This window comes from Rhodococcus sp. F64268 (assembly GCF_023015605.1).
GTDB lineage: Bacteria > Actinomycetota > Actinomycetes > Mycobacteriales > Mycobacteriaceae > Rhodococcus.
Genome location: NZ_JALKAI010000004.1, coordinates 855,278 through 912,948, shown reverse-complemented (window position 1 = coordinate 912,948; position 57,671 = coordinate 855,278). Strand labels below are relative to the sequence as shown.

At 64.0% G+C, this 57,671-nt stretch carries 55 protein-coding genes (2 of these 55 running past the window's edge); 40 read left to right on the top strand and 15 right to left on the bottom strand.

All coding sequences use genetic code 11. The features are described 5' to 3' along the window. Both MWU77_RS14680 and MWU77_RS14675 read left to right on the top strand, forming a co-directional pair. Positions 1-383, top strand: the 3' portion of a protein-coding gene (locus tag MWU77_RS14680; protein WP_247274075.1) for a hypothetical protein. Its footprint begins 235 nt before the window's first position; only the last 383 of its 618 coding nucleotides appear in the window; its start codon lies off the left edge, out of view; the stop codon is at positions 381-383. Between the two features lie 136 nt (positions 384-519). After that, positions 520-1,302, top strand: coding sequence for a 3'-5' exonuclease (locus tag MWU77_RS14675; protein ID WP_247274074.1), 783 nt, complete (start codon positions 520-522; stop codon positions 1,300-1,302). Positions 1,303-1,312: 10 nt separating this feature from the next. Here the strand turns inward: MWU77_RS14675 and MWU77_RS14670 are convergent, their stop codons facing one another. After that, entirely contained in the window at positions 1,313-2,677 is a 1,365-nt protein-coding gene (locus MWU77_RS14670; RefSeq protein ID WP_247274073.1) for an FAD-binding oxidoreductase, read from the bottom strand. A 98-nt stretch (positions 2,678-2,775) separates the two neighbouring features. Between MWU77_RS14670 and MWU77_RS14665 the strand changes: the two genes are divergently transcribed. After that, a complete protein-coding gene (locus MWU77_RS14665; RefSeq protein ID WP_247274072.1) occupies positions 2,776-3,459 on the top strand; it encodes a GntR family transcriptional regulator in 684 nt (227 codons plus the stop codon). A 37-nt stretch (positions 3,460-3,496) separates the two neighbouring features. On the opposite strand, the gene MWU77_RS14660 is transcribed toward MWU77_RS14665, so the two are convergent. Beyond that, positions 3,497-4,375, bottom strand: coding sequence for a LuxR C-terminal-related transcriptional regulator (locus MWU77_RS14660; RefSeq protein ID WP_169690935.1), 879 nt, complete (start codon positions 4,373-4,375; stop codon positions 3,497-3,499). Between the two features lie 116 nt (positions 4,376-4,491). Between MWU77_RS14660 and MWU77_RS14655 the strand changes: the two genes are divergently transcribed. The 7 genes from MWU77_RS14655 to MWU77_RS14625 all read left to right on the top strand — a co-directional run bounded on the left by MWU77_RS14655 (position 4,492) and on the right by MWU77_RS14625 (position 11,614). Continuing rightward, positions 4,492-6,132: an acyl--CoA ligase family protein gene (locus tag MWU77_RS14655; RefSeq protein WP_247274071.1), complete on the top strand. Its 1,641-nt coding sequence runs from the start codon at positions 4,492-4,494 to the stop codon at positions 6,130-6,132. Positions 6,133-6,168: 36 nt separating this feature from the next. Beyond that, entirely contained in the window at positions 6,169-6,888 is a 720-nt protein-coding gene (locus tag MWU77_RS14650) for a TetR family transcriptional regulator (protein ID WP_169690933.1), read from the top strand. Between the two features lie 159 nt (positions 6,889-7,047). Next, a complete protein-coding gene (locus tag MWU77_RS14645; protein ID WP_169690932.1) occupies positions 7,048-8,205 on the top strand; it encodes an acyl-CoA dehydrogenase in 1,158 nt (385 codons plus the stop codon). Between the two features lie 61 nt (positions 8,206-8,266). Continuing rightward, positions 8,267-9,115 (top strand): 3-hydroxybutyryl-CoA dehydrogenase, encoded by an 849-nt coding sequence (locus MWU77_RS14640; RefSeq protein WP_308198807.1) that lies wholly within the window; start codon positions 8,267-8,269, stop codon positions 9,113-9,115. Positions 9,116-9,349: 234 nt separating this feature from the next. Next, positions 9,350-9,649 carry a hypothetical protein gene (locus tag MWU77_RS14635; protein ID WP_247274070.1) on the top strand — a complete coding sequence of 100 codons (300 nt, stop codon included), beginning with the start codon at positions 9,350-9,352 and terminating at the stop codon, positions 9,647-9,649. Continuing rightward, positions 9,646-10,638 carry a hypothetical protein gene (locus MWU77_RS14630; protein ID WP_247274069.1) on the top strand — a complete coding sequence of 331 codons (993 nt, stop codon included), beginning with the start codon at positions 9,646-9,648 and terminating at the stop codon, positions 10,636-10,638. The genes MWU77_RS14635 and MWU77_RS14630 overlap by 4 nt, the downstream gene beginning before the upstream one ends. Before the next feature lie 259 nt (positions 10,639-10,897). Then, positions 10,898-11,614, top strand: coding sequence for a hypothetical protein (locus tag MWU77_RS14625; protein ID WP_247274068.1), 717 nt, complete (start codon positions 10,898-10,900; stop codon positions 11,612-11,614). 500 nt (positions 11,615-12,114) lie between these two features. On the opposite strand, the gene MWU77_RS14620 is transcribed toward MWU77_RS14625, so the two are convergent. Beyond that, positions 12,115-13,529, bottom strand: a protein-coding gene (locus MWU77_RS14620; protein ID WP_374229871.1) for an IS3 family transposase whose coding sequence is annotated in 2 segments (ribosomal slippage) — positions 12,115-13,182 and positions 13,185-13,529 — 1,413 coding nt in all. Because the reading frame shifts where the segments join, the coding sequence is not laid out codon by codon here. Positions 13,530-13,795: 266 nt separating this feature from the next. Here MWU77_RS14620 and MWU77_RS14615 point away from each other — a divergent pair. The 4 genes from MWU77_RS14615 (at position 13,796) to MWU77_RS14600 (ending at position 18,435) form a co-directional block, all read left to right on the top strand. Next, positions 13,796-14,302: a hypothetical protein gene (locus MWU77_RS14615; RefSeq protein WP_247274066.1), complete on the top strand. Its 507-nt coding sequence runs from the start codon at positions 13,796-13,798 to the stop codon at positions 14,300-14,302. Further along, positions 14,299-14,856: an LpqN/LpqT family lipoprotein gene (locus MWU77_RS14610; protein WP_247274065.1), complete on the top strand. Its 558-nt coding sequence runs from the start codon at positions 14,299-14,301 to the stop codon at positions 14,854-14,856. Before MWU77_RS14615 ends, MWU77_RS14610 begins: the two co-directional genes overlap by 4 nt. Then, a complete protein-coding gene (locus MWU77_RS14605) occupies positions 14,857-15,777 on the top strand; it encodes a hypothetical protein (protein WP_247274064.1) in 921 nt (306 codons plus the stop codon). Positions 15,778-15,969: 192 nt separating this feature from the next. Then, the gene (locus MWU77_RS14600) at positions 15,970-18,435 is read left to right on the top strand and encodes an ATP-dependent Clp protease ATP-binding subunit (RefSeq protein WP_247274063.1); all 2,466 of its coding nucleotides are present in this window, start codon (positions 15,970-15,972) and stop codon (positions 18,433-18,435) included. Here the strand turns inward: MWU77_RS14600 and MWU77_RS14595 are convergent, their stop codons facing one another. The 3 genes from MWU77_RS14595 to MWU77_RS14585 are packed head-to-tail and all read right to left on the bottom strand — an operon-like array spanning position 18,436 to position 21,485. Then, the gene (locus MWU77_RS14595; RefSeq protein ID WP_308198800.1) at positions 18,436-19,134 is read right to left on the bottom strand and encodes a GTP pyrophosphokinase family protein; all 699 of its coding nucleotides are present in this window, start codon (positions 19,132-19,134) and stop codon (positions 18,436-18,438) included. Beyond that, entirely contained in the window at positions 19,109-20,449 is a 1,341-nt protein-coding gene (locus MWU77_RS14590; RefSeq protein ID WP_247274062.1) for a nitrate/nitrite transporter, read from the bottom strand. The genes MWU77_RS14595 and MWU77_RS14590 overlap by 26 nt, the downstream gene beginning before the upstream one ends. Before the next feature lie 40 nt (positions 20,450-20,489). Next, positions 20,490-21,485, bottom strand: coding sequence for an aldo/keto reductase (locus MWU77_RS14585; protein WP_247274061.1), 996 nt, complete (start codon positions 21,483-21,485; stop codon positions 20,490-20,492). A 134-nt stretch (positions 21,486-21,619) separates the two neighbouring features. On the opposite strand from MWU77_RS14585, the gene MWU77_RS14580 reads away from it, so the two are divergent. Both MWU77_RS14580 and ilvD read left to right on the top strand, forming a co-directional pair. Then, positions 21,620-22,192 (top strand): TIGR03086 family metal-binding protein, encoded by a 573-nt coding sequence (locus MWU77_RS14580; protein ID WP_247274060.1) that lies wholly within the window; start codon positions 21,620-21,622, stop codon positions 22,190-22,192. Next, on the top strand, positions 22,189-23,907 hold the full coding sequence (gene ilvD, locus MWU77_RS14575) for a dihydroxy-acid dehydratase (RefSeq protein ID WP_169690849.1): 1,719 nt from the start codon (positions 22,189-22,191) through the stop codon (positions 23,905-23,907). The genes MWU77_RS14580 and ilvD overlap by 4 nt, the downstream gene beginning before the upstream one ends. 7 nt (positions 23,908-23,914) lie before the next feature. Here ilvD and MWU77_RS14570 read toward each other — a convergent pair whose 3' ends face one another. Beyond that, entirely contained in the window at positions 23,915-24,580 is a 666-nt protein-coding gene (locus MWU77_RS14570; RefSeq protein ID WP_374229870.1) for a serine protease, read from the bottom strand. Positions 24,581-24,659: 79 nt separating this feature from the next. Continuing rightward, on the bottom strand, positions 24,660-25,430 hold the full coding sequence (locus MWU77_RS14565) for a DUF6319 family protein (protein WP_247274059.1): 771 nt from the start codon (positions 25,428-25,430) through the stop codon (positions 24,660-24,662). Positions 25,431-25,570: 140 nt separating this feature from the next. Here MWU77_RS14565 and MWU77_RS14560 point away from each other — a divergent pair, with 140 nt between their 5' ends. Further along, the gene (locus MWU77_RS14560) at positions 25,571-26,623 is read left to right on the top strand and encodes an adenylate/guanylate cyclase domain-containing protein (RefSeq protein WP_169690847.1); all 1,053 of its coding nucleotides are present in this window, start codon (positions 25,571-25,573) and stop codon (positions 26,621-26,623) included. Between the two features lie 14 nt (positions 26,624-26,637). Here MWU77_RS14560 and MWU77_RS14555 read toward each other — a convergent pair whose 3' ends face one another. After that, entirely contained in the window at positions 26,638-27,285 is a 648-nt protein-coding gene (locus tag MWU77_RS14555) for a TetR/AcrR family transcriptional regulator (protein WP_169690846.1), read from the bottom strand. Between the two features lie 183 nt (positions 27,286-27,468). On the opposite strand from MWU77_RS14555, the gene MWU77_RS14550 reads away from it, so the two are divergent. From MWU77_RS14550 to MWU77_RS14515, 8 genes are all read left to right on the top strand, one after another. After that, on the top strand, positions 27,469-28,947 hold the full coding sequence (locus MWU77_RS14550; protein ID WP_169690865.1) for an MFS transporter: 1,479 nt from the start codon (positions 27,469-27,471) through the stop codon (positions 28,945-28,947). Positions 28,948-29,070: 123 nt separating this feature from the next. Next, entirely contained in the window at positions 29,071-30,003 is a 933-nt protein-coding gene (locus tag MWU77_RS14545; RefSeq protein ID WP_169690845.1) for a diiron oxygenase, read from the top strand. Positions 30,004-30,069: 66 nt separating this feature from the next. Next, positions 30,070-30,846: an SDR family oxidoreductase gene (locus tag MWU77_RS14540; RefSeq protein WP_169690844.1), complete on the top strand. Its 777-nt coding sequence runs from the start codon at positions 30,070-30,072 to the stop codon at positions 30,844-30,846. 171 nt (positions 30,847-31,017) lie between these two features. Continuing rightward, entirely contained in the window at positions 31,018-31,812 is a 795-nt protein-coding gene (locus MWU77_RS14535) for an enoyl-CoA hydratase-related protein (protein ID WP_247274057.1), read from the top strand. Between the two features lie 31 nt (positions 31,813-31,843). After that, positions 31,844-32,575 carry an SDR family NAD(P)-dependent oxidoreductase gene (locus tag MWU77_RS14530; protein WP_247274056.1) on the top strand — a complete coding sequence of 244 codons (732 nt, stop codon included), beginning with the start codon at positions 31,844-31,846 and terminating at the stop codon, positions 32,573-32,575. Positions 32,576-32,605: 30 nt separating this feature from the next. Beyond that, positions 32,606-34,276, top strand: a complete 1,671-nt coding sequence (locus MWU77_RS14525) for a class I adenylate-forming enzyme family protein (RefSeq protein ID WP_169690841.1) — start codon at positions 32,606-32,608, stop codon at positions 34,274-34,276. Then, complete coding sequence (locus MWU77_RS14520; protein ID WP_247274055.1) at positions 34,273-35,421, top strand: acyl-CoA dehydrogenase family protein; 1,149 nt, start codon at positions 34,273-34,275, stop codon at positions 35,419-35,421. Before MWU77_RS14525 ends, MWU77_RS14520 begins: the two co-directional genes overlap by 4 nt. Before the next feature lie 29 nt (positions 35,422-35,450). Next, positions 35,451-36,113 carry a TetR/AcrR family transcriptional regulator gene (locus tag MWU77_RS14515; protein WP_247274054.1) on the top strand — a complete coding sequence of 221 codons (663 nt, stop codon included), beginning with the start codon at positions 35,451-35,453 and terminating at the stop codon, positions 36,111-36,113. Here MWU77_RS14515 and MWU77_RS14510 read toward each other — a convergent pair. Then, a complete protein-coding gene (locus MWU77_RS14510) occupies positions 36,092-36,904 on the bottom strand; it encodes an IclR family transcriptional regulator (RefSeq protein ID WP_374229869.1) in 813 nt (270 codons plus the stop codon). The two genes, MWU77_RS14515 and MWU77_RS14510, sit on opposite strands and share 22 nt — an antisense overlap. 431 nt (positions 36,905-37,335) lie before the next feature. On the opposite strand from MWU77_RS14510, the gene MWU77_RS14505 reads away from it, so the two are divergent. Next, positions 37,336-38,649: a bifunctional o-acetylhomoserine/o-acetylserine sulfhydrylase gene (locus MWU77_RS14505; protein ID WP_169690838.1), complete on the top strand. Its 1,314-nt coding sequence runs from the start codon at positions 37,336-37,338 to the stop codon at positions 38,647-38,649. Positions 38,650-38,715: 66 nt separating this feature from the next. Here the strand turns inward: MWU77_RS14505 and MWU77_RS14500 are convergent, their stop codons facing one another. Then, positions 38,716-39,681 (bottom strand): TIGR00341 family protein, encoded by a 966-nt coding sequence (locus MWU77_RS14500; RefSeq protein ID WP_169690837.1) that lies wholly within the window; start codon positions 39,679-39,681, stop codon positions 38,716-38,718. Positions 39,682-39,711: 30 nt separating this feature from the next. Further along, on the bottom strand, positions 39,712-40,329 hold the full coding sequence (locus MWU77_RS14495; protein ID WP_247274053.1) for a SulP family inorganic anion transporter: 618 nt from the start codon (positions 40,327-40,329) through the stop codon (positions 39,712-39,714). Between the two features lie 221 nt (positions 40,330-40,550). On the opposite strand from MWU77_RS14495, the gene MWU77_RS14490 reads away from it, so the two are divergent. Next, positions 40,551-43,169 carry a LuxR C-terminal-related transcriptional regulator gene (locus tag MWU77_RS14490; RefSeq protein WP_169690835.1) on the top strand — a complete coding sequence of 873 codons (2,619 nt, stop codon included), beginning with the start codon at positions 40,551-40,553 and terminating at the stop codon, positions 43,167-43,169. A 39-nt stretch (positions 43,170-43,208) separates the two neighbouring features. On the opposite strand, the gene MWU77_RS14485 is transcribed toward MWU77_RS14490, so the two are convergent. After that, the gene (locus MWU77_RS14485) at positions 43,209-43,607 is read right to left on the bottom strand and encodes a hypothetical protein (protein ID WP_247274052.1); all 399 of its coding nucleotides are present in this window, start codon (positions 43,605-43,607) and stop codon (positions 43,209-43,211) included. Between the two features lie 179 nt (positions 43,608-43,786). Between MWU77_RS14485 and MWU77_RS14480 the strand changes: the two genes are divergently transcribed. The 13 genes from MWU77_RS14480 to MWU77_RS14425 all read left to right on the top strand — a co-directional run bounded on the left by MWU77_RS14480 (position 43,787) and on the right by MWU77_RS14425 (position 56,822). Further along, positions 43,787-44,014, top strand: a complete 228-nt coding sequence (locus tag MWU77_RS14480) for a hypothetical protein (RefSeq protein ID WP_054712439.1) — start codon at positions 43,787-43,789, stop codon at positions 44,012-44,014. 55 nt (positions 44,015-44,069) lie between these two features. Then, positions 44,070-44,486 carry a DUF6069 family protein gene (locus tag MWU77_RS14475; RefSeq protein WP_247274051.1) on the top strand — a complete coding sequence of 139 codons (417 nt, stop codon included), beginning with the start codon at positions 44,070-44,072 and terminating at the stop codon, positions 44,484-44,486. 66 nt (positions 44,487-44,552) lie between these two features. Further along, positions 44,553-46,451, top strand: coding sequence for an alkyl/aryl-sulfatase (locus MWU77_RS14470; RefSeq protein ID WP_247274050.1), 1,899 nt, complete (start codon positions 44,553-44,555; stop codon positions 46,449-46,451). Between the two features lie 111 nt (positions 46,452-46,562). Then, positions 46,563-46,715 carry a hypothetical protein gene (locus tag MWU77_RS25140; protein ID WP_374229868.1) on the top strand — a complete coding sequence of 51 codons (153 nt, stop codon included), beginning with the start codon at positions 46,563-46,565 and terminating at the stop codon, positions 46,713-46,715. A 68-nt stretch (positions 46,716-46,783) separates the two neighbouring features. Then, complete coding sequence (locus tag MWU77_RS14465) at positions 46,784-47,863, top strand: NAD-dependent epimerase/dehydratase family protein (protein WP_374229867.1); 1,080 nt, start codon at positions 46,784-46,786, stop codon at positions 47,861-47,863. A gap of 126 nt (positions 47,864-47,989) precedes the next feature. Beyond that, positions 47,990-49,915: a hypothetical protein gene (locus tag MWU77_RS14460; protein WP_247274049.1), complete on the top strand. Its 1,926-nt coding sequence runs from the start codon at positions 47,990-47,992 to the stop codon at positions 49,913-49,915. Next, the gene (locus MWU77_RS14455) at positions 49,912-51,834 is read left to right on the top strand and encodes a glycosyltransferase family 2 protein (protein ID WP_247274048.1); all 1,923 of its coding nucleotides are present in this window, start codon (positions 49,912-49,914) and stop codon (positions 51,832-51,834) included. Before MWU77_RS14460 ends, MWU77_RS14455 begins: the two co-directional genes overlap by 4 nt. Then, positions 51,831-52,253, top strand: coding sequence for a DUF6325 family protein (locus tag MWU77_RS14450; protein WP_247274047.1), 423 nt, complete (start codon positions 51,831-51,833; stop codon positions 52,251-52,253). The genes MWU77_RS14455 and MWU77_RS14450 overlap by 4 nt, the downstream gene beginning before the upstream one ends. A gap of 14 nt (positions 52,254-52,267) precedes the next feature. Beyond that, the gene (locus MWU77_RS14445; protein WP_247274046.1) at positions 52,268-52,600 is read left to right on the top strand and encodes an SHOCT domain-containing protein; all 333 of its coding nucleotides are present in this window, start codon (positions 52,268-52,270) and stop codon (positions 52,598-52,600) included. Between the two features lie 56 nt (positions 52,601-52,656). After that, entirely contained in the window at positions 52,657-53,313 is a 657-nt protein-coding gene (locus tag MWU77_RS14440) for a GAP family protein (protein ID WP_247274045.1), read from the top strand. After that, a complete protein-coding gene (locus tag MWU77_RS14435; protein ID WP_247274044.1) occupies positions 53,310-55,025 on the top strand; it encodes a SulP family inorganic anion transporter in 1,716 nt (571 codons plus the stop codon). The genes MWU77_RS14440 and MWU77_RS14435 overlap by 4 nt, the downstream gene beginning before the upstream one ends. A gap of 103 nt (positions 55,026-55,128) precedes the next feature. Then, entirely contained in the window at positions 55,129-55,617 is a 489-nt protein-coding gene (locus MWU77_RS14430; protein WP_247274043.1) for a DUF1269 domain-containing protein, read from the top strand. Positions 55,618-55,643: 26 nt separating this feature from the next. Next, entirely contained in the window at positions 55,644-56,822 is a 1,179-nt protein-coding gene (locus MWU77_RS14425; protein WP_247274042.1) for an AI-2E family transporter, read from the top strand. A gap of 20 nt (positions 56,823-56,842) precedes the next feature. On the opposite strand, the gene MWU77_RS14420 is transcribed toward MWU77_RS14425, so the two are convergent. Together MWU77_RS14420 and MWU77_RS14415 are read right to left on the bottom strand one after the other, a co-directional pair. Then, on the bottom strand, positions 56,843-57,205 hold the full coding sequence (locus MWU77_RS14420; protein ID WP_374229866.1) for a hypothetical protein: 363 nt from the start codon (positions 57,203-57,205) through the stop codon (positions 56,843-56,845). Between the two features lie 2 nt (positions 57,206-57,207). Then, positions 57,208-57,671 carry the 3' portion of an ABC transporter ATP-binding protein gene (locus tag MWU77_RS14415; protein WP_247274041.1) on the bottom strand. Its footprint extends 241 nt past the window's final position, so only the last 464 of its 705 coding nucleotides appear in the window; its start codon lies off the right edge, out of view; it ends in the stop codon at positions 57,208-57,210.

The following is a 57,671-nucleotide window of genomic DNA, read 5'->3' as shown; positions in this document are numbered from 1 at the left end:
AAATCGGCGATTGCGTCCTGCTCGGCGGCACCGTCGACGACGCCACGATCGAGGAAGCAACCTGCGGCAGCGACGACTCCAATTACCTCGTCGTCGACATCGTGACGACGAGCGACGAGTGCAATTCCGACCAGTCCTACTACGAGTCCATCCGCGGCAACGAGCTGGGCGCGCTGTGCCTCGATATCGACTGGCAGGTCGACGATTGCATGGATCTCGGCGGTGAAGACCCCAAGCGGATCGACTGTTCGGAGACGGCCGTCGAGGGCGAGAAGGTCACCGAGATCCTCGAAGGCACCACCGACGTCAACGAATGCTCCATCTCCGACAGCGGGTTCGTCTACGAGGAGCGCGAGATGGTCGTGTGCGCGGACTCTTTCTGAGTCGTTTTCGACAGACACGTCCCGAGTCGTTCGCCGGGCAGTCCCGCCTCGCCCGCGGCCGGACTTGTCGGTGCCGGCAGACACAATGCCGGATGAACCACCGACCATGTCCATCGAACGGATAGGGGAACTGCCTGTGACACCCTGGCCCGACCTACCCCTTTGCGCGTTCGACCTCGAGACGACCGATCGCGACCCGAGGGCGGCCCGCATCGTCAGCGCGTGTGTCGCGACTTTCGACGGGGAACGCATCCACTCGCGCACGTGGCTGCTCGATCCCGGCATCCCTATTCCCGCCGAGACCATCGCCATCCACGGCATCACCGATGAGCGCGCCCGTGCCGAAGGCATGGACTACCGGGCCGGTTATCTCGAGATCCGCGAGGCGCTGCTCGAGGCGTGGCGCCGGGGGCACATCGTCGTCGCATTCAACGCGAGCTACGACTTGACGGTGATGGACGCCGAAGGGAAACGCCTCGGACTACCCACCCTCGGGTTCGGGCTCGTCGCAGATCCGTACGTCATCGACCGGGAAATGGACCGCGGGCGGTCGGGGAAGCGCACGCTCGCGGCGGTGTGCGACGCATACGGGGTGACGCTGTCGTGCGCGCACGAAGCCGAGGCCGATGCACTCGCCGCCGGTCACCTCGTTCGCGCGCTCGTCGCTCGCTTTCCACAGCTCGCAGACCTCGACATCATGGCCGATCAGGCCGCGTGGCATGCCGAGCGGCAACGGAATTTCGCCGTGTATCTGGAAAGCCTCGGTCGCGACTCCACCGACGTCGACGGCGGTTGGCCGTTACGCGGAGCGTCGAGCGTCGACGTGCTCGAACGCCCCGCGAGCACCGTCGCCGAGCCGTGGACGACGCGACTTCGGCGACGGGCGCGGGTGTTATTCGAGCGGTTTCGTCGCAGGTAGAGGGGTCTGGCTAGATCCCTCGTCCCGGGTTGAGGATCGAGGTCGGATCGAACGCAGCCTTCACCTTGCTCATCAGTTCGCGTTCCACCGACCCGACCATCTGCTCGAGGTATGGCTCCTTGAGGACCCCGATGCCGTGCTCACCGCTGATCGATCCACCGAGTTCCAGGCATTCCGCCACCATGTCGTCGAATGCCAGCCGTGCGCGGCGCGTGTGATCGTCGTCGGCTGCGTCGAACACGATGGTGGGGTGCAGATTGCCGTCGGCGGCGTGTCCGAACGTCCCGATCACGAGGCTGTGTTTCTCAGCGATCCGCTCGATCGCCGACAGCATCTCGGGCAACCGTGGAACCGGAACCGCGAGATCGTCGAGCAAGGTACTGCCCTGGCGTTCGAGGGCGGTCAACGCGACCCGGCGCGCCTGCATGAACTCCTCGCCCTCGACCGGGTCGTCGGTGTCGTACACCTCGGTTGCGCCGATCTCGGTACACACGGTGGCACACGTCTGGGCCTCGGCACCGGCTTCTCTGCCGTCGCACTGAATGAGCAGGAGCGCGCCCGCTGATTCGTCGAGGCCCATGTGCGTCATCTCGTTGACCGCGGTGATCGTCGTGCGGTCCATCAGCTCGAGCAGACACGGTTCGGCGCGGTCGCGGATCGCGAGCACCGCGTCGATGGCCTGCGCTGTGGACGGAAATGCGGCCACGACCGTCGACGCCGCGGTCGGCGCCGCCCTGAGCCGCATGGTGGCCTCGACGATGACGGCGAGTGTCCCCTCCGACCCGACGAGCAGTTGTGTCAGGTTGAGCCCGGCGACATTTTTTCTGGTTACTGCGCCGGTATGGATGATGCGTCCGTCGGCGAGTACTGCTTTGATCCTGGCCACGTGATCGGCGGTGACGCCGTACTTCGCGCAGCATGTGCCACCCGCGTTCGTTGCGAGATTGCCACCGATGGTCGAGATCGCCCGGCTTCCGGGGTCCGGCACGTACCAGAGTCCGTGTTCGGCGACTGCGGCTGCCAGGTCGCCGTTGATCACGCCCGGCTGCACGGTCGCGGTCCGCGCGGACGTGTCGATACGGAGAATCTCGTTCAGCTTCTCGACGCTGAGCACGATGCATCCGTCGAGCGCGTTCGCGGCGCCTGCCAGCCCGGTACCCGCGCCGCGTGTCACCACGGGCACCCCGTGCCGGTGGGCCCACTTCATCGTTTCGACCACGTCGTCGGTGTCGCGGGCACGCACGAGTGCCAGTGGGATTCCGGCCTCGGTCAGCAGCGACTGGTCGCGCCGGTAAGCGAGCATCCGATCCGGGTCGGTGACGAGTGCGTCCCCGAGTGAGTCGTAGAGATCTTCGATGTTCACGGAGCGAGGCATTCACAGATTGTCAGACAAGTAAACTGGACAGTCAAGGACTGGGGTGTTGCAGCGTGGAAGAATCGCGCACCGATCGGCAGCGGAGCGGAGGAGCGGAAATGGCCGGACGAGTCAGAACTCTGTCGATCATCGACGCCCTCACCGAGGAACTGCGGGGGCGGTTGTTCTCCGGCGAGCTCGCGCACGACGACACGCTGACCGAAGCCGAAGTCGCACGGGTGTACGAGGTAGCACGGCCGACTGCGAAAGCAGCCATCGAGAAGCTCGTCGGTGAGGGTCTCCTCCAGCGCAGCGCCCACAAGACCGCGCGCGTACCGAAGCTGGGGCCCGACGACGTCCGCGACATCTATTGCACCCGCGCGCACCTCGAGTCCACAGCGCTGCGCTATCTGGCGCAGCGCGCACATGTTCCCGACTCTGCTGTCACCGCCAACGAGGCGATCTCCGCGATGACCGACAACGCACCGCTCGCGATCGTCGAACCCGATATGCGCTTCCATACCTCACTGGTGGAGGCGATGGGGAGCCCTCGGACGAGCAGAATGTTCGGTTCGCTCGTCTCCGAGGTGCGGTTGTGCATGGTCCAGGTTCAGGGCCAGCATCTGCTGACCACGGGGAGCATCGCCGCCGAACACCGGCAGATACTCGATGCGGTGGCCTCCGGAAACGGCGAGCTCGCGGTCTCGATCCTCGCCGACCACCTGGGACGAGCGCGTGAACGCCTCGTCGCGGCGGTCGGTGGCGTCCCCGACCCGGAGGCCGAACTCCCCGAGCCGGTGTGACGCACTCGCCACCGGCGGCGGAAAACCACTTGTTCTTTCAGAGCAACAGCCCTCGACGACGCGCCTCCACGACCGCTTCGTGACGACCGTGCACCTCGAGTTTGGCCAGAATATTGCGCACGTAGCTCTTCACGGTCTCCGGACTCAAGGACAGCCGCTCAGCGATCTCGGCGTTGCGGCACCCCAGGGCGACATACCCCAGCACGTCCCGTTCACGCGGGGTCAACCGGACGGCCGTTACCGGCTCACCGGCGCTACCGAGAGCCCGCAACCTGCCTTCGATCCCTCTCAACCGTGATTCCAGGTCGGAATCGTTCGTCAACGCCGCAATTTCGCGCAGCTCCAGATAGGTTTCTGTGATCGTGTCGGACACCGTGCGTGGTATCCGGTCACCGTGTTCCGGCTCGACGCCGTCTCCGATGTTGCCGAGCAGCGCCACCCGACGATCGACTTCGTCGCGGATCTCGATCTCCCGCGCCAGCGCACGGGCCGACTGCACGATCCGGTCGGTGACGGCGTCTCCGATGGATCGGGGTGTCCGGAGACCGCCGTACATCGCGGCGCGGGTCTTCCCGCGCACTACGACAGGAACCGCCAGCAGCGACTCGATCCCTTCACCCGCGACCGGCTTGTCGTAGTCATGGGTGATGCGCGGTGAGGTGAAGTAATCGGCGACCGAGCCTGGACGCTGCTCTGCGATCGCCCGGCCACCGAGTCCTCGTTCGGAACTGATCACGAGGTTACGGAGGAAGCGCCCACGAGTTCCGACGTACCCGGACAACACCAGGTCGGCGCCGTCGACGGTACCTCCGAACAGAATGGGAAGGTCCGTCACCTGCTTCAGCGACCGCAATTCGGCGCGAAGCGTGTCGACGTCACTCGGCCGAAGCAGATCGGCCCGATTCGCAGCACTCACTGGTCGGTTCTCCTCCTCCGAACACCCTCTTTCTAGGGTAGCGACGCCGATTCCGTGATTCGTAGCCTCGACGGCGTCCGGTGTTGCGACGATCACACGCGACGCCGCCTTTCCCGATGACCCCGGAGGTTTCCGTGTCCACCGCACTCGACAGCTCTGCCGCGACCGCCAACCACAGCCAGCTCACCCCGCTGCGCTTCCTCGAGCGTTCGGCGTCGGTGTTTCCCGATCGCACCGCCATCATCTACGGCGACCGTCGGTACACATACGCGGAGTTCGCCGACGAGACCCAACGCCTTGCCCGGGTCCTGAAGAGCCGAATCAAGCCCGGCGACCGGGTGGCCTACCTGACGCCGAACGTGCCCGAGACTCTCATCGCACATTTCGCAGTGCCGCTTGCCGGCGGGGTGCTCATCGCGCTGAACTCCCGGCTCGCCGGTCCGGAACTCGACTACATCCTGGGTCATGCGGAGGCGTCGCTGCTCTTCGTCGATTCCGAGTTCGTCGGCTCGCTCACCGGCGTCGATGTCCCGACGCTCACCGACATCGTCGAAATCCCTGATTCGACGGTGCCGGCGCCCGAGGTTCCTTCCGGTGTGATCACCGCGCGCTACGACGAGTTCCTCGCGCTCGCCGATTCGCTCGACGACAGCCCGCTGCCGTGGAGCGTCGACGACGAACTCGGCGTCATCACGCTCAACTACACGTCGGGTACGACCGGGAAGCCGAAGGGAGTGATGTACTCGCACCGCGGCGCCTACCTCAACTCGCTCGGCGAGACCTTCCACAACGGGTTCACCGGACAGAGCAAATACCTGTGGACGCTGCCGATGTTCCATTGCAACGGCTGGTGCACGCCGTGGGCGGTCACCGCGGCGGGCGGCACTCATATCTGCCTGCGGGCGGTGCGCGCCGACGCCATCTGGGACGCCATCGACAACTTGGGGGTGACCAACCTGTGCGGTGCTCCCGCGGTGTGCTCGACCATCGCGAACGCCGAGCAGGCGCACCCCCTCGACCGCTCGTTGCACATCACCACCGCGGGTGCACCACCGTCTCCGACCGTGATCGCACAACTCGAACAGATGGGCATCACCGTCGTGCACGTCTACGGCCTGACCGAGGTGTACGGCCCGTACACGATCTGCGAGTACCAGGATTCGTGGGACGACAAGACAGGTGACGAACGCGCCGCACTGTTGTCCAGGCAGGGTGTCGGGATGCTGCAGGCCGAAACGGCCCGCATCGTCGACGACAACATGAACGACGTTCCGGCCGACGCCGAGACCATGGGCGAGATCGTGCTGCGCGGCAACAACGTCATGCTCGGTTACTACAAGGATCCCGATGCCACCGCCGAGGCATTCGCCGGCGGCTGGTTCCACACCGGCGACCTCGGTGTGATGCACCCGGACGGGTATATCCAGCTCAAGGACCGCGCCAAGGACATCATCATCTCCGGTGGCGAGAACATCTCGACGGTCGAGGTAGAACAGGCGATCATGGCGCACCCCGCGGTGATCGACGTCGCCGTGGTCGGTGTTCCCGACGAGAAGTGGGGTGAACGGCCGAAGGCGTTCGTGATCTTGAAGAAGGAACAGTCTGTCACCGCGGACGACCTCATCGCCCACACCCGCAGCCTGCTGGCGGGCTACAAGGTCCCCCGTGACATCGTCTTCCCGCTCGAACTGCCGCGCACCTCGACCGGCAAGATTCTCAAGTTCGAACTGCGTGCGACGGAAACTCCGAGGTCTTGACGTGGCGAGGGTTCGGACCTTGGATACTCGGTAACCATGACGCACGGATCGACTCCCACTCGTCGCACCGAGGCGGCGGGGCCCGATCCCGCCCAGTTCCGGGTGCACGTAGTTGCCCAGGCAATCAGGCTGTTCTCGCAGCACGGCTACGAATCGACGACCGTCGAGCAGATCGCTGCGGCGGCGGGAGTCTCGCGTCGCACGTTCTTCCGGCAGTTCCGCTCCAAAGAGGACGTGATCTTCGCCGACCACGAGTCGCTGCTCGAACAGGTGTCGGAATACCTGTCGCGCGACTTCGACGACCCGTGGGTTGCCGCCTGCGATGCTGCGCAACTCGTGTTCGGTTACTTCCGCGACCGGCGCGACCTGTCGGTGTGGCGGTACCGGGTGGTGCAGCGGGTGCCCGCACTGCGCGATCGCGAACTCGTGACGACCTACCGCTACGAGCGGTTGTTCACCGAGTTCCTGCGCCAGGCGGTGCCGGGCGAGAAGCCCATCCGGATCGTGAGCTTCGCCGCCGCGGTGACGTCGGCGCACAACTTCCTGTTGAGGGCGATGATCCGCGGCGACGACACCGCGACCGCGGAGGTCCTCGATCGGGAGTTGTACGACATCAGGCGCACGTTCGGCGTCGTTCCGGGTGCAGACTCGCCCTCCACCACCGAGGCACCACGTGCCGTGATGGTGGTGACTTATCCCGCGGGAACGTCGCCGACCGAGATCGCCGAAGAAGTCCGGCGCACACTCGGCGCATAGCGACTACTCGCTACCCTGAGCCACCCTCACCATTGACCTGGCACTCAGTGCCGTGGTTAAAATTGGACGATTCTGCGACGTTGCGCCGTCAGCTCAGATACTGTAGGCGCAGATACACCCTCTGAAATGGCACCGCGTGCCGATAGGAGTTCCGATCCCATGGCCCTCAACGCCGATTTCGATCTATTCAAGCTCAGCGAAGAACACGACGCCCTGCGCGAGGCGATCCGCGCACTCTCCGAGAAGGAGATCGCGCCTCACGCGAAGGATGTCGACGAGAACTCCCGCTTCCCGCAGGAGGCGCTCGACGCACTCAACAAGTCCGGCTTCAATGCCATCCACGTCCCCGAGCAGTTCGAGGGCCAGGGCGCCGACTCCATCGCCGCGTGCATCGTGATCGAGGAAGTCGCCCGCGTGTGCGGGTCCTCGTCGCTGATCCCGGCCGTCAACAAGCTCGGCACCATGGGCCTGATCCTGCGCGGCTCCGACGAGCTCAAGGCCAAGGTCCTGCCGGACATCGTCAACGGAGCGATGGCGTCGTATGCGCTGTCCGAGCGTGAGGCCGGCTCCGACGCCGCGTCGATGCGCACCCGCGCGAAGGCGGACGGCGACGACTGGATCCTCAACGGTTCCAAGTGCTGGATCACCAACGGAGGCAAGTCCACCTGGTACACGGTCATGGCGGTGACCGATCCCGACAAGGGCGCCAACGGCATCTCGTCGTTCATGGTCCACAAGGACGACGAAGGCTTCGTCGTCGGGCCCAAGGAGAAGAAACTCGGCATCAAGGGCTCGCCCACCGCCGAGCTGTACTTCGAGAACTGCCGCATCCCCGGCGACCGCATCGTCGGCGAGCCCGGCACCGGCTTCAAGACGGCTCTCGCGACCCTCGACCACACGCGTCCCACCATCGGCGCACAGGCCGTCGGGCTCGCCCAGGGTGCGCTCGACGCCGCGATCACCTACGTCAAGGATCGCAAGCAGTTCGGACGTCCGATCTCCGACAACCAGGGTGTGCAGTTCATGCTCGCCGACATGGCCATGAAGGTCGAGGCCGCCCGCCTGATGGTCTACACCTCGGCCGCGCGCGCCGAGCGCGGCGAAGGCAACCTCGGCTTCATCTCGGCCGCTGCCAAGTGCTTCGCGTCGGATGTCGCCATGGAGGTCACCACCGATGCGGTGCAGCTGTTCGGTGGCGCCGGCTACACCACGGACTTCCCGGTCGAGCGAATGATGCGCGACGCCAAGATCACCCAGATCTACGAGGGCACCAACCAGATCCAGCGCGTCGTCATGTCGCGAGCACTGCTTCGCTGACCACGCTCGGATACGGTCTTAGTCGAGAATCCCTCATCGATCAGGAGTTTGTGTAGTGGCAATCGAAAAGGTAGGCGTTATCGGCGGCGGCACCATGGGTGCCGGCATCGCAGAGGTGTGCGCGAAGGCCGGTAGCGACGTGCTCGTCAAGGAGACGACGGAGCAGTTCGCCGAAGCGGCGCGTGAGCGTCTCGCGAAGTCGATCGGGCGCGGCGTCAAGTCCGGCAAGATCACCCAGGAGGACGCCGACGCGATCCTCGCCCGTATCAAGGTCACGCTCGACATGAGCGAGTTCGCCGACCGCGATCTCGTCATCGAGGCCGCACCCGAAATCGAGTCTCTGAAGGTCGAGATCTTCGCGGAGCTCGACAAGATCGTCAAGCCCGAGGGCATCCTCGCGACCAACACCTCGTCGATCCCCGTGATCAAGATGGCGCAGGCGACGCAGCGTCCCGGCAAGGTCGTCGGCGTCCACTTCTTCAACCCGGTGCCGGTGATGCCGCTCGTCGAGATCATCTCGGCACTCACCACCGACGAGGCCGCCGCCGACACGGTGTTCGAGTACGCCAAGAACACCCTCGGCAAGACCGCCGTGCGCGCAGGCGACCGCGCCGGCTTCATCGTCAACGCACTGCTCATCCCGTACCTGTGCGACGCGGTGCGGATGCTCGAGTCCGGTTACGCGACAAAGGAAGACATCGACGCCGCGATGAAGGGCGGCTGCGGCTACCCGATGGGTCCGCTGACGTTGCTCGACACCGTCGGTCTCGATATCGCCCTCAACGCCGCGCAGTCGTTGTACGACGAGTTCGCTCAGCCGAACTACGCTCCGCCGGCGCTGTTGCGTCGCATGGTCGAGGCGGGCCGCTTGGGCCGCAAGACCGGTGAGGGCTTCTACAGCTACAAGTAGTCCCAGCAGTACAGTCGAGCCCTGTCGGTCCTCCGGGACCGGCAGGGCTCGATCTTTTTCCGCCCCTTCATATCTCATGCACATATACAACCGGAACGGTCAGATGCGACCGAACGAACCGTTGTATCCGTCCGAAACCATTGCGGGGTCCACGATCAGGGCCTCAGAACCCTCCACCCACTCTGCTATCGTCACAACCCAGGCACATCGGGGGATTCTGTCGGGGGGACAGTTGTGACGTTGCAGGTAGATCCACACGCGCTTCGCGCGTTCGCCTCATCGGTGAGTGGCGCAGCAGATGCGATCGGGGAATGGGACACCAGCACCCCGTACGCACACTCGCACGCAGCACTTCCCGGCACAGGATTCAGTGAGGCAAGTACACGCGGCCACCTCGCTACGGCCCAAGCACTGGCCAACATCCGCCAGCGCCTCCTCGAAGTCACCGACATCTCGAACGGAGCGGCAGACGACTACGAGATCGCCGAGGCCGACTTCGTCGCAGCACTCACGGCGATGGACCTGCCCCGGTGAGTCCCGGCGTCTCTGCCGTCGAAGCCTGGAACCCTGACGCTCTCCGGACAACTGCAGACGGGCTCGACACGATCGTCGACTCACTCGACGACCACATGAAGGGCCTCCTCAACGATCAGGATGCCCTCGCCGAACAGTGGAAAGGCGACGCCGCGAATGCCGCAGCCCTCCGTGTAATCCGAGAACGTTCCCTCGGCAGCGCTATCGCCGGGGCCCTCCTGCAGGTTGCCGACGCCTATCGCACCGGGGCACCGATCGTCGACGGCGCCCGGATGCACGTCGCCGGGCTGGTGAGGGCGGCCGAATCCCAATCGTTCACCGTGCACGACAACGGCATCGTCGACGCAGCGAACCAGATCTCACTTCTTCGCGCGCTGCTGCCACCGGGCGCGACCTACGACACCGCATCCCTCCAGCTCGAACGCCAGGCCGCCGAGCTCAGTGTCGCGCTGGTCGACGTACTCCAACAGGCTGCGGCAGCCGCGGGCGACGTCACGGGTCGCATCAACAACGCAATCGCAATATTGGAGGACGCAGCCTCAGCTGCGACACCCGGAAAGGTCGTCCAGTCCGACCACGGTGAGTTCTCCTGGGTTCCGGACGTGCCCACCACCGTCGCCGCGTCCACGATCGGCGTCGTGACCGACGTGACCGACAAGGCAATGACGAGTGCTGCTATCGCGGCAGGCGACGACCTCGCAGCAGGAGTTGCGAAGGGACTCGGCCCATTCGCCGCGGTGCTCGGGACGATACCAGCGATCAACAACGATATCGAAGGTGGAATGGATCCCACCAAGGCTGTGATAACAGAAGGCGCAGGCGCCGTCGCCGGCCTCGGAGGAACATACATCGGCACAAAAGTGGGCGGAACCCTCGGCACGCTTATTGCACCAGGGGCAGGAACCGCTGTAGGGATCGTTGTCGGCGCGGCATTCGGCGGACTCGCAACGTGGTATTCCTCGAAAAAACTTCAGAAAGAGTGGGATTGATCCATGGAAGAATCCTTCCGAGAATGCGCTCAGGAGCACTGCAATGACTGAGTCGAGCCGCGGCACCAGCTCACCAGAATCCGGCAGCCACACTCGGGGTGACGGCCGCCCACTGTGGCCTCAACGGTTTCGCCCGGCAATGCTGATCGGGTCGGTAGCCACGTCCGCACTCGCGATACTCGGCATCCGCACTGTCGGGGAGAGCTGGCGGATCGAAGACCCATTGGTCACTGCAGGGTACTGTGGGGGTTCATTGTTGATGACGATGATTGCTCTGGGGCTGCTGCGCGAAGCCGGATTTCGATACCTGGGTCTGTCTGGAAAGATTCGCCCAATTCGCAACCCCTCGCATGGCAACGGGGTGTCAATTCCAACCACCCGCATACTGATTCCGTTTCTGATCATCTCACTCATCGCTGGCGCCTGTTACGGCGCCACCGCCTCCGTAGGCTGGTTCATAGGAGCAGAAGAATCGCTCCTCCCGAACGGCCGGGACTCTCGAGCGGATGCGGTCTACATGGCCACTCTCGCCGCGCTCGCAAGCACACTCGCGCTGTTCCTGGCTTCGATCAGAATCAAAACCGTCGTGAGTATCTACAGCGGCGGTATCGAGCGTTATTCTCATCGACGTATCCTGCTGTCCAACAAGGTATCCAGGATATTCGTGAGATGGCAGGACATCACGCTTGTCGACGGGAGAATCATCGACTCGTTCCAGAACCCCGGTATCGACATCCACACCTCACCCCAGATTGAAAGAGAGGAACGGACGCCACACGACGAAGAGCACAAGATCGCACTCATGGCCCACGTACTCGTGACCGAACCGAACACCCTCTTCGCGCTGTTGAAACGCCTCCACGAGAACCCGGACGACCGAGCACTCGTCCACGAAGCCGACGCCGTAGAACTACTGCGACCTCCTACCCTGCGCCAACGCTTCCGAGCTGCACGCGGCCGGAAGGCGCAGGCATGAACTCTCGGAACCCGATTCATGCCCCCTCGTGCACGCCTATTCGGTCGTACCGGGCCTGGGAACTGCCGTTGGAGTGGTGGTCGGCACTGCGATTGGTGCAGCGACCTCCGTCGGGATTTCCAAGCTTCTTCAACGGGCTTGGGATTGAACCAGTATCCCTGCATCGTGTCCAAAACGAGTTCAGGAGCGCAAATGTCCCGAAAGCCATCACATTCGATCAGTGACCGTGTTCACTTCCCGTACGAAGCTCCGTGGCCGCAACGCTTCGAAGGAACAAAACTCATCGCCGCTGTTGTCGCAATCCTGGTAGCAGCAGTATTCATCTACTTCGCAGTGGAAGGTGTTCGGAGAAACGAACCCGACACCGCGATCGGATTCTCGGGCTTCGCCCTCCTGCTTTCGACCATCGCTGCAATCGCGCTCGGACAAGGCGGACTCCGCCACCTCACTGTTCCCAACCGCGTATCGGAATGTGTCAAGGCGTTTGAGTCCAACGGGAGTTAGGCCGCGGCCTGATCGGCGCCGGGTTGGTCAGGTTCGGCTGCGGGTTTGTTGATCCATGCATCGGCGGGCAGATTCAGGATCTTCGGGATATCCGTCGTCCCGAAACGTTCGGGATGCTGCGCGCGGGCTCGAGCGAGCACCGCGGCGCGTTCGGTGGCCTTCTGTCCGGCGAGACCGAAATGCACGTCCGCCGGCGTGTGCAGGCCGATGCCGGTATGACGATGTTCGTGGTTGTACCACGTGGTGAACGAGGCTACGAGATTCCGCGCATGGTGGATCGAGGCGAAGCGCTCGGGCCACATCGGCCCGTACTTGAGGGTCTTGAACAGCGCTTCCGAGTACGGGTTGTCGTTCGATACTCGCGGTCGTGAATGTGAGCGGGTGACTTCGAGGTTGGCGAGCAGCGTCGCGACGGTCTTGCTGGTCATCGATGTTCCCCGATCGGCGTGCACCACGCTCGGGATCCCGTGCACAGCAAAGATTTCGGTCATCATCTCCGCAGCGAGTAGTCCGGACTCGTGCGTCTGCACGTGCGCTCCGACGATGTAGCGGGAGAAGATGTCGATCATTACGTATGCGTCGAAATAGGTGCCCTTGATCGGACCGGGCAGCTTGGTGATGTCCCACGAATACACCTGACGGGGTGCGGTCGCCACCAGTTCCGGGCAGGCCCGGGAGGGATGACGAGCGTGCCGGCGCCGCTCTTTGACCTGCGCGTTCTCCCGCAGGATCCGATACATCGTCGACACCGAGCACAGATAGATCCCCTCGTCGAGGAGTTGGGCGTAGACCTCGAGTGGCGACTGGTCGACGAACCGGGCGCTACACAGCACATCGAGAACGGCCCGGCGTTCGGTGTCGGTGAGTTTGTTCTCTGGGATGCGTCCGGTAGTGGTGACGGCCGGATCCGTTGCCGTAGGACGAGCTTTGTTCCGCGCTGCGGTGCAGCGGGCGATTCCCGTCAGTGTGGTTGCATCCCTTGTGGTTATACCCGATTCAGTGAGTTCGTGATGGGCGCGCATCAGCGCTTCTTGCGCTGCTCGTCCACATTCGTGCTCTCGGAGAGTTGTTCCAAGAGCTCGTGTGCTTTTCCCATGATCCCCAGTGCGGTTTGGGTGGTGGCCAGTTTCTTGTTGGCTTGTTCGAGTTCGCGGGTGAGTCGGGCGATCTCGGCTTGTTCGGCGGTGAGTTTGCCGATTCTGGTGCCGGGTTTGGTGCCGTCGAGGACACCGGCGTCGCGTTGTTTGCGCCATTCGCTGATCAGCGAGGAGTACAGGCCTTCGCTGCGCAGGTACGCGCCGCCTCCGTTGCTTTGACAGGCCTGCTCGTAAGCGGCGAGGTGGGCGAGCTTGTCGGCGGCGCTGAAGGTGCGTCGTTGCGGGCCGTCGGCGCGGGGATGCGAGGGGTCCATTCGGTCATTGTCCTCGACCGGAACCATGCTGGAAATCGTCATCGTGGGGTTGATCCGTATCTCGCCCTGCAGGCGGGGTTGCTGTGAACCGCTGGACTCAACTCAGCCTGACACGCAGGGTATCCCGGGATCAGAACAGAGACCACGGAATGGGCATCCTTGTCCCGCACAAGCGAGATCTACTGTTGACTCTTCTACTGAGCAGCATCCCGATTGCCGCACTTCCCGCCCTGCTGCCGCACAATCAGGATCAGAGCGAACTCAGCTTGCTCGACGAGGTGTTCCTACGCATCGGTGGGCCAGTGGGTGCGACCGTTCTCGGAACACTCTCACTCGCCATTTTCATCCTCTCTCTGGTCATCCGAACGCCGACTTCCCTCGGGATCTACCCCAACGGGCTTCATCTCGTGGTGTGTCGCCACATACCCTTCTTCACAAGTACAACCGAGAAGGTCATCGAGTGGGATCACATCGAATCGATCACCCCAACCCTCTATTCCGGGCCGAACAGCAATTCCCCCACACGCCACCCTGTGATCAGAATCGACGGTGTGGTCGTTGATCCCCGAACCGGAGACAAAGTGAGCGGCCTCGAAGTTCCCGTCTATCGCCTGACCGGGGAACCGAATACCATCTACAGATTACTCCGCTTCTTCCACGAGAACCCCGACGAGCGAAGCATTCTGAGCGATTGTGGTTCGATTGAATTCCTGCGGTCACCCCCGCTACGCGAACGTCTCCTCGCCGCACGCACTCAGAGGGGAAAGGCGTGAACCCTCAGAACCCGATCCCAGAAACCCTCCGCACATACCTCGAAAGTCACGAAGTCGAGCTCATCGCCTGCACTCCCGAGGAACCGGGACACCCACACGTCACGATCCCAACTCCGGCCGGGTGGACCCCCGTACCCAACGAAGTGTTCCCCCACGCATACGCGGTCCTCGTCGCGCCCGAACACACAGAAAACGAGTGGACTCCCAACGCGGTGCTGCTCCACGGCCGCCTCTCACGCTGGTGTCCCACCGACGAACTCCTCCATGCCGCCGCATCCGAATGCCGGTCACTTCCGGAGTGGACCGAAATTCACTCCGACACCAGCGACTTCGACACCCACCGCTCGGTTGCCACACGAGGCATCTACCACGTCGGTGATGCCTGGTTCGACGCAACAACTCGATTCCTCGTCGTCGATGTCGAATACGACCGGTACCTCACCCAACTGACCGTTACCACACGGGCTGAGCCCGACGTGACACTCACCTCCGACGCATCGACGATTCACCGCGGATTGATGGTTGTAGATACGCACACCGAAATGGATCGATAGATGGACAACCAAGAAATGGTGCACGCGGAGGCCCTGGCGATACCCAACTGGCCTCAGAGATTCCGCCCCTTCAGGCTTGCCGCGGGCTTGGCATCCGCGTGCGGCTTCGTCTTCATCGCCGTCCACTTTCCCGAAATACTCTCGGACGACGACATCGGAATCTGGTGGTTGGGCATCTTCACCGCCATTGCCTTTGCGTTTCTGACATACTCGCTCATCGAGGCCTCCGGATTCTTCTCGATAGGACTGAGCCGCCGGATTACACCGCACGCGGACATCGAACACGGCCCCTGCATCGAAATACCCACGGGGAGAAAGACACCCTTTCTGGCCACCCTGATTGCAGCCTTGGCGGCACCGGCCGGCGCTGTCATGATCTACGCCTGGGCAACACACGCAGACGCAGTATTGATCCCACGCGACGAAGTGGCCGAGCACGTTCCGTTCATCGCCTCGACCGCCGTCTCGACGCTGGTGATCGCACTGCTCCCGCTGCGGATCCGCAGCACCACGGTGCTGAGATTGCACGAGGACGGCATCAGACGTCGCGCGACGATCCGCAGACTCCGTGTTCGCACTTACGACACATTCGTAAAGTGGGACGACATCGAGGATGTTGTGCCCGACGTGTACACAGTCCACGCAAGGGGTGCAACCATCCACTACCCGATGATCCGACTGCGCGTGCCCGGTCCGGTACCCACCGCGAGACTCGTGCCGTTCGACGAGGAGGACGAGATTGCTCTCACTGCGTACGCGCTGGTGAGCGAACCCAACGCGCTCTTCGAATTGATCCGGCGCCTGCACATCCGGCCGGAAGATCGGCACCTCGTCGCCCGACCCGACTCCGTCGACCTTCTGCGGCCGGCGCCGCTGTTCGATCGGTTCCGAGCGGCGCGTGGAGTCGAGACGCGGTGGTGAATCGGGTCTCGCCCGGATCCGCCGACCCGCACACAAATCGTAGGTTCGGGGGCTACGATCGAACTCATTGGTCGACACGCATCTGTTGTCGGCGCGGTGAAGCACGTATCCGCAAATGATGTGTGCCGCAACGTAGGTGCGTGCCGGGCCTCCTGCGGAAACCGATGTTCAGGTCAACCCCGTGGAGTGACAATGACAGACAACTGGCTTTCTCGCGATCCGTTCGACGACATCTTCGACCGATTCTTCAGCTCCGGCGGACTCCGCCAACCGCAGGTACAACGGGTGGACCTGAGCCGGTTGCTCAACGACGATGCCAAGCAGCTCGTCGCCGAGGCCAGGAAGGCAGCCACGGCATGGGGTAGCGCGGAGCTGACCCCCGAACATCTCCTGTATGCCGCCACGCTCAACGACCCGACCCGCGGTGTGATCAGTGGTCTGGGGCTGGATCCCGATGCGGTCGCAGAACAGATGCGCTCCGTCGCCGGTGGCGAAGGCAACGAGGGCGAGCAGGTGACGCTGAGTCCTGCGACCAAGCGTGCACTGCGGGTTGCCCAGCAGCAGGCGGGACAGTCGGGTATCAGCTACATCGGTCCCGAGCACATCCTCTACGGAATTGCGGCGAACAGCGAGAACCCGGCTGCTCATGCGCTGGCCGGCGCCAAACTCGATACCGGTGGTCGGCGCGACACATCGCAGAGCACTACCCCCACACTCGACGAGTACGGCCGAGACCTGACCGCTGAGGCGCGTGCGGGCAACGTCGACCCTGTGGTCGGGCGCGCCGACGAGATCGCGCAGACCGTCGAGATCCTGTCCCGTCGTCGCAAGAACAATCCGGTCCTGATCGGTGATCCCGGCGTGGGCAAGACCGCGATCGTCGAGGGTTTGGCGCAACGAATCGTCAATGGGGACGTGCCGTCGACATTGGCCGATCGGCGCGTCGTCGCGCTCGACGTAGGTTCGCTGGTCGCGGGGAGCAAGTATCGCGGCGAATTCGAGGAGCGGTTGACGAAGATCCTCGACGAGGTTCGCGAACACTCCGACGAGCTGATTCTCTTCATCGACGAGTTGCACACGATCGTCGGCGCGGGCAGTGGTGGCGAAGGTTCGATGGATGCAGGCAATCTCCTCAAGCCGGCCCTCGCGCGCGGAGAGTTGCACGCGGTCGGCGCGACCACGATCGACGAGTACCGCCGCTACATCGAGAAGGACGCGGCGCTCGAACGGCGGTTCCAGCCGGTGATGGTGTCCGAGCCGTCGGTGGACGACACCATCGAGATTCTGCGCGGACTGATCGATGTCTACGAGGAACACCATCAGGTGCACTACACCGACGAGTCACTGGTGGCTGCAGCCGAACTGTCCGACCGCTACATCACCGACCGTTTCATGCCCGACAAAGCGATCGATCTGGTCGATCAAGCCGGGGCTCGAGTGCGTCTACGCACCAAAACGCCCGATGCGGACACCCGTTCGCAAGAGGAAGAACTGGCGCGCCTCGAGCGGGAGAAGGACACTGCAGTCGCTGCCGAGGACTACGCCAAAGCCGGCGAGTTGAAGGACGAGATCGCCGCCCTCGAAGAGCGCGTCGGATCGAGCGGCTCGGCGTCGACACCGCAGGTCGAAGTCGTCGACATTGCCGAAGTGATCTCGCGACAGACCGGCATCCCGGTCTCCGAACTGACGGCAGAAGAACGCCAACGGCTCCTGGACCTCGAGGACGTGCTCCACGCTCGCGTGGTCGGGCAGGAACAAGCAGTCTCAGCAGTAGCCGAAGCGGTGCGAAGGGCGCGCTCAGGCCTGTCCGACCCGAACAGGCCGATCGGCTCGTTCCTGTTCCTCGGCCCCACCGGGGTCGGCAAGACCGAACTCGCGAAGGCACTTGCCGCGGCCGTGTTCGGTGATGAGGACCGGATGATTCGCTTCGATATGAGCGAATTCCAGGAGAAGCACACCGTCTCCCGCCTGGTCGGGGCTCCCCCGGGCTACGTCGGGTACGAGGAGGCAGGGCAGCTCACGGACAAGGTTCGCCGCCAGCCGTACTCGGTGGTTCTGTTCGACGAGATCGAGAAGGCGCACACCGATGTGTTCAACGTGCTTCTCCAGCTCCTCGACGACGGCCATGTCACCGATGCTCAAGGCCGCACAGTGGATTTCAAGAACACCATTGTCATTCTCACCAGCAATATCGGGTCCGACCTCATCCTGGCCGACACCAGCGGCGACATCGAGACCCTGACCTCGAAGCTGATGGAGCGACTGCACTCCCATTTCCGGCCCGAGTTCCTCAACCGGATCGATGAGACGGTGGTGTTCCACCGGCTCGACAAGGCGCAGCTGCGCGAGATAGTCGACCTGATCCTCAACGGAACCCGGCGACGGTTGCGAGCCCAGGACGTCGAACTGGACATCACTGAGAGCGCGGTCGACTGGCTGGTGGACACCGGGTTCGCACCGGAGTTCGGTGCTCGACCATTGCGGCGGACCATCCAGAAGCAACTCGACAACAGGCTGTCGAACCTGCTGCTTGCGGGAACGCTCGGCGCGGGAGACACGGTGCGAGTCGACACCGGTCCTGATGGTCTGGTCCTCGAGGCGGTCACCGGTGGAGACGAGCAGCAAGATCCCGAGGGCGACTCGTCGGCGGCGGATTGATCAGCTGGCGGCGTCCCTGTGCACCCGGTCGTGCAGCGCCTCCATCTTCACGTCGAGGTCACGGGCGGTTTCAGCAGCAACGCGGAGCTCCTCACGCAGTGCATCCGGCACCGCGCGGTCGTGCTTGTAGTAGATCTTGTGCTCGAGACTTGCCCAGAAGTCCATCGCGACCGTGCGGATCTGAAGTTCGACGTAGACCGACTCCATGCGGTCGGACATGAACACGGGGATCTCGACGATCACGTGGACACTGCGATAGCCGTTCGGTTTGGGCTGGGCGATGTAGTCCTCGATCTCGACCACGCTGACGTCGCCCTGTCGCGTGATCATGTCCATGATGCGGTAGACGTCCGACGTGAAGCTGCACGTGATGCGAATGCCGGCGATGTCGCGGACGTGCTCACGCACGCCTTCGAGCGTCTGGGGTGCACCCTTGCGACGCGCCTTCGCAATGATCGACTCGGGCGACTTGAGTCGCGACTTCACGTGCTCGATCGGGTTGTAGTCGCGGGCGTAGGTGAACTCGTCGCGCAAGATGTTGATCTTGGTCATCATCTCGTCGATGCCGAACTTGTAGACCATGAGAAACCGAGTGAGCTCACTCTTCAGATCCTGCCGCGATACCAGACGAGCGGAGACATCCTCCGGCTCGTCGGGTAGGGGCACGCCCTGTTCAGGACCGTCCACCGTCGTTGTCACTCGGTTCCTCCTCGATGTGTTCCACTGTCGAGTCTGCCAGCTCATCACGGCGGGGCTCGGTTCTCGTGCGCAGTATCTGCCGCAACGTGCGCGGATACACGCCTGCTTCGCGCCTCGCCTTCTTGCGGGTGATCAGCACACCTGCGAGTGCAATCACCCAGATCGGGTATTGAGCGAGCCACGCGACCCGGAACGAATCGAAGCTGTATCCGCCGAACGCATCGAGCAGTACACCCATCGTCTGGACGACCAGCAGCGTCGCGAGGAAGCCTCCGATGTTGACGATGCCCTGCGCGGTCCCGAGCGCAGTCGACGGGTTGAACGTGCGTGCGTAGTCGAATCCGACCATCGACCCCGGGCCGCCGACAGAGATGACGATGATGAGCAGCACCAACAGCCAGATCGGCGCGGGCCCTGGCAAGGCGAGCACGATCGTCCACGCGGTCGCGCACGCAATGATGATCGACAGCACGAGCCAGGATCGGTGGTTCGGGAAGCGGCCGGTGAGGATGCCGAGAATCGGGCCGGCCGCGATCGCGGTGGCAACCGAGACCGTGAGCATCGAGCCGGCTGCCGCGGCCGACAGGCCCTGCGCGGATTCGAGGTACGGCACACCCCACATCAGGGCAAACGTGGTCACCGAGAACTGGGTGCCCATGTGAGTGAAGAACCCCAGCCGTGTCCCCGGTCGACGCCACACAGCACCGATCTGACCGAGCACGTTGCGCAGTCCCGCGGCCGGAACCTCCGGGTGTTCCCCGGTCGGAGCGTTCCGTACGACCGCGACCACGAGGACACAGGCGAGGACCCCCAACGCCGCGGCGCTGGCGTAGGCAGCGGTCCACCCCTGGCCGGACAGGATGAGCACGAACGGAACAGCCGACAGTACCTGTCCGAGTTGTCCGAGGATGCCCGTCAACTGCGACACCACCGGAACCCGGCGCGGTGCGAACCACACCGGGACCAGCCTCAGTACCGAGATGAACGTGAGAGCGTCACCGACTCCGACGAACACACGACCGGCGTACGCGATGGGCAACGAGTCGGTGACAGCGAGCACGAACTGGGCCACCGCCATGATGGCGGCACCCAACGCGATGATCTTGCGCGACCCGAATCGGTCCAGCAGAACTCCGGCGGGAATCTGCATGCCCGCGTAGACGATGAGCTGCAACACCACGAACCCGGACAACACGGACGGGGAGATGTCGAAGCGCTCGGTCGCGGCCAGGCCCGAAACGCCGAATGTCGTGCGGTGCAGGACCGCGACCAGGTAGGCGAAGACCCCGACACCCCAGACCAGCCATGACCTCATGGGATATACACGATACGCGGGAGTTCGTTAGCTCGGTTAACTACTCTCGTCCGAGCGACACCCACGTCGGATCGGAAGCCCGCTCGCCGACCACCTCACCGGCAAGTGCGTCGAGGCGCCCGAGTTGCTCCTCCGACAGCACCACGCCCACAGCGCCTGCGTTCTCTGTGACGCGCGCAGCAAAACGGGTACCGGGAATCGAGACCGACGGCAGACCGAAAGCACGAGCCTTCGCGTCGAGCCACGCCAGCGCAACCTGCGCGACGGTGGCGCCTGCTTCATCGGCGACGGCGCGCACCTTCGCACGCAACTCGAGATTCTTCGGAAGCGCGTCTGCGTCGAAACGCGGGAACCGATGACGAAGGTCGCCGTCTCCGATCTGCCTCGGATCGAACGCGTCGGTCAGCAAACCGCGGCTGACCGGTGAGAACGGAACGAAGCCGATCCCGAGCTCGGCGGCAGTCGGCACCACGTTGCGTTCCACATCGCGCGAGACGATGCTCCACTCCGACTGGATCGCGGCAATCGGGTGCACGGCGTGCGCGCGGCGGAGCTCGTCGCCGGTGGCCTCGGACAGACCGAGGTGACGTACCTTCCCCGCCCCGACCAGCTCGGCCATTGCGCCGACGGTCTCCTCGATCGGAACCTCCGGGTCGACACGGTGCAGGTAGTACAGATCCACTACATCCACACCGAGCCGCTGGAGCGATTCGTCGATTGCCTCATGCACATAGTCGGGACGCCCGTTGATCCCCCGATTTCCGGTTGCCGGGTTTCCGACGAGTCCGAACTTCGTGGCCAATTGCACCTCGGTGCGACGCGTACCCAGCAACTTCCCGACTACCTGCTCACTCAGCCCGTTGCCGTAGATATTGGCGGTGTCGATGAAGGTGACTCCGATGTCGACCGCATGATGAAGCGTCGCGAGTGCGTCTTCAGGATCGACCTTCCCGTACACGGGAGCGACGGACATCGCTCCGTAGCCCTGCGCACTGACGGTGAGCCCGGGGGCGAGTTCGACGGCGGGAACGGTCATCGGCGGATTCTCCTCAGGTCGGCGGCACTCGTGCCTTCGCGCACGGCACGCCGATCGATCCTTCCTCACATCGCCGCGCACCGCAGGATTCCGAATCACCATGATCGCAACTACGCCGCGCCTACGCTGGTCCCATGGCGATCGACTGGCTCGACCTTCAACTCACTGCCCGACGAGAATTCGACACACGCCTCGCCCACATCACGGACTGGGAGGCGCCCACGCCCGACACGGAGTGGAATGTCGCCGACCTGGTGCGACACATGGTCGACGAACAGCGTTGGGTCGCGCCCATCCTGGAAGGGCACACCGTCGCAGACGCAGAAGCCACGCTCGAACCCATCCGCGACGACCTCGCCGCAGAATGGCACCGCTACGCGGAAGAGGCCACCGCAGCGTGGGCTGCCACCCCGCTCGACAAACCCGTGCACCTCTCGTACGGCACCGTGTCGTGTCTCGACTATCTCAAACAACAGGTCAGCGACATCGCTGTACACACCTGGGATCTGGCACGTGCGGTCGGTGACGGCGACCGCCTGAACCCCGGATTGGTGGACGCTGTGTGGACCGACCTGCAATCTCAGCGCGACGTACTCGCATCGAGCGGATTGTTCGGGCCACCCGTGCAGATTCCCGACGACGCCCCCGTACAGGACCGGCTGATCGCCCTCACCGGTCGCGACCCCCGAACCGGAGGAGCGTCATGAACGACCGACCCGCCGACATAGACATCGACATAGACATCAAGCCCCGTAGCCGCGACGTCACCGACGGCATGGAGAAGACCGCGTCACGCGGAATGCTGCGTGCTGTCGGGATGGGCGACGACGACTGGGCCAAACCCCAGATCGGGGTTGCGTCGTCGTGGAACGAGATCACACCGTGCAACCTGTCGCTGGACCGTCTCGCACAATCCGTGAAGGACGGTGTGCACGCGGCAGGTGGATACCCGCTCGAATTCGGCACCATCTCCGTCTCCGACGGTATCTCGATGGGCCACGAGGGTATGCACTTCTCCCTCGTCTCCCGCGAGGTCATCGCCGACAGCGTGGAGACGGTCATGCAGGCCGAGCGACTCGACGGTTCGGTGTTGCTCGCCGGGTGCGACAAGTCGCTGCCCGGAATGCTCATGGCCGCTGCGCGACTCGACCTCGCGTCGGTGTTCCTGTATGCGGGATCGATCCTGCCCGGCATCGCGAAACTGTCCGACGGCACAGAACGCGATGTGACGATCATCGACGCGTTCGAAGCGGTCGGTGCGTGCGCGCGCGGACTGATGTCCGAAGAGGATCTCGGTGCAATCGAGCGCGCGATCTGCCCCGGCGAGGGCGCGTGCGGCGGCATGTACACCGCCAACACCATGGCCAGCGCCGCGGAAGCGCTCGGTATGTCGCTGCCCGGTAGCGCGTCGCCACCGGCCACCGACCGTCGTCGCGACGGATTCGCACGCCGCAGCGGACAGGCCGTCGTCGAGATGCTGCGCCGCGGCATCACCGCATCCGACATCCTCAGCAAGGAAGCGTTCGAGAACGCGATCGCGGTGGTGATGGCTTTCGGCGGATCCACCAATGCGGTGCTGCATCTGCTGGCGATCGCTCACGAAGCCGACGTCGATCTCACACTCGACGATTTCGTGCGGGTCGGCGCGCGTGTCCCCCACCTCGCCGACGTCAAACCCTTCGGTCGGCACGTCATGAAGGACGTCGACCACATCGGTGGCGTTCCGGTCATCATGAAAGCTCTACTCGACGCCGGTCTTCTGCACGGCGACTGCCTCACGGTCACCGGCGCGACCGTCGCGGAGAATCTTGCGGGGATCGCCCCGCCCGATCCCGATGGGAAGGTGCTGCGTGCGCTGAGCGATCCCATCCATCCCACCGGTGGCATCACGATCCTGCGCGGATCCCTCGCGCCGGGAGGCGCAGTGGTGAAGTCCGCGGGTTTCGACGAGTCCGTTTTCGAAGGCACCGCGAGGGTCTTCGAACGCGAGCGAGCGGCGATGGACGCCCTCGAGGACGGCACCATCACCGCAGGCGACGTGGTCGTCATTCGATACGAAGGTCCCAAGGGTGGCCCGGGGATGCGCGAGATGCTCGCGATCACCGGCGCCATCAAGGGCGCCGGTCTCGGCAAGGATGTCCTGCTGCTCACCGACGGCCGATTCTCGGGCGGCACCACGGGCCTTTGCGTCGGACATGTCGCGCCGGAGGCCGTCGACGGCGGCCCCATCGCGTTCGTGCGCGACGGCGACCGGATCAAGCTGGATGTGGCGAACGGCCTGCTCGATGTCCTCGTCGAGGACGCTGAAATGGCGGAGCGGCGGCAGGACTGGAAGCCACTGCCGCCGCGCTACACCAAGGGGGTGCTGGCGAAGTACACGAAACTCGTCGGGTCCGCGTCACAGGGCGCTGTGTGCGGATGACCTCCGGTCAGATCGGCCGGAACCCTGCTCCTACGCTGCCGCGCGCATCGATGTCGGCCATGATCACATCGATGTTCGTGCCGACCTCGGGACCGACGCACGGTGCCAGCAGGTAGGCGTTGACCATCGCGACCAGGGTGGTACCGACGACAAGCGGCGCACCCGAATCGCCCTCGATGACACAGACCTGGGTCCATGTTTCCTGCGCACCGAAGATGTCGCCCCACACAATGCCGCACGTGTTGCCGGTGGTGCGGCCTTCCTTGCAGGCGATGTTCGGGAATCCGGCGGGGGTTCCGAGTCCGGTGATGGTCACGTTGCCGATGCGGTTGACCGGGGTGACCCTGTCGCCGTAGAACTCGATGACCGCGTAATCGAGGGTCTCGTTGGTCGAGACGATGTGGCCCAGTGTTCCGGCGCCCATGTTGTGCTCGGACTTGACCGTCATGCCTGGGTCGCCGCAGTGCGCGGCTGTGAGTCCGACGAGCCGACCGGCAGCGTCGTGCCCGATCGTGGTGAGCGTGCAGTCGTACATGCTCTCGTCGCCGTGGCCGAGCGTGATGCCCGATCCGCCGCCGAGGACCGCGGAAGGGGCTGCCGTGGCAACCGCCGCACCGCTGCCGACCAGGGCAATCGCGGTTGCGAATACCACAGCAAGTTTTCTGAACATCATGCCCCTCCAACGCGGTCTGCCCCGACCGCTTCCGCGGTCAGCGTACTAGAGCGCCGTCACAGTACTAGAGGATTACGGACTATGCGGGGTTGGAACCGAGGCTTTCGAGCGCTTTCCGCGCCTCTTCGAGTTCGCGGCTCAACTGCGCGACGCGTTCCTCCACGGTTCGGCGTGCCTCGTCGATCACCGAGTGCACGGCCTCGATCGCAGTCTCGTCGCCGAGTTCCTTGACGGCGCGTTCGACGGCGTCGGGCGCGACCACGGCGGGCTTCCCGATCTTCCGCGTGCCCTGCGCGACAGCGACCGTCCAGTCGTTCTCGGGGTCGATCGTGACGGTGATGCTGAGTGCGGCGGGCTTCTTGGCGCTGCGTTTGGCGGGGGCCTTGGGCTTCGCGGGCTCTGCGGCCGCCGCGGACGGCGGATTCGCGGAAGGGGAGCTCACTGTGGTCTTCTCCTTGACTGCGGGCCGGGGAGTGGGCCGTGCGGGTTCTGTTTTCGCAACCGGAGTGGTTGCTGCGGGAGTTTGCGTCGTCGAGGACTTCGGGGCGGGGGCTCTCGTCGCAGCGGCCGGTTTCGCAGCGGCCGGTTTCGACGGCGTCTTCGTCGCTACGTCCCGGGTGAAACGCAGTTCGTCGGTTTCGAAGGGAAGCTCGTCGTTGACCCCCTTGGGACGGATCGTGACCGTGGTCCCGTCGATCGAGATGACACGTGCCGACGTACCCGGTTCGATCCCCAGGCTGGAAATCCCCTCGACGAGATATACCGTGGCGCGGCGCCCCTCCGCGAGGGCGGAGCTCAATTCCGTGAGTTGCTCCTCGGTCAGATGGTCCGCACGTCTACGGGGCGGCATGCCACGTCCTTTCTCAGCTCTACGGTGCGATCGACGGCGCCCACTGTCGCACACGTGTACGACACTCTGTCCGTCCGGACACACCCTGGCCGTCTGTCACCGGGGAGCCCGGCGTGTGCTCCCCGCCACGACAAGGAAGGATGACGTATGTGAACTCGCCGGAGCAACGACCGCAACCCGGCCCCGACATGCTCGCCGCCATTCAGCGAGAACTCGAACGCAGCCTGCTCGGGGGCGAACGCCGCTACACGGTCGACGAGGTCGCCACGATGGCGGGCATGTCTCCGGCGCGGGTTCGGCGACTCTGGCAGGCATTGGGATTCACCGTCGACCCCGAGCCCGACGCAGAGATGTTCACCGACGGCGACGTCGGTGCACTCCGCGATATCGCAGCTATCGTCGGTAGCGGCGTGATCGACGAGAATCTCGAGCTCTCGGCGGCCCGATCTCTCGGCCAATCGATCTCACGACTCGCCGAGTGGGAACTGACCCTGTTCAACACTCACCTCTTCGACAATCTCGTCGAAGAGCATTCCGACGTGTCTGCGCAGGAGATGCCCGATCTCATCGATGCTCTCGTACAGCAGTTGTCGATGCGGGCCGAGACCTTGCAGAGCCACATCTGGCGGCGTCACATCGTCAGCACTACGGAACGTTCCGTCTGGCGCGCCGAGGGAGATGCACCCCTGCGCGAGGTCGTGGTCGGGTTCGCCGACATGGTCGGCTACACCCAGCTCACCCGTCGAATCGACGCGGGCGAACTCAACGAATTGCTCGAGTACTTCGAATCCGAGGTCACCGCGGCCATTGCCGGTCACCACGGGTGGATCATCAAGACCGTGGGCGACGAGGTGATGTTCGCGGCCGAGGATCCGGCCGACGGCGCACGTATTGCGCTCGAGCTGCAGGAGACCTTCGGCGCGAGCAAGGACACCCCGGAACTCCGGGTGGGCATGGCGTGGGGGCCGGTGCTGGCACGCTTCGGCGACCTGTTCGGCTCCGTCGTCAACAATGCCGCCCGTCTCACCGGCGCGGCACGGCCCGGCTCGATCCTGTTGGACGAGAAGCTCGCCGCCGAACTCGATCCGGACGAATTCCGGATCCAGCCGCTGCGCAGGCTCAGGGTCAAAGACTTCCGCCGATCGCGGCCGTTCGTCCTGCGAGCACCGGATCGACGGCGCTGGACGCGCTGACCAGCGCTCCCGCGTTACTTCCGTGTTGCTGCACGACGAGCAGCAAGGAAGTCGTCGACGATCTGTTCGCATGCCGTGCGATCGATGGGCGGCAGAGTGACGAGGTGGTTGAAAACAATCGGCCCGACCAGCTGGATGAGTGCGAGGTCGTAGTCGAACTCGCCGAGTTCCTCGCGTGTGGATTCCGCCCCGAGTACGCGGTCGAACGACGAACGGTAGCGTTCGACGAGTTGCTCGCGCAGCGACTGTAGTTCGGGGCGTTCCTGTGCTTCCGGGTCGGCCGGCCGGCTGGCGTGGACGAGCTCCGGCCCCATTCCGAGCCAGCACATCGCGGCAAGGGGAATCGGCACGTCCTCGACGATCCGCGCCTGGCCGATGAGTAGTTCGACGAGTTGTTCGCGCAGGCCGACGTTCTCCGGCACGGGCGGCGCAGGCGGGATCAACCGCGCGAAGGCCGCGGCAACGAGTTCTGTGCCGTTTGCGAAATGCCGGTACAGCGTGGCCCGGCCCACCCCGGCGCGAGTGGTCACCGCATCGATCGTGACGGCGTCGGCGCCGCCCGTAGCGAGCAGCTCGGTGGCCGCGTCGAGCAGCCGTGCCCGAGACCGCACCTTGCGGGGATCGGGTTCTCTGGATGTACCGACATCTTCGCGCGCGTTCACACCCACAGTTTCTCTCGTCTCGGTCAGGGCCTAGTTATGGAACTATCGGTTCCGCTACGATACCGGCAGTCTCGTTTATCGTTCGCCCAAATCATTGCAGTCAAGGCAAACCACCGTCACGTTCGGAAGGCAACCGTGCCCGAAGCATCAGCACCTCCGAGGTCCGAGATCCCCACCGCCCGCATGACCCGGTCCCAACTGTGGCTGCTCGTCGTCGCGTGCGCTTCGGTGTCCGCGGTGATCGCAGCGATGGCGGCGCTCAACACTGCGTTGCCCGATATCGCGGTAGACACCGGGGCGACGCAGAGTGAGCTGACCTGGATCGTCGACGGCTACACACTCGCGCTCGCCGCGCTGCTACTTCCGTGCGGCGCACTCGGCGACCGGTTCGGCCGGCGCGGAATCCTCGTCGTCGGCCTGGTCGTCTTCGGGCTCGGATCAGCGCTGCCCCTGCTCACCGATGGGCCTACGTGGGTGATCGTGTCCCGCGGTATCGCCGGCGTCGGGGCAGCTCTTGTCATGCCGGCCACACTGTCGCTGATCACGACGGGCTTCCCGCCGGATCGCCGCGCACGAGCGATCGGCATCTGGGCCGGGGTGGCAGCTTCTGGTGCAGTCGTCGGCATGATCGTCTCCGGGGTCATCCTCGAATACGCCTCCTGGAAGCTGATCTTCGGCGGATTCGCGATCGCGTCCGTCGCACTGGTCGCGATCGCACTGACGATTCCATCGTCGCGGGCAGAGAATCCGGGGCGCTTCGATTTCGGTGGCAGCATTCTGGCGATCGCGGCCATCGGACTGTTCGTCCTCGGGGTGATGGAAGGACCTCACCGAGGCTGGCTCGACCCGCTCACCCTGAGCGCCGTGACGATAGGCCTCGTGGCCGCCGCCGGCTTCGTGTTCGCCGAATTGCGTGCCGCCGAACCGCTGCTCGACATGCGCTTGTTCACGAACCGCGCATTCGGCGTCGGCGCCGCTTGCCTGAACCTGCAGTTCCTCGCGGGGTTCGGCATGTTCTTCCTGATCGTGCAGTATTTCCAGCTCATCCTCGGCTACTCACCTCTGATGGCTTCGGTCGCCCTGGCACCCATCTTCGCGGTCGTGATGGTCCTGTCCTTCACGGTGCCCGCCCTACTTCGCTGGATCAGCCTGCGCGTGCTGATCAGTCTCGGATTGGGCCTGATCGGGGTGTCGCTGATCCTCATCGGCTTCCTCGACGCAGAGTCGTCGTATCTCGATGCCGCGTTGACGATGCTGATCACCGGCATCGGGTTCGGACTCTGCACGGCACCCGCAACGCACGCAATCGTCACGAACACCCCGGAGGACCAGCAGGGTGTCGCATCGGCCGTGAACGACGCGACGCGCGAGATCGGCGCGGCGATCGGTGTCGCTGCAGCGGGCAGTGTTCTTGCAGCCGCGTACGGCAACCGGATCGCACCGACCGCCGAGATGATCCCGGAACCGGCGCGTGGGGCGGTGGAAGATTCGCTTGCCGCTGCCCTTCAGGTTGCAGAGCAGGCCGGTACCCAGGGCGAACAACTCGCCGCACTCGCCAGGGACGCCTTCCTCGAAGGCATGCAGCACGCCTCGTTCGCGCTGGCAGCAATTCTGCTGGTCGGTGCAGTCGGCGCGGCCTTCTGGGCACCTTCGCGCACCTGAACTTCGCTCCTCTTCCGAGCCCACAATGCCCATCGCCGGTTCGGCGGTGGGCATTGTGTCGTGGGCGCGATCACTGTAGCCTTCGATTAACAGTTACCCATCGTCACACTTAAAGGTGGAGGCATGACCGCATCGCTCACCCGCGAGAACAGCAAGGGTTTCGTTCCAGGACTCCCGATCTCCGACCGCGAGGACACCGCGCGACGCCTGCTCGCATCGTCCGCCCGCAAGTCGTACGACCCGGTGATCGAGGTCGACTGGGACGCACCGATCCCCGACGACAAGTTCGGCATGACGCCGGAATGGAGCACGCTCTACGGCACTGCCCTCTGGGACGAACTCAGCGACGAGCAGCGCATCGCACTGACGAAGCATGAAGCCGCGAGCGTGTCGGGAGTGGGCCTGTGGTTCGAGGTCCTGCTCATGCAGATGCTGCTGCGCGACGTCTACGACCGCGACAAGCATTCGAAGCACGTGCAGTTCGCACTCACCGAAGTCGCCGACGAATGCAGGCACTCCGTGATGTTCGCGCGAGCGGGCGAGCGCCTCGGGATGCCCGGTTACGGACCTCCGCGGTACATCCACCAACTCGGACGACTGTGGGGCCATTACTTCCGCGGCGCCAATGCCTACGCTTCGGTGATGGCAGCCGAGGAAATCCTCGACATGATGCAGCGCGACTTCATGCGGGACGAGCGCGTACAGCCTGTAACCCGCGCAGTGAGCAAGATTCACGTGCTCGAGGAGGCCCGGCACATCCGGTTCGCTCGCGAAGAAGTTACTCGGCGACTCACCGGTGCGAGCCGCGCGCGTCTCGCATTCGAGCGCTTCCAGACAGCAGCGGTCGTATATTTCGTCATGAAGAGCATGATTCACCCGCGGGTGTACTCCAATGCGGGACTCGACCGCGATCGCGCGCTCGCGGAGGCCGCGAACAACAAGCACCATCACGACAAGGTGCGCAAGTCCGGTGCCAAGCTCATGACGTTCCTCGATAACGTCGGACTGGTCGGCGGGCCGTCGAAGATCCTCTACAAGAAGGTTCATCTGCTCTGACCGAGGCGGCCCACTGAGCGGAACGGCGCGGCCGAACGATCGGTCGCGCCGTTACTCTCCGATTCCATGAGCATCCCGAACCCGGCCGACTTCACCGGACAGGCAGTTGTCGTCACCGGCGGCACGAAGGGGATCGGTTTCACCATCGCCGAGACCTTCCTCGCGGCCGGCGCCGACGTCCTCGTGTGCGGACGGTCCGAACCCGACGTCCTCCCGGCAGCCGACGGTCGGACGGCCTCGTTCTTCGCCGCCGACATCCGTGACGCCGACCAGGCCGCAGCGGTCGTCGACGCGGCGGCAACGCGGTTCGGCCGCCTCGACGTGTTGGTCAACAACGCGGGCGGCTCCCCCGACGCGGACGCTGCGACGGTCTCGACGCGATTCTTCGATCGGATCGTCTCCCTCAACCTTTCTGCACCTTTCTACGCGGCACAGGCCGCGAACCGTGTCATGAGCACCCAGGCCGCCGGCGGGTCGATCATCAATATCGGAAGCGTGTCTGCGCACGACCCGCAGCCCGGCACCGCCGCATACACCGCAGCGAAGGCCGGCCTCCTCGCCCTCACCAAGGCACTCGCGCTCGAGTGGGCACCGACCGTCCGGGTCAATCACATCACCACCGGCCTGATCCGCACCGAAGCCGCAGCTCACGTGTACGGCGAGGACGGCGGAGCAGCGGTGACGAAGACCCTGCCCATGCAGCGGATGGCAGCCCCCTCGGACATCGCGGGCGCGTGCCTGTACCTGGCCGGGCCGCTCGCGTCGTACGTCAACGGAGCCGATCTCGCCGTCCACGGCGGCGGCGAGGTGCCTGCGCGCTTCATGGCACTCAATCCCGGGTAACGACCACTCATCTCCTATCCGCAACCCAGCCCTCGGCGCCAGCGCAGCCGGGGGCGTTTTCGTCTGCACTCCCGACCACCTCGCTGTGACCCTTGACACTCTCCCTCAGTGAATGTACCTTCAGACTCAGTGAATGAGTATTCATTCATTTCATTCGACAAGGGAGTCACCATGACCGACTTCGACGACATCACCTACGAAATCGACGGCGCCGCCGCGATCATCACCATCAATCGCCCCGAGCGTTACAACGCCTTCCGCGGCAAGACCGTCGAGGAACTGATCAAGGCGTTCCGCGCCGCCTGGGCCGACACCCGCGTCTCGGCGATCATCCTCACCGGCGCCGGAGAGAAGGCATTCTGCACCGGCGGCGATGTCAAGCAGCGCGCCGAGACGGGCGACTACGGCCCCACCGAGAGCGGCATGTTCGAGATCGGCAACCTGCACAAGCTCATTCGAGACGTTCCGAAACCCGTCATCGCCGCCGTCAACGGCATCGCAGTCGGCGGCGGGCACGTCCTGCACGTCCTGTGCGACCTCACCATCGCTTCGGAGAACGCGAAGTTCGGACAGGCCGGGCCCCGCGTCGGATCGTTCGACGCCGGCTTCGGCTCTGCCTTCCTCGCACGCATCGTCGGCGAGAAGCGCGCTCGCGAGATCTGGTACCTGTGCCGGCAGTACGACGCCCCCACCGCCGAGCGCTGGGGTCTCGTGAACTGGGTTGTCCCCCAGGACAAATTGCTCGACGAAGCCAAGGCCGTGGTCGCCGAGATCGCGGAGAAGAGTCCTACCGCGATCCGATTCCTCAAGCAGTCCTTCAACGCCGACACCGATCATCAAGCAGGCCTGAGCAACCTCGCAATGTCCGCACTCGACCTGTTCGGCAAGTCCGACGAAGGCCTCGAGGGAGCGAAGGCGTTCGCAGAGAAGCGCCCTGCCGAATTCGCCAAGTACGTCAGGGCCTGACCGCAGATCCCACCTCGAGAGGACACTTCGCATGAGCAACATCGCACTCGTCACAGGAGCCGGTTCCGGTATCGGCAAATCCATCGCGCTGGCCTTCGCCGCGCAGGGCGACAAAGTGATCGCCGCTGACCTCGATCTCGCAGCTGCCGAGGCCACCGCGAAGGAGCACCCGGACCTGATCACCGCGCTGCCCGTGGACATCTCCGACCGCGCCCAGGTCGACACACTCCGCGAACACACCCACGCGCAGGTCGGCGTCCCCAACATCCTCGTCAACGCTGCCGGATGGGACAGGACCGACCAATTCCTCAATGCCACAACGGAATTTGCACAGAAGGTCGTTGCGATCAACTACCTCGGTCCGGTGAACATCTGCAGCGCCTTCCTGCCCGGCATCATCGAGGCAGGGGACGGCGGCCGGGTGATCAACCTCGCCAGCGACGCCGGTCGCGTCGGCAGCTCGGGTGAATCCATCTACGCCGGAGCCAAGGGTGGTGTCATTGCACTCACCAAATCGCTTGCGCGAGAGATGGCCAGGCACGGCATCAGCGTCAACTGCGTGTGCCCCGGCCCAACCGACACGCCACTGTTCCAGGCCCAGGACGAGAAGCTCAAAGCAGCACTGATCAAAGCGATTCCGTTTCGCAGGCTCGCCCGCCCCGACGAGGTTGCCGCCCCGGTTCTGTTCTTCGCTTCCGACTCCGCATCGTTCATCACCGGCCAGGTGATCAGCGTCAGCGGCGGCCTGACCATGGCCGGTTGAGCACTCACCCACCAGAACAGGACGAGAACCATGACCGCGTCGTACAACGCCCGGGCATACCGGGAGTACTTCGAGAACGACTTCACGTATCTCAACGGATTCCGGCGCAACACCGGGCGTTACGCGCACCGGGTCGCCCTCACCGACCCCGACACCGGGCGGCAGTGGACCTACCGGCAGCTCGGCGAACAAGTCGACCGGATCGCAACCGGGCTCGCCGACGCAGGAGTCCGGAGCGGCGACGTCGTTGCATACCAGCTGTTCAACAGCATCGAGTTCGCCGAGCTGTACCTCGCTGTCCAGGCTGTCGGCGCTGTCGGCTCGCCCGTCAACTTCCGCCTCGCCAGTGGTGAAACCGCGTTCGTGCTCGACACCAGCGCGCCACGGGTCTTCGTCTACGACACCGAGCTCGCCTCGACTGTGCAGGAGGCCCTCGACAATTCCTCGCATACCCCCGATGTGGTGATCGCAGTCGGCGACGGCGAGCTCGTCTCCGCCACGGGAGCCAGGGTCATGCGCTACCGGGATCTACCGGCAGACCGGGTCGCATTGCCGCCCTTGCACCGGACCGTCTGGGACGAGACCACTCGCCTGTACACGTCCGGCACCACCGGCATGCCCAAGGGAGTCCCTCTCAACAGCATGATCGAAGTGCTCAGCGCGCACGACGTGATCATGCACTTCCCCCTCGGCCCCGAAGACAAAACACTCAACATGACCCCGTGGTTCCACCGCGGTGGCCTGTACTCCGGCGGGCCGAACCCGACGTTCTACATCGGCGGGCAAGTCGTGCCGCTACGTACCTTCGATCCCGATCGGGTACTCGATCTCGTCGAAGAACTCGGACTGACCTTCCTCGTCGGCGCGCCGACGAACCTCGCGATGCTCGCCACCGCGCAGGAGCAACGTCCCCGCGACCTGTCGACGCTCCGCGGCATCGTCACGATGGGTGCCCCCCTCGAACGCGACGCCGCGCTCCGCTACCAGGAGGTCCTCAACCCGCGAATCTTCAACGGCTACGGGAGCACCGAGGGGTTCTGGAACACATTCCTCCGTCCGTCCGATCTCCCGGATCACGCGGGCACGGCGGGCCGCGCCTGCACCGACGACGACGTTCGCGTGGTGCACGTGTACCCGGACCGGCTCGCCGATCCGGACGACGTGGTCGCGCGCGATGACGAGGAGGTCGGCGAGGTCATCGTCCGCTCACCGAAATGTTCCAACGCCTATTTCGACTCCCCGGACCAGGAGAAGGCCAAGTTCCGCAACGGCTGGTTGCACATCGGAGACCTCGCAACCTGGGATGCCGGCGAGTTCGTCACCATCGTCGGCCGTAAGGACGACATGCTCGTCTCCGGCGGGGAGAACGTGCACCCCGTGCAAGTCGAAGAGGCACTCAATCAGCATCCGGGCGTACAGGACTCCCTGGTCGTCGGTGTACCGGACGAACGGTGGGGGCGCATCGTCGTCGCGTACATCGTCGCATCCGACCCTGATCTGACCATCGACGCTCTCGACGGTCACTGCCGTTCACACCCGCTGCTGTCCTCGTTCAAGCGGCCGCGAGCATACCGGTTCGTCGATTCTCTCCCGGTCTCGGCGACAGGAAAGAAGCTGCACTACAAGGCGACCGCCACGGCAGCGAGCGAATTCGCCGACGGCCGGTTCACCGCCCCTACTGTCTCCGGGATGATCTCATGAACAGCGCACTGATCCACGACTCCGAGCATCTCCAGTTCCGTGAAGTCGCACGAGATTTCGTACGCGAGAAGATCACACCCGTTCACGAGGACTGGGAGCGCGCGAGCTGCCTCGACCGCTCCCTGTTCACCGAGGCAGGCAAGCTCGGCCTGCTGGGCTTCTGCGTCCCCGACGAGTACGGCGGCCCGGGTGTCGACGACTTCCGCTACAACGCCATCCTGATCGACGAGGTCAACCGGGCCGGTCACGCCGCCGCCGGTATCGCGTTTTCACTGCAGAACGACGTGGTACTGCCCTATCTCACCGACATGACCACCGCCGAGCAGAAGGCACGCTGGCTGCCCGGCGTCGTCAGCGGCGAGACGGTCCTCGGCATCGCGATGACCGAACCCGGAACGGGTAGCGACCTGACGGGTATCCGCACGTCGGCGATACGCGACGGCGACCACTACATCGTCAACGGATCGAAGACGTTCATCTCCAACGGCCAGAACGGTGACCTGTTCGTCGTCGCGACCCGCACCTCCGCCGACCCGCACAAAGGACTGACGTTGCTGGTGGTCGAGGCCGACACCCCCGGCTTCTCGCGTGGCCGCAACCTGGAGAAGATCGGCCTGCACGCACAGGACACAAGTGAGCTGATGTTCACCGATATGCGTGTGCCCGTCGCGAACCGCCTGGGCGACGAGGGGCAGGGCTTCTATCAACTCGTGCACAATCTGCCTCAGGAGCGCTTGTCGCTCGCAGTGGGCGCGGTCGCCGCAGCCGAAGGTGTCTTCGAGACGACGCTCGCCTACGTGCGGGAACGCAAGGCCTTCGGTAAACCGGTGTCCGGCTTCCAGAACACCCAGTTCGTGCTGGCCGAACTGTCCACCGAACTCGATATCGCCCGCACATTCCTCGACGACTGCGTCGCCGAGCACGTCGACGGCAGGCTCACTGCCGCCCGCGCCGCACGGCTCAAGTGGTGGACCACCGAACTGCAGGTGCGTGTCGCCGACCGATGCCTCCAATTGCACGGCGGCTACGGTTACATGCGTGAGTACGCCGTGTCGCGGGCATTCGTCGATGCCCGCATCCAGACGATCTACGGCGGTACCACCGAGATCATGAAGACGATCATCGCCAAGGATCTCGGGATCTGACGAGAACGGCGGCGCGACAGGAGCAAGACATGACCAGCGACCAGGACGAACTGTCCGTCGACGACGCGGTGCGGGCGGTACGGACGGATTCGCGGCGGCGTCAGGTTCTTCGCGCGGCCGCGACGGTCATGCAGCGGACCGGGTTCCACCAGATGTCGATGCAGGCGCTCGCCGACGAGGCGGGTGTCAGCGTCGGTCTGATCTACAAATATTTCGGGGGCAAGGAGGACGTCCTCCTCGCGACGATCATCAGCATTCTGGAATCGTTCCGTGACCAGTTGGTTCCCGCAATGGAAACCGCGGGCGCCGACCCTGTCGAGCGGCTCGTCGCGGGCATGCGGCGGTACATCGAGATCGTCGACGAGAACATCGATGCCGTGACGTTGACCTACAGGGAGAGCCGCACGCTCGACCGTGCGGGACGCGACCGCATCAAAGAGCTCGAGGTGTCGACGTCGGCGCCACTGCGCGACGTTCTCGAAGACGGCATTGCCGCAGGCCTGCTGAACGACGTCGACGTCGACCTCATGGTGTTCGACCTACTGCTTCTTGCGCACGGATGGGCGCTCAAGCATTGGCACTTCGGTGCTCTCTACTCGTTGGACGAGTACATCCGCCTGCAGATCCGTTTCGTGCTCAACACGATTCTGCCTGCCGAACGCCGCGACTCCTACGCCCACCTGGTCCGCTGATCCTCGCCGCCGCACGCGAGCGCACTGGAGATCTTCCGGGCGAAGTCGGCGACCAGCGGTGCCATCCATTCGAGCTGTATCGCGCGCACGCCACCGGCCAGCGACACACTCGCGACGATTCCGCCGGTGCCGCGCAGGGGCGCGCCGACACTACCGATTCCGACGATCGATTCTTCGCGGTCGAACGCGATGCCATGGCGCTTACGGACCCGATTCAGCTCCTGATGGAGGATCACCCGGTCAGTGATCGTGTGGTGCGTGGCCGGTGCCAGTCGGGAGCTGTACAGGCTGTCGACCTGTTCCGGGTCGAGCGTTGCGAGCATGGCCTTGCCGCCCGATGTTGCATACGCGGCCGTGCGGCCACCCACCCGCGTCGGCAGCCCGGCAGCGCCTGCGCCACCGACCTTGTCGAGGCAGTACACCTGCCCTCCGTCCAGAACATCGAGATGCACGACACCACCGGTTTGCATAGCGAGTTCGTGGAGGTGCGGTGCCGCACATTCACGGAGCCGGTCGCGGTCGATGTCGCCGCCGAGGCCGAGTGCGCGGGATCCGAGCCCGTAGCCGAGTGCACTGTGTTCGAGCCAGTCGAGGCGGACGAGTTGTTCGAGGATTCGGTGCACGGTCGATCGGGGAAGTCCTGATCGAAACGTCACCTCTTCGAGGGTGAGACGCACAATACTTGCGTCGAAGGCCTCCAGGATGCGTGTCATCCGCTCGACCATCGAGGGTGGTGGGGTGCGCAGCATCGTTGCGTCGGCTTGCGCGAACTCCGAATCGATGACAGTCAACGTGCCCTCCATTGCTAGTGGTGGGGAGCGGAACACGAGCAGAACTGAAATTGGTTACTGCACGAAAGACGCAAGGATCGCCCCCCTGACGAGAAGTAGAGCACACAGATTGTATGTGCGCTACGGATGCAAAAACATCGGCGCGTCGCATGCATTTGCCTGCGCACTGGTAGAGGCCATCGATTGCGACTATCGTCACGATCGTGAGCAGGACGTACGAACAGTCGCCGGGGCATCCGCCGGCGCATGTCCATGCCCGAAAACTGTGTATCTGCGGGTGCCAGGCCCGCTGACCGCCCGCACCCACGCCCTCCGGTCCACGACCCGGCCGGCTCGCAGATCGCTGCGCTGGGTCGCGGACCGCAAGGTCGGCACATCATCTGACATCACGAGTCCTCAGAACCACCCGAGAAAACCGGAGCCCGAAACCCATGAGTGACACCACGCCCGACGCTGTCGATCCGGCCGCCGACTGGAACTTCGAGACGAAGCAGATCCACGTAGGACAGCCCGCAGGCGGCGACACCAAAGCCCGGGCGCTTCCGATCTACCAGACCACGAGCTACACCTTCGACAGCACCGACCACGCTGCCGCGCTGTTCGGCCTCGCCGAGACCGGCAACATCTACACCCGCATCATGAATCCCACCCAGGATGCGGTCGAACAGCGCATCGCCGCGCTCGAAGGCGGCGTCGCTGCGCTCCTGCTCTCCTCCGGTCAGGCCGCCGAAACCTTCGCGATCCTCAACGTCGCCCAGGCCGGCGACCATATCGTCGCGAGCCCCTACCTGTACGGCGGCACGTACAACCTGCTGCACTACACGCTCACCAAACTCGGCATCGAGACCACCTTCGTCGAGGATCCCGACGATCTCGAGCAGTGGCGTGCAGCCATCCGCCCCAACACCCGGGCGTTCTTCGCCGAGACCATCGCCAACCCGAAGAACCACATCCTCGACATCCGCGGCGTCTCCGGTGTCGCGCATGACAGCGGCCTGCCGCTGATCGTCGACAACACGGTCGCCACTCCGTACCTGATCCGCCCGCTCGAGCACGGCGCCGACATCGTCGTCCACTCGGCCACCAAGTACCTCGGCGGACACGGCACGGCAATCGCCGGCGTCATCGTCGACGGTGGCACGTTCGACTGGACACAGGGTCGCCACGAGGGATTCACCACTCCCGACCCCAGCTACCACGGTGTGGTCTACGCCGATCTCGGCGCACCCGCGTTCGCCCTCAAGGCGCGTGTCCAGCTCCTGCGCGACCTCGGCTCGGCGGTGTCACCGTTCAATGCCTTCCTCATCTCGCAGGGGCTCGAAACCCTGAGCCTGCGCATGGAGCGCCACGTCGCCAACACGCAGAAGGTCGCGGAGTTCCTGGAGCAGCGTTCCGAGGTCAGCTCTGTCGCCTATCCCGGCCTGAAGTCGTCGCCCTGGTACGATCGCGCACAGCAAGTGGCTCCCAAGGGTGCCGGCGCGATCGTGGTGTTCGAACTCGCAGGCGGCATCGACGCCGGTAAGAAGTTCGTCAACGCGCTGACCCTGCACAGCCACGTGGCCAACATCGGCGACGTGCGCTCACTGGTGATCCATCCGGCGTCCACCACACACTCGCAGTTGTCCGCCGAGGAACAGCTGGCAGCCGGCGTCACTCCCGGACTCGTCCGCCTCGCCGTCGGTATCGAGCACATCGACGACATCCTCGCCGACATCACCGTCGGTCTCGAGGCCGCCGGAAGCTGATCCGGCAGACTCGTGCACACGGGCCGGGGAGGGCACGCGCTGAGCGTCCCTCCCCGGCCCGCCTCGTCACTCGCTGAAACGGCCGCCGTAGGTGTGCACGATCACGACCTCCGGGTGCCACGGTACGAGGTCGTCCACCGCCGACTGGAGTTCGTCCACCGGGGGAAGTTTCTCGGGCGACAGGACATGGACCAGCGCCGTCCGTTGCTGCAACGACACGTCGGTGACCTGCGAAACGGACTCGTCGCCGAGCCAGATCCGTGCGGCATCGGCGATCTGACCGGCCCACAGCGACGACAACGAGTTCACCACCATCGGAACCGCCACGGTGATCAAGCCTGCGGCCAAAACTGCATAGGCCCAGCCTCGTCTTGCTTCGCCGGCCCCGGCCTCGCGTGCATATCCCACGACGACGAGCACCACCGTCGCCGTCACGATCATCGCCACCATGTTCGAGGCGAAGAGCACGAACGCACCGAGCGCGAGCCCCGGCGCGCCCGAGCCGAGACACACGCCGACCACGACGAGCGGCGGTACCAGCGAGATCGCTATGGCCACACCGGGAAGCACGTCTCCGACGTCGCGCCGGGTGATGGCGATGACGCCGACCAACCCGGTTGCCAGCGCGGCGGTGAGATCCATCAGCTTCGGAGACGTACGGCCGACCACCTGAGAATTCGACAGTACGTTCGTCGGATTGGGCAGCAACTGCGAGACGACGAATCCGATCGCCACCACCAGAACGATTCCCAAGAGTACGAGGAGCAGACTGCGGACGATCAATCGTCCCCGCGCGGTCGCAATCCCCAGTCCGACACCGAGAATGGGGACCGACAACGGCGCGACGATCATGGCGCCGATCACCGTGGCGGTCGAATCGCCCGCCACACCCGATGCGGCGATCACCGCGGACAACGTCAGCATGATCCAGAATGCCGAGCGTTTCGATGCAGACTCTCCCGCGCTGAGATCGAGGCGATCGACGAGTTCGTCGAGCGTCCGTCGCTGACTGTCCGGAACCAGTACGTTCATGGCCGATCCCCGCTCTATCGGATGACGAAATCACAAAGTGTTCAGCGCCTTACCGAACTGCATTACCGCGAGCAGCACGAGCAGGGCGACGTTCAGAGATTTTGGTACGGATTCACCGACGCCGACGCCTTGAACCAGCACGATGAGCACGACAGATGCTGCGCCGCGATCAATCCGGGGGCCAGCAGCGAAAGTTCGGGCATTTCGGGCATCGGAAGGCCTGTCGGGAGGCCACCGGTCTCTCGACCCTGCGCGACATCGTCGAACCAAACCGATCATCACGGAATGCGAGATGAAGCGTGCGTAGCGAGCGACGCGCAGTGCCACTGCTGCCCACATGAGCAGGCCCCCGAGGATCGTCAGGAGGACCAGCGCCGCGTCGCGGTTCTGGGCGGGAACACTTTCCAGAGCCGAGCCCGTTGCGAGGGCGGCCGCACTCGTCGTGGTCACGACCATCAGGGGGGTAGCGGTGGCGAGCCCTCCGAAGAACGCACCGGATGAACTTGCGTAGAGGCCGTAGACCGGATTGACGCCTGCAAGCAAGCCGCACGCCATCCCGTCCGGGATCGACGAGATTGCCCCGCCCAGTCCGGCCACGGCATCGCGCCAGGTGTGGGCACGCCGCGGACCGGCTTGCTTCGCCGGCACTGTCCCTCCTCGGCTCGTGGCCTGCACCCACCGTCAGGCGGCACACACCACCGTAGTGAGAGCGACTCTCCTCTCGGCTCACCCGGCGAGGATGAAATGCCATCGTTGTGGATCCTTGCTGGACCGTGCACTCATTCCGTTCATCCCCCGAGATCGGTTCGACTGCGATAAATTCGGACGCGGGGACAGATCCTGCGAGAAGAAATCTGACAGTTTCTCGAATGGGAGCCGCGGTGCTGCTCACAACCAGCGACGACAGTTCTACAGGAGCCGCGGGCCGAGGCGTTCGATCGATACCCCGGCTCGCAACCGAGCCGGTCCACCGGCACCAACTGTGCGCCCACTTCGAGCGGGCCCGGACGCTCGGCGGGGGTGTCGTGCTCGTGTGCGGCATGGCCGGAACCGGCAAGACCGTGGCCGTGACCGAATGGCTGCGCTGCTCTCATCTGCCGGCATCGCAGACACAGGTCGCATGGGCGACGATCTCCGAGGAACACAACAATCCCCGAGCATTCTGGGACGAACTACACCGGTCGTTCGGCGATTGCCCACCCTGCCACGGCGACCAGGCACCGAGGACGCGGGCGGAGATATTCGCGCAGTGGCTCGGCGAGATCGGTGGTCCGGTCGTGCTCGTCCTCGACAACGCTCATGCCGTCCACGATCCGCTGACGCTGTCCGGGTTGGCGCATCTTCTCGAGATACTTCCCGAGCACGCCACCGTGGTGCTGACCTCCAGATTTCCACCGCCGATACCGTGGCACCAGCTGGATCTGACCGGAGCTCTTGTACGGCTCGATGACGCCGTCCTGGCGTTCGACCGCGACGAGACCCGCCGTACGCTCACGGCGGGCCATGTCGTGGTCACGGACGCCGAGCTCGATGCGGTCGTGGCACTCACCGGTGGGTGGGCCGCCATGGTCCGCTTCATCGCGCTCCTGTTGTCGGCGCGCGGCGACAGCAGAGAGGTCCTGGAGTCGGCCACCGCATCGGATCACCCGGCAATATCCGATTTCCTCGTAGGAGAACTACTCGACACCATCAGCGCGGAGCAACGCGAGTTCCTGATGCGAACAGCGGTTGCCGATTCGTTCGATGTAGATCTCGCCACCGAACTCGCAGGCCCCGAGGCGGCACGAATACTCGCGGAGATCCTCGCCGCAAATTTTCCGATGTCGCACACCGGAAGCGCCGGATCGGAAATCTACAGCTACCACCCGCTGATGCGTTCACACCTCAAAGCGGAACTCGACCGGACGCTCGGCCGTGACGGGGTCCGCAGGCTCGAACTCAAGGCAGGTGGTTGGTATTCCCGGGCCGACGAACCGGTCCAGGCCATCCGATATGTCACCGCCGCGCAAGATCGCTACGCGCTGTCCAAATGCATCCTCGACCTGGGGCCCAAAGCAGTGTTCGGACCGCACGGTGCCGCATTTCTGAAGGCCCTGGATTCCGCACCAACCGACATCGCGGACGACCCCTTCGTCCATCTCCTACGTAGCGTGCATGCGCTGGCTCTCGGCGTCCCGGTCGAAGCCGACGCATTTCTCCACGCCACGTCCGTCCGCTCGTCCGCCATCTGCCCCGCAGAAGTGTTGGACCGCTTCCATCACGCCGTCGAAATCGACATCCGCAGCGCACTCGGAGACGAGGTCGTCGAGGTCTCCGCGCCGGTAGCACCCGGGGCCCATCGCGATATCGAGGCCTATGTAGCGGTCCAGCAGTCGAAGTGCGCAATGATGCGCGGTGATCCAGGCACGAATGATCGCCTCCGCGCCGCCGCCAGCCTGGCCGAGCACGCCGGCAGCATTCGCCCTCATCTGGAGGCGCTCATGCTGCTCGCCCTGAACGAAGGGGCTCGCGGGCACGTGTCCGCGATGGGTGCGCGCGCCCTCATCGGTGTCGAGTACGCGCGGAGTGTCGGTCTGTCGGGGTCGGGCGATGCCGACCGGTGCGCAGTGATGTGCCGCTACCATCACTTTCTTCGCGGAACCAGGCCGCCGGAAGGAATCGATCGGCCACTCGGAATGTCCGTCGGCATCGATGGACTGTCGTCGCCTCTCGCAGGGTGGGACAGCTACGCGATGTCGCAACTCATTGCCTTCCACCAGAGCACCGACAAGGTCTCAGCTGCTCGCAACATCGCCGACGGGGTGCTGACCGCTCTGGCCGACTCGCGGATGAGTGCCAGGTCCGTGCCGATCATTCCATTCGCCACCCGAGTACTCGTGGCCGTCCACGAACTCGATCAGGCCCAGCGGATCATCGAGGAGGCAACACGAGTTCTGGGGCGGCGCCCCCACTTCGACCTTGCTGCTGCAACTGTCGAACATGCTCGTGGACGCTCGGCACGTGCCCGGGAACTGCTGGATTCCGTCCTGGACCATAGGCTCGACCATGGGGTCTGCGAGGTCGAAGCCCATGTATTGCGAGCGGTCCTCCGTGCAGCGTCCGACCACGAATTCGGGGCGTACGACGACCTCGAGACCGCGCTCACCCTCGCCGAACCCGAGCACCTGATCCGGCCGTTCCTCACCATCGGTGGCGCGGTGGCGCTGCTCGACACCCACAGTGGCCGCTTCGGCAGGCTGGATCCGTTCGTCGAGAGCATCCGGACGCACCCCGACGCGCCCCATGCTTCGACGAACGTCGTTCTCACGCCCGCCGAAGCGCGCGTGCTCAAACAGCTGCCTTCTCCGCAGACCACTCAGGAAATTGCGCACGCTCTGGCGCTGTCGGTCAACACCATCAAGACACATCTGAGAGGCGTGTACGGAAAACTGGGAGTGTCGTCGAGGGGAGATGCCATCACAGCCGCTCGGCTGACCGGCCTGCTGTAGTACAGCCGTACCGGTCAGCCCGAGAGGCCTGACAGAAGTTCAGCGATCGGGGTCCCATGTGGACACGGCCCAGATCACGACGATGTCCAAGGCGATGATCAGGATCGACCACATCGGGTAATACGGAAGCCACAAGAAATTGGCGATGATCGACAGGCAGGCGAGTACTATCGCCGCGAAGCGTGCCCACGTGGCCCCCGACATCAGCGCAAACGCGGTGATCACCACGAGAATACCGACGATCAGATGGATCCAGCCCCACGCCGTCGTGTTCAACTCGAGTATGTACTCGGCGCCGACCACGAACAGTTCGTCGGTAGCGATAGCAGAGATCCCCTGCAGGATCGATACCACGCCGACGACGAGCAGGATGAGCGCAGCCGCGATCGACGTGCCGGCCGCGAAACCTTGTTTGACGCCTCCATCGGACGAAGACATAGTCGATTCCCTTCGTGTGTGGTTCGGACCTGAGCACGGTCCGTCACGCTCCATTGCACGCGGGCTCCCGGGATCTCACATCGCCCGCGACAGGTGATCTCTCGAGGTTCACCACTTACGGGTGAAGCGCAGTCGACGCCGGGCGCGACATTGTGGGGTGCACCACGAGAGGAGCGGCGATGCAGCCAGATTCGTGGCCGAAGGGCGTGCGATATTCGTTCACCGTCGCCGGCACGCTGTCCGAACGCACGCTCACCGCGTTTCCGGAACTGAACGTGTCCGACATTCCCGGTGCGTACACCATGCTCTACGGCTCGATCGCGAGTCCGACCGAGTTACGCGGGGTACTAGCACGATTCGATGCACTGGGGATCACCCTCATCGAAATGAGCCGACTTCCCGACTGATCGAGAGAGGATTCGCTGAATGTCCCAGTACAATCCGGACCGTACGACGAACGCAGTGGACGTAAAGAAGCTGTGGTCGGGTGGCCTCGCTACCGCCGTCGTCGCAGCTCTCGCGGCCGTCGTGGGACTACTCGTCATCCGTGAACTGCTCGACGTCCCGGTGATCACCCCGGAAATACTGTTCGGGCGATCCCAGGCCGCCAACCTTGCGGTGCTCGCCGCCATTGCGGCACTGGTCGCGACAGGCCTGCTCCACCTGCTCATGGTGTCGACACCGAGTGCCACGAGCTTCTTCTCTTGGATCTGTACTCTCGCCACCGTCGCCGTCGCGCTGTGGCCCTTCATGTTCGACGCGACCTTGGCCTCGAAGGTATGCAGCGCCGTGCTCTACCTCGTCGTCGGTACCGCAATCGTGTCACTCCTGTCGGGTGTCGCGCGATCGGCAGCGATCTCCCGGCCTATCGGTCGATGAGGAGCCACGGCGAATTCACCTGCTCTAGGTGATGGCACTGCACGGAGACGGCAGCACGATCGATACATGACGCATCATCAGGACGCCACAACCACTGTGTCGAACAAGAATTCGGAAGCACAACGGACCCTACCGTTCTCGAATAATCAGGACTTCTCCGACGCCGAGCGCGGGTTCATCGCCTCCCTGGACCCCGGGGTGGTCAAGGATGCGTCGGGGAACACCGTGTGGGACAGCGATGCCTTCGCGTTCCTCGAAGGAGAATGCCCGCCCACCGTCAACCCGAGTCTGTGGCGCCAGTCGAGGCTCTGCGCAATGCAGGGGCTCTACGAGGTCGCCGAGGGTATCTACCAGATCCGCGGACTCGATCTGTCGAACATGACCATCGTCGAAGGCGACACCGGCGTCATCATCATCGATCCGCTCATCTCCACCGAAACCGCCGCCGCAGGGCTGGGCCTGTATCGCGCGAACCGAGGAGAGCGTCCCGTCACCGGCGTGATCTACTCGCACTGCCACATCGATCATTTCGGTGGCGTCAAAGGTGTCACCACCGAGGAAGATGTCGAGGCGGGGCGCTGCCCCGTGGTGGCCCCGGTCGGGTTCGTCGAACATGCGGTCGCCGAAAACGTGTACGCGGGGACCGCGATGGCGCGGAGGTCCGCGTACATGTACGGGGCAGCGCTTCCGCGTGGCGCTCAGGGATCCATCGGTGCTGGTCTCGGACCCACGAACTCCACCGGCACGCCGACGCTCATCCCCCCGACCGTCCACATCGATCACACCGGACAATCCGAGGTGATCGATGGGGTGCGCGTCGAATTCCAACTCACGCCGGGCACCGAGGCCCCCGCGGAGATGAACTTCTACTTCCCCGACAAACGTGCATTGTGCATGGCCGAGAATGCGACCCACACGCTGCACAACCTCCTTACGCTGCGCGGTGCGCTGGTCCGCGACCCGCACGTGTGGTCGAAGTACCTGACAGAGTCGATCAACCGCTACGCATCCCGCACCGATGTGCTGTTCGCGTCGCATCACTGGCCGACGTGGGATACCGAGCGCATCACCGACTTCCTGTCGGTGCAGCGCGACCTCTACGGTTACCTCCACGACCAGACGCTCCGCGCCATGAACAAAGGTTCCGTGGGTATCGAGATCGCCGAGGACATCGACCTGCCCCCAGCCATCGAGACGGCCTGGCATACGCACGGCTACTACGGCTCGGTCAGCCACAACGTCAAGGCGATCTACCAGCGCTACATGGGCTGGTTCAACGGCAACCCGGCCAACCTGTGGGAGCACCCGCCTGTCGCATCCGCGAAGCGACACGTCGAGTTCATGGGTGGCGCGCAGGAAGTCATCGCGAAAGCACGAGGTTCGTACGATGACGGCGATTTCCGCTGGGTTGCACAGGTACTGAACTACGTCATCTTCGCCGATCCCGACAACACCGAAGCGAAAGCGCTCCAGGCCGACACCCTCGAGCAACTCGGCTACGGTTCCGAGAACGGAACCTGGAGGAACTTCTTCCTGATGGGCGCGTACGAACTCCGCAACGGAGGCATCGGCACACCGCTGTCGACCGCATCCCCCGACATTGCCGGTGCACTCACCGTCGAGCAGGTCTTCGACGCCCTCGCTTTGAGGGTCGACGGCCCCCGAGCATGGGACGCGCAGATCACGATCGACTGGCGGGTAAGCGATCAATCGATCACCCATCGAGCTCAACTGCGAAACGGGCTGCTCGTCCACTTCGACCTCGGGGACGCGGATCTCCCGGCGCCAGATGCCACCTTCACACTCACGAATCGAGAACTGCACGAAGCCCTGCTCGAGGGCGCGGATCTGAAGGCCATGATCAAGGAAGGATCGGTCGAAGCGGACGGCGATGTCGCCGCATTGTCCGAACTGGTCGGATATCTCGATTCACCCGATCCGGACTTCGCGATCGTGACACCCTAGGTACCACGAAGTGGCCCTTGACGAGTCGCACACTTCGTCAGGGGCCGTGCCATACCTGAGAGGCAGTGCCCTACTCACTCACTGCCCCGAAACAATTCGGCAGAGGCGACCATGAACCTACTCATTCTCGGCGGCGATGGCTTCTGCGGGTGGCCGACCGCACTGCACCTCTCGGCACACGGACACGACGTCACCATCGTCGACAGTTTCGTTCGACGACGAATCGACGACGAATCGACGACGAACTCGGGGTTCGGTCGCTGACACCGATACGTCCACTGCCCGAGCGCCTCCGATCGTGGAGGGACGTCACAGGCAGTGAGATCGACTTCGTGGAACTTGATCTTGCCGAGGACTATTCGTCGTTGACGGAACTTCTCGCGACGAAGCGACCGGATGCCGTGGTGCATTTCGCCGAACAGCGTGCAGCGCCCTATTCGATGAAGTCACCGGCCCACAAGCGCTACACCATCCAGAACAACCTGGCCGTCACCCACAATCTCCTCGCAGCCGTGGTGGAGCTCGGACTCGACACCCATATCGTGCATCTGGGCACGATGGGGGTCTACGGCTACGAATCGGTGCCGATGGATCTCCCCGAGGGGTATCTGACCGTCTCATACCCCGACCGCACGGGTCGGAATCACAGCAGGGAGATCTTGTATCCCACACAACCGGGCAGCGTGTACCACCTGAGTAAATCGTTGGATCAGTTGCTCTTCCAGTTCTACGCGAACAACGACGGTCTCCGCATCACCGACCTCCACCAGGGGATCGTGTGGGGCACACAGACCGACGAGACCGCGCTCGACCCACGGCTCATCAATCGATTCGACTACGACGGAGACTACGGAACCGTTCTCAACCGGTTCCTCGTCGAGGCCGCGATCGGATATCCCCTCACCGTCCATGGGACGGGTGGACAGACCCGCGCCTTCATCAACATCCGCGACACAGTCCGCTGCATCCGGCTGGCAGTGGAATCGGGTGCGGAGGTGTCGGAGCGGGTGCGTGTAATGAACCAGGTGACCGAGACGCACCGAGTGTCCGATCTGGCGCACCTCGTCGCCGACCTGCTCGGCGCCGAAGTAACATCCGTGTCCAACCCACGCAGGGAAGCCGACGAAAACCAGCTCCAGGTACGAAACGACCAACTTGTGACGCTCGGGCTGCAACCTATCAAGCTCGCGACAGGCCTGCTCACAGAGTCCGTCGAGATCGCTCAGAGGTACGCGGATCGCGTCGAGCGGGATCGCATCCCGTGCACATCCTTCTGGAACAGGAATCGACAGGCGTCCGCCGAGCGTGCTCACAGTCGAATGATCGCAAACCCTCGTCGGGGGGAGAACGAGAATGAACTTTCGGCCTGCAACGACAACTCCGGGAATCAGGGTAGGACACGATTGCACTGAATCGAAATCTGTGGATGGCGCGGTTCCAGATCGCGCGGCGGTACGCAGACGGCGTCGCCCCAAGTCTCATATCCGCCGAGCCGTCCGGGACGGACACCGTAGGTCCACCTGCGAGGGGAGCGACACTTGAGCGACGACGAACACAACGACGGCACACCGGCGACGGACAAGCCGGACCCCGACCCGGCCGGTGATGACAGCTCGGAGACGTCCGAGTACTTCGCCGGCGAGAAGGGACGTTCGGTCCCGAAGTCAGCGTGGGTCGTGCTCGCAGTGGCCCTGGTGGCGCTACTGGCGTTCTTCCTCCTACGGCCGACATGGTTCACTCGCGACGCCGATGATCACAGTCTGCACGTACCGGCAGACCGTCACTTCATCAAGACGCTGGCCGGATCGGGCCATGCCGACGGAGTATGGCTGACCGACGATTCACCCTCGACGAGCTACCTTGTGACGTTGCCCGCAGACTCCGAGCGCAGCCAGACGCGCCTGCATCTCGCAGGGACCTCTCAAATACCGGACAACAGCACGGTATTCCTGTCGGTGTCGATGGACGGGCAGCAGGTATTCAACAATAAGCTCGCCACCGGCGAAAACGAAGTCGACGCCTACATCGACGTACCAGATCAGATCGCGGCCGACGGCCAAGTCCGTGTTCAGGTCCGTGCGGTGGGCACCCGCCATGACGAAACCTGCACCCCAGACCATTCCTCAGGATTACTGGTCCACCTAGGTCCCGACTCGATGGTCGAGGCCGCCCTCACCGAGCCGGTTCACACGGTTCGCGATGCCGTGGTGTCCTGGGACCGCGACATGACCATCGTCCTGGCCGACGACGGCACCGAATGGCGCACTGCTGCCGCGCAAATGGGTATCGCGCTCACCCGGGCAGGCCACGAGGTCACCTTCGCATCGGACGTGCCCGAACCGGATGGACGCAGCACCATCCTGGTCGGTCCGGACGACGCCCTTCGTGAGGAGGGATGGGCAGGGCCGGACGACGCAGCCGAAGGAATTGTCGTCGGCCGGCTCTCCGACTCTCCCGTGTTGGCTGTCACGACGTCGGACGGTGGGCAGATCTCGCGTTATCTCACAAGCCCCACTGTCACCACCGCCGATGGTGCGGATGCAGACCCCAGGGCGATATCGACTCCACCTCTCGGGGGCGATCGGGTGCCACTCGAAGCGCTGGGAGCCGATACATCCGTCGGGCAGATCACCGAGACCCGACGCTGGCGGATCGGATACTCCCTCTCCGACCTCCCGGAAGGCCGTCTACCGCAATCGGTTTCCGCCAACTTTCAACTCCCTGCCTCACCTCCGGACCTGACCTGGATCCTCAACGTGGAACTCAACGGAGCACTGGTCGCCAGCCATCGACTCAACGACACGGCAGGGAGGGTGACGATCCCACTGCCACCGGGTCGCGAACTGCTCGAGAACGCGTTGACGCTGTCGGTCGAACGCGACCGCGATCTCGGAGGCTGTGACGTGCGCGTGACCAGTTACCCCATCCAATTACAGGCCGACTCCACTCTCGATCTTGGAGCCGATCCCGGTGCGGGCTTCACCGCAGTACCCCGGACCTTGGCGCCCGGGTTCGCCGTCTACGTCCCTGAGGATGCCGGCGATCGGGTGGTCGAACAGCTCAACGCGATCATCCCCACGCTCACCAAGTTCACACCCGCCGATGAGAATCCCGACTTCCGATGGAACGAGCATCCGGCAACTGGTCGGTCCTTCATCGTCATCGGCAGTACGCCGGACGTCACTTCTCCGGCAAGCCTGAGCGACGGGCGGATCGTCGCCGGGCCGGATCACATCGCACTCGCCATCCCGACGTTCGACAACGGTCTTCTCGTTGAGACGGCGACCAGCACCAGCGGGGCAGGCGGTGTGATGATCCAAGCTCTGGGCAGCATAGGACACACCCAACTGCCGACATTCGGGCACGAGGTCGCACAGGTGATCACTCAGCAGGGCAGCTTCACGATCGACGGCGATGGCACCGTAGCGACTGATCCGCCACCGCGGCAGGACCTCCCACGATGACCAATGTGTCGGAGGACCGACCACAGACCGGGGACGGTGACCGCGCGCCCATCGCGGATCATTTCCGATCGGTCGACAGCGCGCCTGCCGACTATGCCGTCAATCGACCTGCCGGCGGGACCAACGGATTCCTTATCGTCTTTGTCGGGATCTCCATCCTCGTCATGTGCGTGCGCACTTTCCTCATCCACTCCGGACTCGCCGATGTGCCCCGCGATCTGGTGTTGTTTCCCGAGGGGCGAGGCAACGTCGAGTTTCCAGTGCGCATGTTCATCGCATTGTTCTTCCTCACCTACGCCCTGTTCGCGTATTCGAATGGCTGGCGTCGACTGTTCATCGGGGTGAGTCTTCTCGGGAAGTTCGCTGTGTTCTGCGTGGTTGTCGACTTCATCGGCGGCCTTCTGTCCGCTGCGGGGGTGGTCTCGATTTCGGTGTTCGCCGGGCAGATGATTTCCGGGCTCACGGCGTTGGCAATCTTTCCCCACACACTGTTGCGGCAGGCCCAGTTGCCTCCGCAGGGACCGCTGCCCGCCGTCCCCGCACGCATCCCTCTCGCCTCATTCCTCAAACTCGCGTGTTGTCTGGTCATCGCGGTGGTCGGCGCGGCGGTAGCGGTCCACTTCCTCTTCGACGTTGTCGAGGTGTTGAAGAACTGTGCGATTCTGGGTGGCATCGGTGCCGGGGTGTTCCTGATGCAGCAGATTCTCGCTGCTTCCACGGCGGTCCTCGGATTCCGGACGCTCAGGAAGTCCCGCGAGCGTCATTTCGCCCCGCCAGCGGCAATTCTGGTGCCGGCGCACAACGAGGCGCACAGCATCAGCGCCACCATTTCCTCGGTCGACGACGGCGCAGCGACCTACCCTGGGCGAATTCACCTCTACGTGGTCGACAATGCCTCCACGGACGCTACTCGCGAGACCGCAGAGGAAGAGATCCGGAATTGCACCCACATCACGGGTGAGGTGCTGGATTGCCCCACCCCGGGCAAGGCCGTTGCGCTGAACATGGGCATCGACCACATCCGTGAAGAATTCATCGTTCGCATCGACGCCGACACCGTGATCGGCCCCGGCTGCCTGGAGAACGCGATGCGGCACTTTGCCGAACCCGACGTCGGTTGTGTGGGCGGTATTCCGATGCCCGCGGAGGAGAAGACCTGGATGGACAAGTGCCGGCTCGTCGAGGTCTACATGCGACACGGCTTCTTCCAGGTCTCCCTCGACGGATATGACGGGGTCATGGGAATCCCGGGGATGTTCGCTGTCTACCGGAGTAGCCAAGTCCTCGAGGTCGGCGGCATGGTCCAGGGCATGAACGGCGAAGACACCGACATCTGCATGCGCCTCACAGCAGCCGGATACAAGAGTGTCTCCGATCCGAACGCGTTGTACTACAGCGAAACTCCCGCCTCGTATGCTCATCTGCTCGAACAGCGCACACGCTGGTTCCGCAGCATCTACCACCTGACTGCCCGCAACAGGGCAATGTTGTTCGATCGGCAGACGATGGCCGGAACCTTCGTCCTTCCCTTCAACCTCGTCAATGCGGCCCGTCGGGCGATGCTGGCACCGCTGCTTCTCTTTGCGGTGATCGCCGGATTCGCCTTCCACTCCACATTCACCGCGATGCGGTGGCAACCCATCGTCGCAACTCTGCTCGGCACGTCGATGATCATGACCGTCGTCGTATGCCTCATCTGGCGCCCCAGCTCGGTGAAGTACATTCCGATGTATCTGGGTTTCCGTGTGTTGCGCAGCTACTTCACCCTAGGCTCGACACTGAGCCTGATCTACCCGCCCATGCATCCCCGGATACCACGCAACCTGCGTCGACTCCGCGTTCTGGTTCACGCGGGCCGAACCTCATCCGAATCAGGTGAAGCGAGAACAAGGGCATCTTCGGAAGGATCGAACACATGACGCAGCCAGCCGCCATCGGACCCGTCGAAATGGTCGTCCTGTCGTTCCCCGGAACGCGGATCGATCCAGCTGTGACCGCAGCGTTCACCGAAGTGGTCGACCGCGGATATGCCACGGTGCTCGATCTCGTCTATCTGGCCAAGGACGGCGACGGCTCGATCACGCAGGTCGAGATCGATGAGCCGCTCTCCGAAACCGGACTCGACGGTCTCACCGTCGACCCGCTCGGTCTGGTCAGCGATGAAGACCTCGAGGTCGTCCGCTCCTCGATGGAGCCCGGTACGTCGGCGGTGGTGATCGTGTACGAGGAGACGTGGGCACGCAAACTGGCCGGTGAGGTCAGGAAGGCCGGGGGCGAAGTCGAACTGCATATCCAGGTTCCGAGGGATGCGGTCGAGGCCGCATTGTCGGCAACGTAGAGAAAGGCAATCCCATGGTCTTCCGCAGAGGACGCGTCGGCCGTCCAGGTCTTCTCGGCACCGTCGCGCGCACCGCAGTCATCTCGGGCACAGCTACCGCTACGTCCAACGCCATCAACCGGCGCGGTCAGCAGCGCGCAGCCGAGAAGCAGGCGTACGCCGAACAACAGGCACCGCCTCCACCGCAGGACTACCCCGCCCCGGCTCCTCCCGCGCCGGCCCCTCCTGCACCGCCCGCCCCCTCCGACGATCTGGTCTCGAAGCTGAAGCAACTCGGCGAACTGCACACCGCCGGTGTCTTGTCCGACGAGGAATTCGCAGCCGCGAAAAAGCAACTCCTCGGATGAGATTCACCCGATACAGGCGATCCGGGCCGCGTCGCAGCGCTGATTGACTTACCGCCATGGGCGCCGCAATCGGAGATATCCTCCCCTTGGCCGTGGGTGTCGCGATATCACCGATACCCATTGTTGCCGTGATCCTGATGTTGTTGTCGCGCAACGCGCGAACGACAAGCGCAGGGTTCGGTCTCGGCTGGCTGGTCGGGATCCTCGCGGTCACCGGAATCGTCATTCTCCTGGCCGGTTCGATCACTCCGGACGACGGAGACGGAGCCTCCACCGGCTGGGTCAAGGTGGTCCTCGGTCTCCTCCTGATATTCCTCGCATTCAAGCAATGGCAATCGCGGTCCGACACCGCACCTCCCAAGTGGATGCAGGCCATCGACGAGTTCACGTTCGTCAAGGCCACCGGTCTCGGGCTCGTCCTGTCTGCGGTCAACCCCAAGAACCTACTGCTGTGTGTGTCAGCGGGTGTGGCCATCGGCACCGCCGGATTGTCCTCCGGTAACGCGATAGTGGTGTGGCTGGTCTTCACTGTGCTGGCCGTCTGCTCGGTACTGGTGCCCGTCATCGGTTATGCGGTGGCGACGGAACGGTTGGCGAGCCCACTCGACGCGACCAAGACATGGCTGCAGGCGAACAACCATGTGGTGATGGCGATCGTACTGCTGATCATGGGCGCAGTCGTCCTCGGGAAAGGCCTCGGTGGACTGCAGTGAATCAACAGACCACGACCTACTGGCCGATCTTCCGATCGCTTCAGGGCTACTGCACATCATGGATCCGCCCCGACGTCATCGCCGGCCTGACAGTCTGGGCGGTCCTCGTGCCGGAGGCACTGGCCTACGCGACGATCGCGGGGGTTCCACCGGTGGTAGGCCTCTACGCGGCGATCCCCTCTCTGATTCTGTATGCGGCAGCGGGAAGTTCGAGACACCTCGTCGTCGGCCCGATGTCTGCCACCGCAGCGCTGTCGGCGGCAATCATCGCTCCGATCGCCGGCGCCGACGAAGGCAAGTTCATCGCGCTGTCGGCGGGATTGGCGATCGCCACCGGGATCGTCGGACTGATCGCCGGGTTCGCCCGCCTCGGATTCGTCGCGTCGTTCATCTCCGAGCCGGTCCTCAAAGGCTTCATCGTCGGACTCGCGTTGACGATCATCATCGGCCAGGTGCCGAAACTCTTCGGAATCGAGAAGACCGAAGGGAACTTCTTCGTCCAGGTGTGGGGCGTCATCCGAGGTCTCGGCGGCACCGAGTGGCGCACTCTGGCTGTGGGGGCCATGTGCCTCGTGGTGGTCCTGGGTTTCAAACGATGGCTGCCCCTCATCCCCGGGGCGCTGGTCGCGGTGGCCGTCGGCATCCTTGCGGTAGCGATCCTCGATCTCGACGACAAGGGAGTAGCCATCGTCGGGCAGATCGATTCCGGCCTGCCGACACTGGGGATACCCGATGGTCTCGGATTCCAGGACTTCATCGACCTCCTCGGGCCCGCCGTCGGAGTCCTGCTGATCGGCTTCGCCGAAGGACTCGGCGCGGCAAAGACATACGCGGTCAAGCATGGCTACACCGTCGATCCCAACCGCGAACTACTGGGTATCGGCGCCGCCAACCTCGGATCGGGGTTCAGCTCGGGCATGGTCGTCAACGGCAGTCTTTCCAAAACCGCGGTCAATGGCGGCGCGGGCGCCCGGACTCAGGTCAGCGGCCTCGTGGTCGCAGCCCTGGTGGTCCTGACGCTGCTGTTCCTCACCGGACTGTTCGAACAGTTGCCGGACGCGGCCCTCGCAGCCATCGTGATCGCAGCGGTCGTCGAACTGGTCGATTTCACTGCACTGCGCCGCCTCTACCGAGTGTGGACCGACCGGCTGGGCAGCATCTACGGTGTCGCTGCGCGAGAGGATTTCGCGGCGGCGATCGCGGCAATGCTCGGAGTGCTGCTGTTCGATACGCTTCCCGGACTCGTCATCGGCATCGGGGTGTCGATGTTGCTGTTGCTGTACCGGTCGTCCCGACCACACATCGCGTCACTGGTTCGCGAGGGTGACCGGTGGGTGGATGTCACCACGCTCCCGTCGAGCGACCATGCCGCGGGAAGATCCGACGTTCTCGTGGTCCGGGTCGAGTCCGGTCTCTACTTCGCGAACTCCGACTACGTGCATCAGCAGATCGAGACGCGCTGCACCGACGAGACCAGGGTCGTCGTGCTGGATGCAGAAACATCGCCGTTCATCGATGTCAGTGCCGCCCAGATGTTGTTCGAACTACGCGACACGCTCGCCGACAATGGAATCACGCTGCGTATCGCCCGCGACGTCGACCAGTTCGGTGACGTGCTGGGCCACTCGAATTCGGCGGTCACACCCATCGCTGTCTATCCGACCGTCCGTGCCGCCATTGCCGTCGCAGACCCGATTGCCGGAACAGGCTGACCGCTCCCGCGGGATCTCACCCTCACCGTATGAAGACCCGATAGCGGCCTCCGCCATAGCGTCGAGTTCGACAGCATCACCACGTCACCGAATCGAGGAACCCATGGCCGGAACCCTGACCGTTTGGAAGTTCGATACCGAAACCGGCGCCGATATTGCCGTCGAGACCTTGAAAGACCTGCAGCGTCAGGAACTCATCACCGTGCATGACGCGGCCGTGGTCAGTTGGGCCGAAGGCGCGAAGAAACCGAAGACACGACAGTTGAACAACCTCGCCGGAATCGGAGCCCTGGGCGGCGCATTCTGGGGACTGCTCTTCGGCATCCTGTTCTTCATCCCCCTCATCGGTGCTGCAGTCGGCGCGGGTATCGGTGCTCTGACAGGCTCATTGACGGACGTCGGGATCGACGACGACTTCATCAAGAACCTCAAGGACAAGATCACTCCCGGCACGTCGGCGCTGTTCGTCCTGACCTCCGACGCAACCCTCGACCGTGTGCATGACGAGTTCAAGGGCCAGAAGGCCGAGTTGATCTCGACGAATCTGTCGCATGAGCAGGAAGCCACCCTGCGCAGCGTGTTCGCCGAATAACACAGCATCGACCAGGAGGAATCCGGATGGGCTCGCGATACACGCCGGTCAGCACAGAATCGGCCCTACCGCCCTGGACGATTCCTCGTGGATTGATAGTCCTCCTTGCCCTGGCAGCCACCGTCGTCGCGGTTGCCGGGGCAAGAGCGCTGTCGGGTTTGCTCGCTCCGCTGTTCCTGGCGTTGATGCTCACCATTGCGGTGCAGCCGATTCAGACGTGGGCCGCGCGGCGGGGGATTCCCGTCTGGGCAGGGATGCTGGCCGCGTTGGCAGCCGTGTACGCCATCCTGCTCGGTTTGATCGGCGCACTTCTCCTGTCCGCAGCCCAACTTGCCACAGAGTTGCCGCAGTACACCGACAGCATGAACAACTTGCTCGACGGGGTACATGCGCGGTTGAGCGATGCCGGAGTCGACGACGATCGCATCGCCAGCGCGCTGAGCAGTCTCGATCTCGGGAAACTCGTCGGATTGCTCGACGACCTGCTGGCAGGACTCCTCGGAGTCGTCTCGAACGTCGTCTTCGTCATGGCTCTGCTGCTGTTCATGGCCATCGATGGCACTACCATCGGGCGCCGCATGCGCGTCGTCGACCGGATGCGTCCCGACATCTCCTACGCGCTCTCTGCTTTCGTCGGCGGCACACGCAAGTACCTGATCGTCTCCACTGTCTTCGGTCTCATCGTGGCGGTCTTCGACGGTGCTGCGCTGTGGCTGCTGGGTGTGCCACTTCCCATCCTCTGGGCGCTGCTGTCGTTCATCACCAACTACATCCCGAACATCGGCTTCATCATCGGACTCGTTCCTCCCGCGCTTCTCGCATTGCTCGAAGGCGGACCGGAACTCATGTTGTGGGTGATCGTGGTCTACAGCGTCATCAACTTCGTGATCCAGTCGATCATCCAACCGAAGTTCGTGGGAGACGCCGTCGGGTTGAGCGTGACAGTGACATTCCTGTCGCTGGTGTTCTGGTCGTGGGTGCTGGGGGCACTCGGAGCACTTCTGGCGGTGCCGTTGACGCTGCTCGTGAAGGCCCTGCTCATCGATATCGATCAGTCCACGCGATGGGTCGATGCTCTGATCAGCGATTCATCCGACGCCCCCGAACCGGACCCCGACACATCCGACCTGGACAGATCCGAAAAGCCCGGGAACCTCGACGATGCTGCAGAACCACCAGCAGAACACGTCGAGGACCCGGGCTGACCGGCATCGCCGTCACCTCATCAAGATGTCTTGGGCGCGAGCGCCTCTGCCATCCTCTCCGCCTGAGCGTTGCTTTCGAGCAGCTGCCGGACGAGCCACAGGCTCAGTACGCGGGTGACCGCCGCCGCGAGATACACCGCCATGCCGATCAAAGTGATCGTCACGAAACCGATGCTCAACAGCTGGTACGAGAGCAGGTCGCGGGAATCCGACAACGTCAGCGACGCGATGTACACGATGAAGGTGGCCACCGCACCGATGATCATCAGCGCCAAGCCGATGTACTTGCTCTTCGCCCCACCTGATCCGGCGCCGGCCGAATCAAGACCCAGCGACGAAACATCCTTCTTGAACTGTTCACGCCGTTCGTCGACGAGAGTCATGGTCATCCTCCTAGATAACTGGTAGACAGTGCTTCTTCGATCTCCGCCGGATCACCGGTGTGAACCACTCGACCCTGCAGCATCAGTGCGGCACTGGTCGCGATGGGAAGCACTGCCCGCGCAAACTGCTCCGCGACGAGAATCGAAACACCTTCGGCTGCGAGCTCGCCGACGATGTCGTAGATCTGCGAGACGATTCGAGGGGCAAGACCCATCGACAGTTCGTCGAGTAGCAGCACGGTCGGATTGGTTCCCAACGCGCGCGACAAAGCGAGCATCTGCTGCTCGCCACCCGACATCGAGCCCGCAAGCTGGTTTCGCCGCTCACCCAGAATCGGGAATCGGGTGTACGCGACCTCTTCGAGATCGGGGAGCGACACACCGGTTCCGGTAGCGATCCACAGGTTCTCCCGCACCGTCAGGTTCGGAAAGACCCCTCTCCCTTCGGGGATCGAACAGACTCCCA

Bases quoted from the DNA above. Each gene is read 5' to 3' on its own strand.
- MWU77_RS14670 (WP_247274073.1), bottom strand. From the start codon at position 2,677: ATGCCTCGCTCCGTGAACATCGAAGATCTCTACGACTCACTCGGGGAC.
- MWU77_RS14665 (WP_247274072.1), top strand. From the start codon at position 2,776: ATGGCCGGACGAGTCAGAACTCTGTCGATCATCGACGCCCTCACCGAG.
- MWU77_RS14655 (WP_247274071.1), top strand. From the start codon at position 4,492: ATGACCCCGGAGGTTTCCGTGTCCACCGCACTCGACAGCTCTGCCGCG.
- MWU77_RS14650 (WP_169690933.1), top strand. From the start codon at position 6,169: ATGACGCACGGATCGACTCCCACTCGTCGCACCGAGGCGGCGGGGCCC.
- MWU77_RS14645 (WP_169690932.1), top strand. From the start codon at position 7,048: ATGGCCCTCAACGCCGATTTCGATCTATTCAAGCTCAGCGAAGAACAC.
- MWU77_RS14625 (WP_247274068.1), top strand. From the start codon at position 10,898: ATGACGATGATTGCTCTGGGGCTGCTGCGCGAAGCCGGATTTCGATAC.
- MWU77_RS14605 (WP_247274064.1), top strand. From the start codon at position 14,857: ATGGACAACCAAGAAATGGTGCACGCGGAGGCCCTGGCGATACCCAAC.
- MWU77_RS14600 (WP_247274063.1), top strand. From the start codon at position 15,970: ATGACAGACAACTGGCTTTCTCGCGATCCGTTCGACGACATCTTCGAC.
- MWU77_RS14590 (WP_247274062.1), bottom strand. From the start codon at position 20,449: ATGAGGTCATGGCTGGTCTGGGGTGTCGGGGTCTTCGCCTACCTGGTC.
- MWU77_RS14585 (WP_247274061.1), bottom strand. From the start codon at position 21,485: ATGACCGTTCCCGCCGTCGAACTCGCCCCCGGGCTCACCGTCAGTGCG.
- MWU77_RS14580 (WP_247274060.1), top strand. From the start codon at position 21,620: ATGGCGATCGACTGGCTCGACCTTCAACTCACTGCCCGACGAGAATTC.
- ilvD (WP_169690849.1), top strand. From the start codon at position 22,189: ATGAACGACCGACCCGCCGACATAGACATCGACATAGACATCAAGCCC.
- MWU77_RS14570 (WP_374229870.1), bottom strand. From the start codon at position 24,580: ATGATGTTCAGAAAACTTGCTGTGGTATTCGCAACCGCGATTGCCCTG.
- MWU77_RS14565 (WP_247274059.1), bottom strand. From the start codon at position 25,430: ATGCCGCCCCGTAGACGTGCGGACCATCTGACCGAGGAGCAACTCACG.
- MWU77_RS14560 (WP_169690847.1), top strand. From the start codon at position 25,571: ATGACGTATGTGAACTCGCCGGAGCAACGACCGCAACCCGGCCCCGAC.
- MWU77_RS14550 (WP_169690865.1), top strand. From the start codon at position 27,469: ATGACCCGGTCCCAACTGTGGCTGCTCGTCGTCGCGTGCGCTTCGGTG.
- MWU77_RS14545 (WP_169690845.1), top strand. From the start codon at position 29,071: ATGACCGCATCGCTCACCCGCGAGAACAGCAAGGGTTTCGTTCCAGGA.
- MWU77_RS14540 (WP_169690844.1), top strand. From the start codon at position 30,070: ATGAGCATCCCGAACCCGGCCGACTTCACCGGACAGGCAGTTGTCGTC.
- MWU77_RS14535 (WP_247274057.1), top strand. From the start codon at position 31,018: ATGACCGACTTCGACGACATCACCTACGAAATCGACGGCGCCGCCGCG.
- MWU77_RS14530 (WP_247274056.1), top strand. From the start codon at position 31,844: ATGAGCAACATCGCACTCGTCACAGGAGCCGGTTCCGGTATCGGCAAA.
- MWU77_RS14525 (WP_169690841.1), top strand. From the start codon at position 32,606: ATGACCGCGTCGTACAACGCCCGGGCATACCGGGAGTACTTCGAGAAC.
- MWU77_RS14520 (WP_247274055.1), top strand. From the start codon at position 34,273: ATGAACAGCGCACTGATCCACGACTCCGAGCATCTCCAGTTCCGTGAA.
- MWU77_RS14515 (WP_247274054.1), top strand. From the start codon at position 35,451: ATGACCAGCGACCAGGACGAACTGTCCGTCGACGACGCGGTGCGGGCG.
- MWU77_RS14505 (WP_169690838.1), top strand. From the start codon at position 37,336: ATGAGTGACACCACGCCCGACGCTGTCGATCCGGCCGCCGACTGGAAC.
- MWU77_RS14500 (WP_169690837.1), bottom strand. From the start codon at position 39,681: ATGAACGTACTGGTTCCGGACAGTCAGCGACGGACGCTCGACGAACTC.
- MWU77_RS14490 (WP_169690835.1), top strand. From the start codon at position 40,551: ATGGGAGCCGCGGTGCTGCTCACAACCAGCGACGACAGTTCTACAGGA.
- MWU77_RS14485 (WP_247274052.1), bottom strand. From the start codon at position 43,607: ATGTCTTCGTCCGATGGAGGCGTCAAACAAGGTTTCGCGGCCGGCACG.
- MWU77_RS14480 (WP_054712439.1), top strand. From the start codon at position 43,787: ATGCAGCCAGATTCGTGGCCGAAGGGCGTGCGATATTCGTTCACCGTC.
- MWU77_RS14470 (WP_247274050.1), top strand. From the start codon at position 44,553: ATGACGCATCATCAGGACGCCACAACCACTGTGTCGAACAAGAATTCG.
- MWU77_RS25140 (WP_374229868.1), top strand. From the start codon at position 46,563: ATGAACCTACTCATTCTCGGCGGCGATGGCTTCTGCGGGTGGCCGACC.
- MWU77_RS14455 (WP_247274048.1), top strand. From the start codon at position 49,912: ATGACCAATGTGTCGGAGGACCGACCACAGACCGGGGACGGTGACCGC.
- MWU77_RS14450 (WP_247274047.1), top strand. From the start codon at position 51,831: ATGACGCAGCCAGCCGCCATCGGACCCGTCGAAATGGTCGTCCTGTCG.
- MWU77_RS14445 (WP_247274046.1), top strand. From the start codon at position 52,268: ATGGTCTTCCGCAGAGGACGCGTCGGCCGTCCAGGTCTTCTCGGCACC.
- MWU77_RS14440 (WP_247274045.1), top strand. From the start codon at position 52,657: ATGGGCGCCGCAATCGGAGATATCCTCCCCTTGGCCGTGGGTGTCGCG.
- MWU77_RS14430 (WP_247274043.1), top strand. From the start codon at position 55,129: ATGGCCGGAACCCTGACCGTTTGGAAGTTCGATACCGAAACCGGCGCC.
- MWU77_RS14425 (WP_247274042.1), top strand. From the start codon at position 55,644: ATGGGCTCGCGATACACGCCGGTCAGCACAGAATCGGCCCTACCGCCC.
- MWU77_RS14420 (WP_374229866.1), bottom strand. From the start codon at position 57,205: ATGACTCTCGTCGACGAACGGCGTGAACAGTTCAAGAAGGATGTTTCG.